Origin of the sequence: Oculatella sp. LEGE 06141 (assembly GCF_015207605.1) — a bacterium.
Lineage (GTDB): Bacteria > Cyanobacteriota > Cyanobacteriia > Elainellales > Elainellaceae > Oculatella.
Window position 1 is genome coordinate 1 of sequence record NZ_JADEWO010000021.1, and the last position, 57,671, is coordinate 57,671.

A 57,671-nucleotide genomic window follows, 5' to 3' on the forward strand; every position below is an offset into this window, starting at 1 on the left:
GGGTTTGGGGGCTAGCCCCCAAGCTCGGCCTATCTTACCCCTCCAATCCATCCCGCCATCTCACTATCCGCCATCCCGCTCTCTCACTATCCCGCTATCCTAACCATTCCCCAAACCACCATCCCGCATCCCTATGCCCCCCACCAAACTACCCCAACCGCATCATCTACTGTTACCTCCCATTCAACAAACCATCCGCCTCACATTCAACTATCCCGTCCACTTCACCACCGGACTATTTAACCCAGACAACCCCCTACTCGCCCAAATCCTAACCAGCCACACCGACCTCCACCCCAAACGAGCGATCGCCATCATTGACGACGGAGTATCAACCCATCACCCCCACTTACTAAGCCAACTCACCCACTACGCCCACCATCACGCCTTCACCCTCTGCACCGATCCGATCATCGTACCCGGTGGAGAAGCCGCCAAAAACGATCCAGCTTTACCCCAAAACCTACTACAAATCATTCACCAAACCGGACTGTGCCGCCATTCCTACCTGCTTGCCATCGGTGGCGGTGCCCTCCTCGACCTGGTCGGATACATTGCCGCGATCGCCCATCGTGGCATCCGCCTGATTCGCATCCCCACCACCGTCCTGGCACAAAATGACTCCGGCATTGGTGTCAAAAACAGCATCAACGCCTTTAACAAAAAGAACTTCCTGGGTACCTTTGCCCCACCCGCCGCTGTATTAAACGATTTCAACTTCCTCAACACCTTGAACCTACGAGACTGGCGATCGGGCATTGCCGAAGCCATCAAAGTTGCCTTAATTAAAGACGCAGCCTTTTTTGACTTCATCACCACCCACACCGATGCCCTGAACCAGCGAGATGCGATCGCCATGCAACGGCTAATTTACCGCTGCGCCCAACTCCACCTTAACCACATCGCCACCAGTGGTGATCCCTTTGAAGCTGGTTCCTCACGGCCACTAGACTTTGGGCATTGGGCCGCCCACCGACTCGAACATCTCACCCAGTATCGGCTGCGGCATGGAGAAGCCGTAGCGATCGGCATTGCCCTGGATAGCACCTACTCCTATCTCAGCCAACGCCTATCCTTGCCCGCATGGCAACGCATTTTGCAGACCTTAAAGGCGATCGGCTTCAGCCTATACGTTCCAGAACTGGCAAAACACCTCACTCCCGATCATCCCCAATCCCTGTTTCGCGGACTCAGCGAATTCCAAGAACATCTGGGCGGCGAACTCACCATCACACTGCTAAGCGATATCGGTCACAGCATTGAAGTCCACACCGTTGATTTACCTCTGTATCAACAAGCCGTCTCCATCCTGCAAACGATCGAGCAATCATGCACATAACGACCGCCTCTCCCCATCCGAGTCATTTAACCTACTGCACCAACATTCATCCCGGTGAATCATGGCCGCAGGTGTTCAACAATGTACAGCACTACATTCCCCCCCTCAAAGCCTCCCTATCACCCACTGCTCCCTTCGGCATTGGTCTCCGCCTGGCCAACATCGCCGCCCAAGCACTGCATGGAGACACGCTCGCCCACTTCCAAACCTGGCTCACCGAGCAAGATCTCTATGTTTTTACCTTGAATGGATTTCCCTTCGGTAGCTTTCATGGACAGGTGGTTAAAGATCGCGTTTATGCCCCCGACTGGTCGCAGCGATCGCGGCTAGATTACACCAAACGGCTGGCTCATATCCTCGCCGCTCTGTTGCCAAGTAACGTAGACGGCAGCATCTCCACCCTGCCGCTGTCCTACAAACCGTGGTGGATAGACCAATCTGCCAGGGCAACCATCCTCCGCGACAGCAGCCACCAACTGGCTCTGCTCGCAGCCGAACTGATTCGACTACGGCAAACTACCGGAAAGCAAATACATCTAGATTTGGAACCCGAACCCGATGGTTTAATTGAAACCACAATAGAAGCGATCGACTTCTTCAACCACTGGCTGTTACCAATCGGCAAAACCCACCTGAACGCACAATTAGGACTCACACCCGCAGCCGCAGAAGCCCACCTGCGAGAGCATATTCGGATTTGTTACGACACCTGCCATTTTGCCGTTGAGTACGAAAACCCACTGACTGCCTTTACTCAACTCCAGGCCGCAGGAATTCAGGTAGGCAAAGTGCAAATCAGTGCCGCTCTCAAAGTCGCCTTACCCCACTCATTAGCAGAGCGTCACCTGCTTCGAGAACGGTTGCAACCCTTTGCCGAATCCACCTATTTGCATCAGGTTATTGCACGTCATGCCGATGGCACATTGCACCATTATCCTGATTTGGCGATCGCATTGCCCCACCTCGAACACACCACTGCTGTCGAATGGCGCACCCATTTCCACGTCCCTATCTTTGTCCACGATTACGACGGACTGCACTCCACCCAAGACGATATTGCAACTGTGTTACGCCTGTTGGCTACGTCTCCAGCCAGTCAGCATTTCGAAATTGAAACCTACACCTGGGACGTTTTACCCCCGGCTTTAAAGACAGACATTTTGCCCTCAATTCAGCGCGAGTATGAATGGGTGCTTGAAACTATCACCAGCGGCTCATGCAAAAAACAGTTGTCCTCAATGTCGTAGGGCTAACCCCCAGCCTCATCAATGAACAAACTCCTCGGCTGTCTCAGTGGGCATCCCAGGGACAAATCGTTTCGGTGCAACCCGTGTTACCCGCCGTTACCTGTTCTGTCCAGGCCAGTTACCTGACGGGCACCCTGCCCAACCAGCACGGTATCGTGGCAAACGGCTGGTACTTCCGCGACGAGTGTGAAATCAAGTTTTGGCGACAATCCAACCACCTGATACAGGCTCCCAAACTGTGGGACAAAGCAAAGGCGATCGACCCCAGCTTCACCTGTGCCAACCTGTTCTGGTGGTACAACATGTACTCATCCGTTAACTACTCCATCACACCTCGGCCTCAATACCGGGCAGACGGCAGGAAAGTGCCCGATATCTACACTCACCCTGCTGACGTGCGATCGCGCATCCAGGCCGACCTCGGTTCATTTCCGCTGTTTCATTTCTGGGGACCCGCCAGTTCCATCCGCTCTAGCCAGTGGATTGCCCAATCGGCTCAGTGGATGGAGCAACACTATAGCCCCACCCTCACCCTGGTTTACTTGCCCCATCTTGACTACGGATTGCAGCGATTTGGCCCGGATCACCCGCGCATTGCGGCTGAATTAACCGCCATTGATACGGTGTGTGGAGAGCTGATCGACTATTACGAAAGCCGTGGTGCTACCGTCATTGTGTTATCAGAATATGGCATCACTGCTGTCTCTCGTCCCATTCACCTCAACCGCATTCTGCGAGAACACAGACTGCTGACGGTTCGGGAAGAGGAAGATGGCGAACTGCTCGATCCGGGAGCCAGCATTGCTTTTGCCGTTGCCGATCATCAAATTGCCCATGTCTACGTCAACGATCGCGCCTACCTTCCCCAAATACAAGCCCTGCTAAACGCCACCGATGGCATTGCCCTGGTATTAGATGAGGCCGGAAAACAAGCGCATCATCTCAACCATTCTCGTTCGGGTGAACTGGTGGCGATCGCCGCTCCAGATGCCTGGTTTACCTATTACTACTGGCTTAGCGATCGGCAAGCCCCTATCTTTGCTCGCACCGTTGATATCCACCGCAAGCCGGGATATGACCCCGTTGAACTCTTTCTCAATCCCCAGTTGAAACTGCCTGCCCTGAATATTGGACTGGCGCTACTGAAAAAGCAGCTTGGCGGGCGATCGCTGCTAGATGTCATTCCGCTGGAAGCCGATCTGGTACGCGGTTCCCACGGCAGTATTCCGGCCTCCAGCGCCGATTGTCCTGTTTTAATCACGCGCCAAACCCAGTTGCTCAATGCCACATCCCTACACGCGACCGAGGTATGTGACCTGCTTTTAAAGCACCTGGGAGCAAGCGAACAGCGTTGAGCTAACCCACCATTGGTGTTACCTACTGCACACGACACTAACCGTAGACGTGAGTACGGAAATGATCAACCGATATCCATTCCAACCCTGATCCCAAACTCACGCTAAGTTACTGAAGGAAGTGCCGCTATTTTCTGATTGAGGATAGGTTGGCTCCTGTAGCGGAGGGAGTATCTGTTGCAGGGTCGGCAACTGCACTACAAAAGTCGCGCCCTGATTTTCGCCCAGACTTGCTGCCCAAACGGTGCCACCGTGCATTTCCACAATTTGCCGCACGATCGCCAGCCCCAGCCCCAACCCGCCAAATCTACGCGTGGTTGAGCCGTCTTCCTGCCGAAAATACTCAAATACATGCGGTAAAAATTGCGGATCGATGCCTTTTCCGGTATCTGTTACTTGAATGTGAGCCAACTGCTCCAGTTGCCGTAGTTCAACGGTTACCTGTCCGCCGTTAGGGGTAAATTTGACGGCATTGGTGAGCAGGTTCCAGACCACTTGTTGCAACCGGGTGACATCGCCCGAAACGGGCGCGATCGCCGTTGTCAGGTCGAGCAGAATTTGAATGTTCTTGGCTTCTGCCGCCAACTGCACCGTTTCGACAGCCGCCGTAATCACAAATGGCAAATTAACAGGAGCAACCGTTAAGCTCAACTTGCCCTGCATGATGCGAGAGATGTCGAGGAGATCTTCAATCAGTTGCGTCTGAAGTCTGGCATTGCGCTCGATCGTTTTTAAGGCTTCAGCCTGACGAGCAGCATCCAGTTTGCCGTTTTGCAGCAAACGTGTCCAACCCAGGATTGGGTTGAGAGGCGATCGCAATTCATGGGACAGCACCGCCAGGAATTCATCTTTGATGCGATTGGCGCGATCGGCTTCGGCTCGTGCCGCTTGCTCACGCGCCAGGAGTTGTTCCCGTTCGGCTGCCGTCTGCCGTTGCTCGATCAGGTCAGCCGCTTGACGAGCCAGCAGATCTAGAAACCGCAATTCGCGATCGCTGGGTCGGTGGTGTTTGCGCCAATGGGTTGAAACCATGCCGATTACTTTACCCGAACGAGTCAACAGCGGCGTAGATTGAGCCGACAGATAGCCCGACTCCACGTGTATTCGCATTGAACCGTCGGGGTCTTCGCTCTCGGGTACATCAAAGTCAACCAGGGTGCGCTGCGCGCGCTGCGCACCTCCAGAGGAACCGCTATGTCTCAGTGCAATGCCACAGGGCGTATTAGAACTCACATTCACGCGGTAGAAGCGATCAGTCATTTTTTGCTCCAACCCTTGAGTAGCAAACAGTACCAACTCTTGAGTCGCATCATCAAGAAGTTGCACCGTTCCGGCATCTGCCTGGGTCAGCGCGATCGCAGTAGACAGAATCTCTTGATACAGCGTTTGAGCGTCGCCCTCCGTCACCAGTCGCGCCGCCAGTTCGCGCAGTCGTTGCGTATCTTGGAGATCTGCTGCAACAAGAGCTTCAGCACGGGCACGTTCCAGACGAGGGAAGATGCGGTTCGAGAGTTCTTCAATGAGTTGGAGTTCATCGTCACACCAGTCGCGCGGGCGCGAATCACAGATGGCAATGTAATGGGTCCACGTACCGTGGTGGTGAAAGGGCACGGTAACAAATGAATGCATGTTGAGTGCAGCATAGCCGGAAGCATCGGTGCGTGGATCGGTCTGGGTGTTTCGAACCACGACCATTTCTCCGGCGCGGCTGGCTCGCTGGAGATCCTCGCTTAAGTACTCTGTGATGCGAAAGGTGCCCACTGTGCTAAGGACATCTGGACTGTTCCAGCCGTAATGCACCGTTAGTTCGTCCCGTTCTTCATTCACATCTGTAAAGTTACAGGTGGTGATCTGAAGGTACGCGCCGATCTTCGCTCCAACGATTTGCATAATCTCGGTGGCTGACGATAGACGCGAGAAATCTTCGGCAATGTCGGCTAAAAAGGCAAGGTTTGCTTCACGACGTTTGCGTTCGTCTTCAATGCGCTTGCGCTCGGTAATATCTTTGAAGACGATCGCCACTTTTCGCGACTCCTCACCAATGCGGCAGGCATATACATCAAACCAGCGGTTGAGCGTTTCAGCACCATTTTCAAACCGAACCGATTCTCCCGTCAGGGCAACTTGACCATAAATTGCAATCCAATGTTCTTCCAGGTTGAGCTGACGCGCTGTTTTACCAACGGCGTTTTGCAGCCCGGTTTGTTGCTCAAAGACGGGGTTAACTTCCAGGACACGGTAGTCGATCGGCATGTCGTCAGCATCAAGCAGGACTTCAACCACACAAAAGCCTTCATCGATCGACTCAAACAGGGTTCGATAACGTTCCTCAGATTGGCGCAGGATAGCAGCAGATTCAATCTGTTCGGTAACATTTCTGAAATAGACAGCGATTCCCTTTGCGGCTGGATAACCGTGGACTTCGTACCAGCGATCGTGGTCAGGATAAAAGGAGGTCACCGATCCAGCTTCGCGATCGCGCATCACGCGCCAGTAAAGCTGTTCAAACTCGCTGCCATCCAGACCGGGATACATTTCCCAAACGTTTTGACCCATTAAATCGGCGGAAGTGCGATCGAGCAGGATTTCGGCGGCTCCATTCACGTAGGTAAACCGCCAGTGCTCATCCAGGGCAAAGAAGGCATCCGTAATGCTCTCTAGAATAGTCCGGCTTTGGGCTTCGCTTTCGCGGAGGGCTTGTTCTACCCGTTTGCGTTCGGTAATATCTGCGACCGCGCCAATAAATACCATCGGTGAGCCATCGGCACCATACTCGACCTGCCCCCGTGCCGCCACCCACTGCTTTTTACCCATAGCCGTGTCGATACGGTACTCAGCTATATAGGGGTCGCCCGTGGCGATCGCCTGCTCAATAGCGGCGACAACGCGAGGACGGTCTGATTCATGGATCGAATTGATAAAATGCTGAATCGGCAGCCCTGTTGTCGTTGCGCTTGCCAGGTCTACGTTGAATAATTGAGCAAACGCAGCACTAACGACCAGTCGATCGTCAGGAATCTTCCAGCAATAGGTATAGACGGCACCTGCTGCTAAAGCCGCTTCTAACTGCATGTACACGTCTCTCAGGTTAGATTCGGCTTCTTTGTATTTTTCTTCGGATTGGGTAATCTTCTGAGCTGCCAATCTTAGTTCCAGCTCATCAACCACCATTGCGGCTAAATCTACCAGGGTTGCTTTCTGCTCTGCGGTAAATGGGGCATGGGGTTGACTGTCGAGCAGACACAGCGTTCCCAGGTTAAAGCCATCGTGACTGATCAGGGGCGCACCTGCATAAAACCGCACTCCCGGTTCAGCTCGAACAAAGGAATTGCAGACAAAGCGATCGTCACATCGGGTATCGGGAACAATCAGCGGCTCGTTCATCAACACCGCAAAACTGCAAAGGGTATCGTCACGAGACACTTCACTGGCACCAAAACCAACACAGGACTTGAACCAGGCTCTTGACTCATCCACCAGCGAAATGAGGGCGATTGGCATGTTAAACAGACGTGCTGCCAGTTTCGTAATGCGATCGAACCCGGCATCGGGCGGCGTGTCGAGAATGTTGTAGCGATGTAGGGCTGCCAACCGTTCCCTTTCATTGGTCGGCATTGGTGCAATTAAAGGTTTTTGTGACAGTTGCTCGGTCATAGCAGTCAGAAAGAATAGTAGATTTGGGAGTGAAGATGGAATCAGAACTACAGGCTGAATCGGGTTCTAGCCCGTAAGCAAGGCATGAACAGCTCTGACTAACGCTTCTGGCTCCACAGGTTTGCTTATATGCTGCTCAAATCCGGCTTGCAGTGCCTGTTGTTGATTAAAATCTCCGGCATAGGCCGTAAGGGCGATCGCTTTCACCTGTCCTCCTTGCTCTGGTGGTAACGCCCGGATCTGCCGCATCAGCATGTAGCCATCGACCTCGGGCATCCCAATGTCGCTAACGAGGACATCGGGCGGAGCGTGCGTTAATGCTAAAAACCCTTCGCTGGCGATCGCCGCAGTCGTCACGTTTGCACCTGCTTGCTCCAGGACGAACGCCACAAAGTCCCGTGAATCGGTTTCATCATCAATCACCAGGATTTGTAAACCCGTGAGTGGCAGAGTGGATGAGCCTCTCTCCATCTCCCCGTCTCCCCGTCTCTCCATCTCTCCATCCCCCTGTCTCTTCAGCAGCGGTAGTTTAACTGTAAACGTGGCTCCTACCCCTTTGCCTGCACTGGCGGCGGTCACCGTGCCACCGTGTAGCTCGACCAGATGACGGACGATCGCCAACCCTAACCCCAAACCGCCAAATTGACGGGTGGTTGCGCCACTTTCTTGACGAAAACAGTCAAACACAAAGGGGAGGAAATTTGCTGGAATGCCGTTGCCGTTGTCGCTAACAGTGATTTGCGCCTGGTGGTCAACCTGTTCTAACCGCACCTCTACTCGACCGTCTATCGGCGTAAACTTCACCGCATTAGAGAGTAAATTCCACACCACTTGCTGTAGGCGGGTTGCATCGCCTGAAACGGTTCCTACTTCAGCATCTAAGCTGGCTGCTACTGTAATAGATTTGGCTTCGGCAGCGAGTTGCACGGTTTCAACTGCGCTTCGAATCACAGCGGTTAAATCAATTGAACTGACAGTGAGGCTAAGCTTCCCTTGCAAAATTCGAGAGACATCGAGTAAATCTTCAATTAGTTCCGATTGCAGTTTGGCGTTGCGCTCGATGGTTGCCAGGGCTTGAGCGGTTTTTGTAGCGTCCAGGTTGCCCTTCTGCAATAGTCTTGACCAACCCAAAATTGGATTGAGGGGCGATCGCAACTCGTGAGAGAGCACTGCCAAAAACTCGTCCTTGATGCGGTTGGCTTGTTCAGCCGCTTCTCGTGCCGCCTGTTCTTGTTGTAAGATTCGCTCCCGATCCCGTTCAATTTGAATGCGATCGGTAATGTCGTTAGAAATGCCGATTAACCCAATGACCTCTCCAGCCTCGTTGCGGTAGGGCGCTTTCATGCCTAAGAAGGTGCGAATACCATCGGGAGATTCTTCCACCACTTCCGTCTGTCCCGATGCCATAATGCGCTGATCGTTTTCCATCACCCTGGCGGCATCTTCAGCGTTTGGATAAAGGTCGCAGTCCCGGTGGCCAATCACTTCAGCCGCCGATTTGCCCAACACCTCCAGCGTCGCTGGATTGGCATAGATAATCCGTCCCTGGCGATCTTTGACAAAAATGGGGGTGGGGGCTGATTGGTTCACCACATCTAAAATGGCATTCTTCTGCCGCAGTTCTGCTTCGGCTAGTTTGCGATCGGTGATGTTTTCGGCAAAGATGACAATGCCGCCAATTTCACCTGCCGCATTGAACCAGGGGCGAGCTTCCCACTTGAGCCAATCCACTGAGCCATCGAGCCGGTTAAAGCAATCATCGTCTGATTTCTCGATGGCACCCGCCAGACAGTTTTGATGAATCTGCTTCCAGGCTTCAGAAATTTCTGGAAAGACTTCATAGTGGCTGCGTCCAATCATGGGTTCCGTTAAGTCATAGTCCTCGATCCAGCGTTGACTGTATGCCAGATAACGCAGTTCACGGTCAAACATTGCCATCGCGGCCGGAGCATGTTTGATAAACAGAGAAAGCTTTTCTTCTGACTCACGCAGGGCAACTTCTGTCTGCTGACGTTCGGCTTCAACGTGCTTGCGATCGCTAATGTCATAGGACATTACCAGCACTGCATAAACCTCTCCGCAATCGTTGTAGAGCGGTGTGCCGTGAGAAATGTAGTAGCGATCGTGGCTCTCATGCTCCACGCTAAACGGTTTGCCATTCAGCACCTGGCGAAAGCAAGGTTCATAGCTTGCTGCCAGCGTGGGATCAAGCGCGTCCCAGATGGTTTTACCAATCAAGTCCTCAGAGTTCAGACCCGCCGCTTGCAGTGCTTCGCCTGCTGCCAATAAATAGCGCAGATTACGATCCACGATGAAAACTGCCCCTCTCGGCAAATTGGCCGCCACCGCATGAAAGCGATCTTCGCTTTGTCGCAGTGCCTCTTCAGCCTGTCTACGTTCAGTCCGTTCAGCCTCTTCCCGTTTGATAGTTTCTTTGAGTGTGTGATAATCCGCTCTGGCACGCTCTAAGGCTATTCGTCGCGATCGATCGAGCCAACTGGTTAACCCTGCGGCGATCAAAAATAATCCTAACCGTATCCCAGTACCAATGGTGATGAATTGGAAGGAATAGCGCGGCTCAACAAAAAAGTAGCCAACTGCCAGCGTAGACAAAACGGTGGCCAGCAATCCAGCCTCCCATCCACCCAGCCCTACACTCACAATCACCGCCACAAAAAAGAAAGGGGTGACGGTCGGATACAGCCACGGCAAAAGTAGAAGCGTTACCCCCAGTGCTACAGCAACACTTATCACTGCCACGACAAAGTGGAGGCGATCGCTCCTGGTTCTCCCCCTAGCCTTCATACGGTTGCATTCCTCTCCAAAAATATTTGTTGCGGATAGCTTGACGTACCCGTAACGCCACATTAAGAGCCTGAGACATCTGGTGTAGTAAGGAGTCAATTTGCTTCAGTGTCAGGGGAGAAGGCTTAGCACGTCCGTTTTTCCATCGATTAATTGTGGCGGTCATGCCTGATGTGTCGGCGAATGTTTCCTGCGATAGCTGCATCATATCGCGCCGATCCCGAACCGATTGAGCGATCTGCTGTATCCGACGAAATTCAGGTTTGGGGAGCATCTCAAGGGACAAAGTATCTACATACCACTCTTGACACCAATCACCCTTCTACCAACTATCTAGAGTTGGAGAATTTTAATTCAGAGTTTGCAAAAAAACTATCAAACCTTTCATTCTGTAACTAAATTTTAATCAAGGGTGGAATCAGATCGGGTTGACGAGTGGCAAGCCAGAGCGGCCTTGAAAAGTTCCTCCCGTGAATCGGCGGGAAGTTCGCTATGACAAACACACCTGTTAGGACTGCGGTAGCACCAAGCCCGGACGCCAGATCACGTTATTCTTCACTCAAAGGATGGTACCCATAATGGGGACAAAGTAGCGCTGCGTGCGAAAAGTGCAACGCATGGAGGTAGAACTGTGGGGTAGCGAAATTGCTGAAGAGAAGGAAGCCCATGAGGGGAGGTTCTTGACTCTCATGACATAGCATCTCCTGTCATGGCTGAACGTCACCCTGCTTTGACCCAATTGGCACAGAGATCTCATTCATCTATTTCCGTTCCTCATTTCTCTAGAGTTAATCTCGATAGTTGAAATGAATTGGACGGTTTTTCTGGATGTCTTTCAGATTCCAGTATTGGGCTATAGTTCCCTTGCTACTGATCATTCCTTTTTCAATGAACGCATTGATGTGGTTTCTCACCCATGCCGCACGTATCAGTCCGCTTGAATCAGCCAGACTTACAGCCATTTTCATTTGCATTCACCACACCCCAAACCCTACACACACAACCATCCTGGCGAGACTGTGGCTGACTCGATTGAGAACTGCTGTACATTCATCCGGCAACTCCCGACGCTCATTCATCTAGCCATCATCGCTTTTGATTCTTGCGATAAATGACCACTATTCACCCGAAGTGACGTTCACTCAGTGCCATCCATTTCATGCATCAGCAGATTGCAGCGTGGCGATCGCGCCTCTGTTCGCGCGACTCTTGCTTCACTTTTCCTTCCATTGCCGCATGTTGTAGCTGCATAAACGCAAAGAAATCTTCATTGTCATATTTCGTTTGCATCAAGCGCCGCAACTCATCTTCAGCCGTAATCGTCAAACAGCCAGTGGTCAGCGCCTGTTGAGCAATATCACAGATTCGAGCCATAAGTCACCCTCCAACAACCATAAGCCGAGCGAAACAAAGAACACAGGGAAGCCGTTTGCCAGCTAGCTCCCAAAGGCCGAGAATTGCGGGGCAGCCATTCTAGCCTGATTCAGTTCTCAATCCACAACACAATGGATTTAGCAGAACCCTCGGTAGGTCGCACCACTCGCCATCCTGCTTGAATTGCAACGGGTTGAATTAGCGTATGAATAACCGCAACAGGAATGGCATCTTAATGACCCACCAACCTTGTAGCTAGTAGGTTATAGAAAACCTCTACAGTCGGCTCATTCTCCTTCAGGATAGATTCAATGTTGTTTAGATAAAGCTCAACAGAAGTCGCATGTGTTTGTAAAAGGTGCCCTTTCAAGATTTCAACGGATACTTGGACACCCCAAAGAGGGGCAGTGACTGTAGCTGCGATGAAGTGAATTATGTCGGTCTACTGCTGAAGAGAACGATCGCTCATCTAACCTACTACGTTGACAATAAGTTGTAGCCCTTGCGATCGGATTTTTAGAGTACAACCAATCGGGGAGAACTGAGGGACACAACACTACGGGCACAAACCTTAACGGATGTAAATTGAGTTAGCACTATAGGGCATTGTGTGGGAATGCTATAGCTGACATTCATTTAAACCGTACTTGAGCAACTAGAGGTCATTAAAGGTGAGATATGAAATTCGTTACAAACCTGCCTTTGCTACGCTCTTTTTAACGCTAAATCCCGGCGATCGCATCACCGCCGAAGCAGGGGCAATGGCCAGCATGTCTGCCCAACTCTCGATGACCACCGAGTTTTCAGGCGGTTTAATTCCAGGACTGTTAAAGAAGTTTCTAGGCGGAGAATCGCTCTTTGTTAACGTCTTCAAAAACAACACCCAACAACCGCAAGAAGTAGTGCTGACCCAGTCTACTATTGGCGATATCAGCATGATTGAGTTAACCGGAAACGAGATTTGCTTTCAGCCCGGTGCTTACATTGCTCATACCCCTGGCATTCGCATGGGAGTAGAATGGGCAGGTTTTTCAAGCTGGTTTGCGGGTGAAGGGTTATTTAAGCTCAAGCTCAGCGGCCAAGGATTAGTCTTCTTTGGAGCCTATGGTGGCATCACTGAACGCCGCCTGAGCAACGAATTAATTGTCGATACCGGGCATCTGGTTGCGTATGAACCCGGCATTCGCATGAATATCCACATGGCAGGCGGGTTGCTGGGTTCCGTCACGTCTGGGGAAGGACTGGTCAACCGTTTGAAAGGTCAGGGGCGCGTTTATCTGCAATCTCGTAGTGTAGACGGCCTGGTGCGGTTTCTTCGTCCCAAATTGAGATAAAGCGTTTGGTCATTGCTCGTTGGTTATGCCGTGATCCCGTTCGTTATCCGCATTACCAATGACAGATTTGCCAATGACAGGTTTGCCAACAACCGATTTGATTGCGATTGAGTACAACCATCTAAACCTATGAAACTAGAGATTTTGCATCAGCCCGATAGTGCGATCGCCAAAATCGATATGGCACCGCAAGAAGAATTAATTGCCGAAGCGGGATCAATGGTCGCCATGAGCGGTCATATGCAGGTCAGCACTACGCTACGACGGGGTAAAGGGGGCGGCATTTTTGGAGGATTGAAGCGAGCGCTAGCAGGCGAATCGCTCTTCCTCAGCGTGTTTCGGTCTGGAGCGAGTCCGGCTGAAGTCTATCTGGCTCCCACCCTCATGGGCGATATTTTGCCCTATCAACTGTCTGGAACAGATTTAGTTATCCAGTCTACGGGCTACATGGCCAGCACACCAGGCATAGATATCGATCTGGGATTTCAAGGATTAAAGTCGGTTTTCTCAGGTGAATCCATTTTTTGGTTAACGGCCAGCGGGTCTGGAATGGTACTGTTGAGTGCCTTTGGCGGCATCTATGAAGTCATGGTGGATGGCGAATATGTGGTTGATACTGGACACATCGTCGCGTTTGATAAAACCCTGAACTTCTCGATTACCAAGCCGGGTTCAAGCTGGATCGGAGCCTTCATGGGGGGAGAAGGACTGGTGTGTCGTTTCAAAGGCAAAGGCCGACTATTTTGTCAGACCCATAATCCCGGAGCCTTTGGTCAGATGGTTGGAAGCAAGCTGCCGCCCAAATAACCCGTGGCGATTCAAAGAACTGCCCCCTGCAACAACTTATTCTGACTATTCTTGAACGACTCAATCTAATGTCATCACTTTACATTTTCTCAGGAGAACGAGCCGATGGCTGCTGAAACTGCTTATCGAATTGACCATTCACCCGCCTATGCGTCGCTTTGGCTCAAACTCAACGCTGGACAAACCGTTCTGGTGGAATCTGGCGCAATGGCAGCAATGGACCCCTGGATCAGCATGAAATCCAAGGTAAAGGGCGGGTTAATGAAAGGCATTGGGCGGATGCTTGGCGGCGAATCACTCTTCATGAGTGAGTTCAAGGCAGAGGGCAAACCGGGCGAAATGATGATCTCTCCGGGCGTTCCAGGAGATATCCAGCATTATCATTTAGATGGACAGGGCTTGATGGTGCAGTCGTCTGGATTTGTAGCCGCCAGCCCAACCGTGACGATCGATACCAAGTTTCAAGGCTTCAAAGGTTTTTTTAGCGGCGAGTCGCTGTTCTTGATTAGAGCCACCGGAACGGGCGACCTGTGGTTTAGTTCCTTTGGCGCTATTTTGGAAATCCCGATTTCGGGTGAGTATGTGGTTGATACCGGATACATTGTTGCCTTTGAAGAAACGTTAAACTACGAAATTGAGATGATGGGCGGTCTGTCCTTCAAAGGCTTAAGAACTGGTATTTTAGGCGGTGAAGGTCTGGTCTGTCGCTTTAGCGGACAGGGGCGGCTCTGGGTGCAGTCGCGGCAGCTTTATCCTTTCATTAATTTCCTGAATCCGTTTCGTCCTACTAAGAGCAATGACTAACCATGCCGATTGAACTTCCACCCGGGACTGCCAGCTATAGCGATCGCAACCCGCCCCCGCAAAATCGCCAGATTCTGGTCATCCTGGGAGGAATCGCCGGACTGGTGGTGCTGATCATCTGGCTGCTGAATCTATTTGTCAGTGGCTTAATTGGGTTAATTCCACCGAGTGTAGAGCGGCAACTGGGAAGCTTTATCGTCCCGGCATTTGAACAGTTGTCGCAACCCTCGCCCACTCAGGATACGCTCAATCAACTACTCGATCGCCTGGAAGCCAAACTGCCCGACGAGCAACGGCAAGATCATCACTACCAGGTGCTATATATTCCAGAGCCAACCATTAATGCGATCGCCATTCCGGGCGATCGCATCATCATTTTCTCGGGGTTACTCGCCAACGTAAAATCTGAAAATGAGCTGATGATGGTACTGGGTCATGAATTGGGCCATTTTGCCCACCGCGACCACTTGCAGCGACTGGGTCGAGGCATTGTGCTGCGCTTTACCCTGGCTTCCCTGCTGGGTGATCCCAGTGCCATTCAATCGATCGCCGTGTCTGGCATTACTGCCGTTAGCACCGCTCGTTTTTCGCAGCAGCAAGAGTTCCAGGCCGACGATTTTGGCTTGCAGTTGCTACAGAGTACCTATGGTCACGTTACCGGAGCTACCGATTTCTTTGCGCGGCTCAGCCAGCAAGAACGAGGCCAGGTTGATTTTCTGGCGACTCATCCCAACTCTCGCAAGCGGGTTAAGCGGCTAGAAGCCGAAATTAAAGAGCAAGCTTACGCCTCGGGGACGCGATCGCCGCTTCCGCCAACCCTGGTCGAGCAAACGGCCACTCCATCAGCTTAATCACCGAATTGCAATTGGGCAGGAAAGCAAACGACAATCCGTTGCTGAACACAATCTGTTATCGAATAACTGTTATCGAACACAAGTATGAACGGGTAGTTTCAACGCCTCCGCAACGGGTATAGCAATTCTCCCACAACGTTCATACCTGGATTTAGCCGCGACGACCCTTACCAAAACTACAGGCTCATAGCCTGTAAGGATGCCCACCGCTAATGCACCCCAGTCCACCTGTTTGGATCTGGGGCTATTTTTTGCAGGGCTTCTCTTAAATCTGACGGATCTGAGACTTTTGATAGATAAATCTATTTTAAGTTTTGATAGTATTTTATATAGAAACTAAAAATGACGTTAAAGACAAAGGAAACCTAATATGGCATTCGAATTACCCTCTCTGCCCTATAGCTTTGATGCGCTAGAACCCTATATCGACGCGCAGACAATGCAAATTCACCACGACAAGCACCATGCTGCTTACGTTAATAAGCTCAATTCGGCACTTGAATCCCAGTCGGATTTGCAAAACAAGAGCATTGATGAGCTGATTCGTGACCTCAATTCCCTGCCGGAAAGCGTTCGCACTGCCGTTCGCAACAACGGAGGAGGCCACTTTAACCACACCATTTTCTGGACGCTAATGGCTCCCAATGCGGGGGGCGAACCAACGGGTGAGATTGCTAATGCAATTAAAGACACGTTTGGCGACTTTGAAACCTTTAAGACCAAATTTAATGATGCCGGTGCGGGACAGTTTGGTAGCGGCTTTGTCTGGCTAGTTCGCACGCGGGATGGAAAACTGGAAGTAGTGAGTACACCCAACCAGGACAACCCCCTGACCGACGGTCATTTCCCGATTATGGGCAACGATGTCTGGGAACACGCCTACTATCTCAAGTATCAAAACCAGCGGCCTGAATATTTGAAGCAGTGGTGGAACACCGTTAACTGGAACGAAGTAAACAATCGTTTTGCTCAAGCCAGCCGTTAATTAATTTAGTTCAGCTAAAATCGAGTTGAATTGAGATAAGGACTGGGACACGGTGTAACGACCGTGTCCTTCCTTGTATCGGCAATGACACCTCGCAAATTTCAGGAGGCGCGACTTTAACCCACTCACGACCATAAATTCAGTAAACTGGAGGCTCGAACTCTGGTCTATGCTGACGGTTGCTCGATCAGAATGTAAGCTATGAGTGATTCCGCGATAGATAAGATAAAAGTCAAAAATCAGATTTTACACCTGCTGAAAACGGGTGGGCCTCAAACAGCGACGGCTCTAGCAGAGCAGTTGCAGGTTTCACCAATGGCGATTCGACAGCATTTGCAGAGTCTGCAAGCTGACGAATGGGTGATATATCAGGAGGAACGCCGCCCGGTGGGTCGCCCGGTGAAGCTGTGGCAATTGGCGCAGGGAGCCGCCAAACTCTTTCCCGATAGCCACGCCGGGTTGACCGTGAGCTTGCTTCAAGGCATTGAACATATTTTTGGCACAACTGGCCTGGAAGCGCTGTTGGTCGATCGCGCCCAACAGCAGCTTCAGCTTTACTCTGCCCAAATGAACAACGGCTGGAACTGGCGCGAACGAGTTGCCGCTTTAGCCCAAATTCGATCGCGGGAAGGCTACATGGCCGAGGTTATTGAGCAAGCAGACAACAGCATTTTGCTCGTTGAAAACCATTGTTCTATCCATGCGGCTGCCCAACACTGCCAGCAATTTTGCCGTTCAGAGCTGGATGTGTTTACAGCCCTGTTAGGTGCCGACGTATCCGTTGAACGGGTAGAACATGTAATGAAGGGCGATCGCCGTTGTGCCTACCGAATTTTTCCAAAAGCCAGCTAAATGCAGGGTGATTTCCGGGTAAAAAGCCGATAGAATAGAACGCATGAACTAGTTCAGGTGCCTCGTTATGAGCATCTTTCGGCGGCTATATGACACGTTGACGCTGGGTTCAGCCCTGGATCAACCAGATTATGACGATATGGACGAATATCCCCCTGACACGTTAGGGTGGCAGGATGAGTCGTTTCAGGGTGACGAGCGATCGGCTCCACCCACTAATGTCATTGGCATGATGAGTCGGGCTGGGCAGCAAGACGAAATTTTATTGATAGAGCCGCGATCGTTTGATGAGATTCCGCAAGTGGTTTCGGCACTGCGAGAACGCCGCTCTGTAATCCTCAACCTGGGATTAATGGATGCTGATATGGCGCAGCGGTGCGTTGATTTTGTGGCGGGTGGCGTGTTTGCGATCGACGGGCATCAACACCGGATTGGGCAAACGGTATTTCTCTTCACCCCCAACCATACGCAAATTAGCCATCTCCATCCCAATCCACCGCAGGCGGTGCCGCCGATCGCCCCGCCTCCAGTCTGGCCGCAAATGAGCATTCAAACCATTCAGTAGAGTTCGACAGAGACTCGACGCAGCTTGTCTACTGGTTCGTGACACCACCCCCTAATTCATTGGGTCGAAGCGGTTTACAAACGCTGCAACCAGAATCATCGGTAAACCAGCAGCAAGACAAATTAACCACTGTTCCAGACTCAGCGGGGCGGTGGCAAATAAGCGATTCATCACACTCCACTGGCTAAAGATGACCTGGAGCAAAATAGTAGCAACGATACCAAACCCGATCGCAGGTGCCGCTGTCCATGTCTCTACCCGTCCCCGCAGTTTCTCCACCAGAGACACACCCAACTGACTGATGCTGAGTAGATAAAAGATGCGGCCAGCCACCAGGGCTTGAATTGCCATCGTGCGGGCTAAGTTGATGTTTTCGGCTGTATCAGACTCAACCCATTCGAACATGCCAAAGATCAAGATCCAGTTGAAGAGAGAAATGATGCCAATACGCTTCAGCAGATTACTGGAGAGGAGAGGCTGGTTAGGATGACGTGGCGTTTGCTCCATAACTCGTCGCGATTTAGGCTCAAAGGCCAGGGGAACAGTCATGGCAATGGAGTTGACCATATTTAACCACAGCACTTGCAGCGCCAGAATCGGCAAATCTCTGGCTAACAGCACGCTGATCAAAATCGTCATCGATTCGCCACCGTTGACCGGGAGGATAAAGGCGATCGCCTTCAGCAAGTTCCGAAATACGGTTCGGCCTTCTTCAACTGCCGCCTCAATGGAGGCAAAGTTATCGTCGGTTAGCACCATATCAGCGGCTTCTTTAGCCACTTCTGTACCAGCCTTGCCCATTGCAATCCCAATGTCGGCCTGCTTCAGAGCTGGAGCATCGTTCACTCCGTCACCCGTCATGGCGACAACTTCACCTTTTGCCTGAAGCGCTTCCACCAGGCGTAACTTTTGCTCAGGTGCAACTCGGGCGAAGACCGTTCCGTCTTCAACCGCATTGGCTAATTGCCGCTGATCCATTTCGCCGAGCTGCTTGCCCGTTAAAGCCACAACCTCATGGTCGTGACCAAGACCCATTTGGGAGGCGATCGCCGCTGCTGTCACCGCATGATCTCCGGTGATCATTTTCACCTGAATTCCAGCCGTCTTACAGGCATGAACCGCACGAATGGCCTCTTCACGGGGTGGGTCAATCATGCCCTGTAATCCGAGGAAGACTAAGTCTGTTAAATCCTCAGGGGCGATCGTGTTTTGTGCAGCAGCGGCATCCTTTTTGGCCAAGGCCAGCACCCGCAACCCGCGCTCTGCCATTGCTTCTGCCGAGCGATGAACCGATTCTGGAGTGAGGGGAACAGCTTGTCCCTGTTCATCTAACCGTTCTCGACAGTAATTCATCAATGCTTCTACTGATCCCTTCACATAGATGCTGCGTTGAGCTGTGCGGTCGGCAGCGCTCGTATCATGCAGCGTCGCCATGTATTGATATTCCGATTCAAACGGAATCAAATCAATTCGTGGCATTTTTTCTTCTAGCTGTGGCTGGTTAAAGCCTGCTTTTTCAGCAGCCACAATTAAAGCGCCTTCGGTTGGATCTCCCAAAATGCGCCATTCTCCCTCTGCCGATTCCACATGAGAGTCGTTGCACAACACGCCTGCCAGTAAACATTCGCGCAATGCCGGATGGTGTTCAACCTGAATCGTCTGATTCTCTAGCTGAAACTCACCGCTAGGCTCGTAACCCACGCCTGTGACGCTATAGCGTCGATCGCCCACATCAATTTCCTGGACGGTCATCTGGTTTTCGGTTAACGTTCCGGTTTTGTCGGAACAAATCACCGTTGCTCCACCCAGGGTTTCAACGGCAGGGAGCTTTCGCACGATGGCGTGCCGTCTGGCCATCCGCGAAACGCCGATCGCCAACGTTACCGTCACCACCGCCGGCAGCCCTTCCGGAATGGCACTCACTGCCAGGGCAACCGCTGCCTCAAACATGTCTACCCAGGATTGCCCCCGACCCAAACCCACCGCAAAGGTGAGAGCCGCAACGCCCAAAATGATGTAAAGCAGACTGCGGCTAAATTTGTCGAACTTCCGGGTTAGCGGGGTAGTCAGGTTGGTCTGCTCTTCCATGAGCTGGGAAATGCGCCCAGTTTCGGTGGCGGTTCCCGTGGCGATTACCACTCCCCTGGCCTGCCCCGATGTTACAAAGCTGCCAGCATAGGCCATGTTGATGCGCTCGGCCAGTGGGGCATCGGCCTCCAGGGTTTTCGTGCGCTTCTCGACTGCAACCGACTCTCCGGTTAAAGCAGACTCATTAATCTGGAGGTTATGAACCTCTACCAGTCGCAGATCGGCGGGTACCTTATCACCAGATACGAGCAGCACCACGTCGCCCGGTACCAGTTCTGAAGACGGCACCTGAATTTTGCGATTTTCGCGACGGATGGTGGTATCGGTTTGCACAGATGATGCTAATGCAGCGATCGCACTTTCCGCTTTAGATTCCTGCACAAAGCCAATAATGGCGTTAATCAAGGTAACGCCCCAAATGACCCAGGCGCTTACCCAATCATCCAGAAAGGCTTTCACCGCTCCTGCAATCAACAGAATGTATAGCAACGGTTGATTAAACTGCAAGAGAAACCGCACGACCGGGCTTCTCCCAACTTTTGCCTGAAGCTGATTAGGCCCATATTGTTTTTGCCGTTGTTCTACCTCAGCTTGTGTCAACCCGGCATCTAAGCTGGTGCCAAGGTGCTGGATAACATCCTGGATGGATAGGTTGTGCCATTGGTGGGACTGCATATTCTTGCTACATCATTGATGCAAATGGTGTCTTTAAACTAAGCCTATATCGGTCTAAAGATTTGATCTAAATTTGAACGGTGATATAAATAAGCACAAGAAAAGGGATGTTGCTGAATCATAAAACGGCAAGTCGGCAGAGAAAAGTTTGCATCTACCATGCCAGCGTTGGAAGCAGCTCCAGCGAGGAAACCTTCAACGCATGATCTTATTGATTCGCAAATCCCTAAAGTGGGTCGTTCGCTGTGCATTTTCAAAGGTAAGCAAGAAATGTGATTGAAAAGTGACGAACCAGACACAGCACTGCAAGGCTTCTCATCGCAAATTAGTTTTCTCGGCAACCCATGATCGGGTACGGTGTTGGGAAATTGATGCCTCTATGGAGGCATCTTGGGTTGGAGGCATCCCAGTTTCAATCGCAAATGTTGTCACTTTGTAATCACATTTGTCGCCAACACTAATCACAAAACATTACTTCAATCACATCTTGCCAACAATTAAACTCTACAACCGCCTGGGTTGGCGCTTAACGGTTGTGTCATAGTTTAGGGTGGTTCAGGGAGAACGGCATGACGCAGAATCAGTGGTCTAATCCATCACAAACAGCATCTCGGCAAGAATTGCGCGAGTTGGTGCGATCGCAGCTTCAGCAGTTGCTAGAACAAGAAAATTTGCAGGGTGCCAAAGCGTTACTGGTTCCAGTACAGCCTGCCGATATCGCTGAAGCGATCGAAGGCTTACCTGAGGCAATGCAGGCGATCGCATTTCGGTTGCTGTCTAAAGGGGAAGCGATCGATGTCTATGAGCATCTTGATTCCAGTGTGCAGCAAGTGCTGGTAGAAGACTTTAAGCGGCAGGATGTTTTAGACATTGTCGATCGGATGTCGCCAGACGATCGGGCGCGGTTGTTTGATGAACTTCCGGCAAAAGTGGTGCGGCGGTTGTTTTTGGAACTCAGTCCGGCGGAACGGGAAGCAACGGCACTGCTGTTGGGATATGGAGCAGACACCGCTGGCCGGGTAATGACCCCAGAGTACGTATCGCTGAAGGAAAATTGGACAGTTGATCAGGCGTTAGCACAAATTCGCCGACTGGCTAGAACCACCGAAACGATTTACTCTCTCTACGTTACCGATGCCCAGCGTCACCTTACAAGAATTCTGTCCCTGCGCGATTTGGTAGTGGCTCAGCCCGACCAAACAATTGGCGACATCATGACGCACGATGTGGTGTATGTTCATACCGATACCGATCAAGAAGAAGTGGCTCGGTCAATCCAGCATTATGACTTTTTAGCCGTTCCGGTTGTGGACACCGAACAGCGGTTGGTCGGCATTGTGACGGTGGATGATGTCATTGATATCTTAGAAGCAGAAACCACTGAAGATATCTATACTCTTGGTGGCGTGCAGTCGGGGGACGACAACTATTTCCAAACCAACCTGCTAACGGTTGCCCGCCGTCGGGTGGTCTGGCTATTTATCTTGCTGGTGACGAATACAGGAACCACTGCCGTTATCAGTAGCCAGGAAGATCTGTTGGAGGAAGTGGTGGCTCTGGCGTTCTTTATTCCCCTCTTAATTGATGCGGGCGGAAATGTAGGAGCGCAGTCTTCAACCGTGGTAATTCGAGGACTGAACACCAACGAAGTTGGCCTGGGTACAGCGCTGCGGATCGTGAAGCGAGAGGCGATCGCAGGTTTACTGTTAGGCATCATGCTGGGAGTCACCGTTACCGGATGGGCTTATGTGCTTCAACGTAACTTAGCAGTGGCAACCGCAGTTGGGCTGAGCCTAGTCGCAATTTCTTTGCTTGCATCGGTTGCGGGATCGGCCTTACCGTTTCTGTTCAAAGCGCTTAAGTTTGATCCAGCCTTGATGTCGGCTCCATTTATTACAACAGCAGTGGACGTACTCGGTGTCCTAATTTACCTATCCATTGCACGGCAGATTTTGCAGTTTTGAGAAGACGGAGCCGTGAGATCGGAACCACCTGAATCAGGTTAGGGAGTGACTGAGGATCATGTCTTTTACGTCTCAAACAGGCTCTTACAGCCATTTTCATTTGCATTCACCACACCCCAAGCCCTACACCTCACAGCCATCTTGGCGAGACTGTGGCTGACTCGATTGAGAACCGCTGTAATTTGGCAGGTGATTGAATTCACAATCCCAAGGCCACTCAATTGCGATCGACGAGGTCCGGAGGCGAGTGATCGGCTGACCTTGGCGGACGTTGCCACGGGTCTAAAATGTCTTTAAACACAAGTTCCGATATCCAGGTTTTAGCGACAACCGTGAGCGGCAATGCTACCAATAATCCTAAAACGCCAAACAGGTTCGCAAAAATGATCTGAGCCGTTAGTGTCACAGCCGGCAATAACGCCACCTGCTTCGCCATCACAGTGGGGGTAAGCCAGTAGCTTTCAATTTGTTGAATAACAATATATAGCACCAGAACAGCCAGCGCTTTCCACGGAGAGTCGAGCAGGGCGATCGAGATGGGTAGCACCGCACTGAGGGTTGGCCCGATGTTGGGAATGAAATTGAGCAAGCCAGCCAACAGGGCATGAGCTAATACGAGCGGAACCCGCAAAATCCACAGCCCCAACCCGCTGAGCGCTGCCACAAATACCATCTCAATCAACGCGCCGATCGACCAGTCTCCCAATGAGCTTTGGCACCGCAACAAAATGTGATCGACGCGATCGCGATAAAATGCTGGAAAGAGCCGCACAAATCCCTGGCGATAGGGATGAGGATTACTCAACAGCATTAAAACCAGCACCACTACTAGCAGAAATTGAAGAGTAGCGTTGAGCGAGGTTGAGAAAAAATCGAAGGTTTGCTGTAAGACCTGGCTACCCAGAGGCTGAAGGCGATCGATCCACTGGTTAACATTAACATCTGGAAGATCCGGTAAAAACCGCCCAAAGATACTCCTCTCTAACCAACTCAACCCCAATTCAATTTGGGTGACGGCAATGGGGAACAGTTCAACCGACTGACGAAACTGGTCAATAAAGGCAGGAACGATCAGCCAGACCACCAAAACCAGGATGCTAATCACAATTGTGATCGTGAGGAACACAGACCAGGGTCGCCGAACCCGCGATCGCTCGAATCGCTCTACCATCTGGTTTAGAGCCGTTGCCAGCACAACCGCCGTAAATAGCAATAGTAAAATTTGGCGAATCTGCCACAGTATGTAAAGGGCAACCGCCACTGCCAAAAAGCCAATCCACTGACCTAACTTCACCGTCTACCTCACTCCATCTGCTGGCAACTGCTTCTACTATGACGCTGTCAAGTAGTCCCACAGAATCAACAATGATTAGGACGATGGCATAGCGGGACGACCCTTACCCTCTCATCCTCCCATGATCTGCCTCAGTATCACTCCGTTCCCACCGATTTCTGAGTGACGGAGGGTACTCGTATAGACTCAACCATTTAAGCCTATCGAATACGCCTATCGAAGGACGCTAATTGCAGCATTCAAATTCTTTGAAGAACCTGAACTCTTGCCAACCGAAGCGCTGTTTTAGAGTTGTTATGGCTCTGGTGCAACGTTGTGAAACTTGATATGGAATAATCATCCCAACAAGCGCTACAGCACAGCCCCCTTCTGGCTCACTATAGCGCTTGTCGAGAATTACCCCACTCTGCCCTCAGTTTGAAAAATGAATGTGATCAAAAAGTGACGATACTGAATTGTCATTTTTTAATCACAATTTTTTCCGATGCTTAACCAAGGGCGTAACAACCAAAGTCATGCCTGTTAAATGACCAGTTGCAAACGAACCTAATGACATTACGGGGTTTCCCTCTCGCTGGTGCAACCACTGCTTTGGCCTTGCCTGCACACCGCTTGTTTACCTTGTAGGAGAAAATTCATGGATATTCAGGCGGCTCTGCATTGGCTATATGTTGTTGCAATGGCGATCGGCGCTTTTTATTTTGTTTTACTCAGCAAGAATCCGCGTGGTGTTCCTAAACAAGAATATGTAGTCGCTATCTTTATCCCAACCTGGTCTGGGTTAGCGTATATGGCAATGGCACTGGACCAGGGCAAAGTCGAAATTGCAGGACAACTCACCCATTATGCTCGCTATATCGACTGGCTGGTAACTACACCCCTGCTGCTGTTGGCTCTTGGCTGGACGGCAATGCAAACGGTGGATAAAGACAAACCGCTGCTAATGGCTGTGATGGGAACGGATGTCGTTATGATCACCAGTGGCTTAATTGCCGACCTCTCTCAAGGCTGGACGCGCTATCTCTGGTATGGAGTTGGCTGTATCGCGTTTGTTGTCATCATGAGCCTGATTTGGGGGCCATTTCGGGTGAAAACGAGAGGGCAGGGTTTGGAACTGTCCAGCTTGTACGATCGCCTGTTAATTTACTTCACAGTGCTATGGATTGGCTACCCCATTGCCTGGATCATTGGCCCTTCTGGTTTGGGGTTCATCGATCAAACCATCGACACGCTGCTGTTTTGCATCTTGCCGTTTTTCTCTAAGGTGGGTTTTAGCTTTCTCGATTTACACGGCCTGAGAAACTTACATCTCTCTAGAGCCAGAAACGGAATGACGACACGGGCGCTACGTTAAGACTGGCAATATTAACACCGCCACTCAAAAAGACTTCAAATACCAGATACCGATTCAAGACCCGCCTGAAGCGTTACCACAGGCAGGATAATGGCGAAGGTTGAGCCGATCGCCACCTGGCTAGATAACTCTATTCGCCCACCGTGGGCTTCGGCGATCGCGCTCACAATCGCTAACCCCAGCCCAGCCCCTTCCGAACGACGGTTTTTTGCGCCACGGGCAAATCGCTCGAAAATTCGTTCCTGCTCCGCTAGCGGAATGCCCTCCCCCGTGTCGCGCACCCAGAAGCGAGCGTCTGTTGCAGTCAACGATGAACCAATTTCGATCGTGTCTTCGCGGCGAGTGTGATGAGTAGCATTGTGCGCCAGATTCATCACAGCTTGGGTAAGGCGCTGGCGGTCTACCACTACGCATCCCGGATTTTCAATCACAATTCGCCAGTCTCGTTCCGCCAGGGCTTTCGCTTTAGCAAAAAACTCCAGCGTGATTAAATCAGTATCCACAGGCGCTACGTTTAAAAAATCAGGCTGTTCTGCCTTAGCCAGCAGCAGCAGATCGTTGACAAACCGATTCATGCGATCGAGTTCATCAAACACCAGATCCAGCGTTTCCCCTTGCTCTTGAGGGTCGCTACCCATTAGCTCTAAATGACCACGAACAATCGTAATCGGCGTTCGCAGTTCATGCCCTGCATCGTTGATGAAATTACGCTGGCTCACAAACGTGGCCTGTAGCCGATCGAGCATTTCATTAAAAGTCTTACTCAGTTCGGCAATTTCATCGCTTCCTTTTACTGGAATGCGGCGAGTCAGATCTGATCCGGTAATAGAGCGAGCCATTTCTGTCAGAAACCGCAGAGGCAACAACGCCCTACCCGCGGCGAGCCAGGACATGATTGAAGCAACAGCCAAAACGGTCAGCGTGACCTGAGCAATGGTCAGTATGGCCGCGTTGGTTTCATCTAACGAATAAACGATCGGATGCACCACCACAAAAACGCCCCGTGTTTCCCCTCTCACGTTGACGGGTTCCACTCGATAAAACACGTTTCCCATTGCTGTCTCCACCTGCCCCTGTTGCGATTGGGTCAGTTGTGCCCAGGTTTGGACTAACCGGGAATTGGGATCGAGCGATGCTGGCAAGTTTTCGTCGCTGGCTTTGTAAAATCGACCATCCAACAGGGTCAGCAAGATCTCATTCTCATCCGGGATATTCCGAGATAAAACAATGTCAAACAAAGCGGCAATGTCGTCGCCAAAGGGTTCTCCAGTCATTGGGTTCAATCCGTGTCGAAGCTGCTGAAACTCTCCCACTTCTTGAATCAGCGATCGCTCGACCCGTTCTTCTAGCCGCAGGAGAAAGATTTGACGAATCGCCAGAATCGAGATTGCGGTAGAACATCCCATCAGCACAACATACCAAACTAGAATTCTGGTACGAACCCCGTATAAAATCTTCTGCCAGCTAAAGGACGAACTGTTTTTCACGCCTCATACTCTTACTCAAGTCTGCGAACCTGTGCCACTAAAGAACAATAATCTGTTTTGCTATCGGCTCCCCAATACGATGATCTGATACGACTGAGTCCTGCGAAAGCGCTTTGCCGCTCAGGCTTCATCAGCGTATTTCTTTATACTTTAACCTTTCGTAATATTACTGTAAAACGGTCTGAAGGCAGCGCACCACGTTGATGGTCTGCTCACCAAAGATACAACTCTTCATACACACAACACTCTAAGAGGATGTTTGAGACGTATCGAATGTGCTGCATTCGCCTCCTGAATCTCCTGGTTCTGGGGACTTTATCCAGAATCGGTTCAGAAGTCTTAGCGCCTGTGGCAAGCCAGAAACGGGGGCAGTTCGATTGACCATCAGCACCGTTAAAACATCCCCATAGGGCAAACCAGAGCAAAAACAAAGCAAAAACAAAAAAGATAGGCTGCCTATTCAGTACAGCGCCTATCTTTTACAACAATGAATTTAGTGACAGAGGAATTATTTAGATAGTTCCATCAGGAATGTTTAGTTCAACGGTGAAGTGCGACTAAATCGAATTCTCAAGTCCCTGGCTAAGGTATTCCGTCTCGGAAGCAGCATCACCCGATTGAGCATTAAGCTTGGCGCGGAGCATGGAGGGGAGCGTTACAGGCCACAAAACGGTTGCCAACCCTAAAACCAGCCAGGACGTTGCGTGGGTTTTGGGCGTAGAGCTATCTTTCAAAAACGCATTCAAACCGACTGAGAAAACAAATAAAGCGCCAGCACCGTATAGAGGGATGAACATAAAAATTCCTGTTGCTGTAAATCGGTTATCTATATCACCTCATATTTGGATGGGATCTGTCATCAAAGGAACTACGCAGTCTGATTATACAGCTCACCCGTTTTGAACCGTGTTTGCACTGACACCGCAAAAGCACTCAACTGTACTGCCATGTTGAATTGCAGTTGAATGCAGCATGGGAGCCAGCTATGGCTTCATCCTGCTGAACGTATTCCCCGCAACCAATCTTAACGTCAGACCACGTATGATGATCCAGGAGAACAAAGCTTTGCACGGTTGAGTGCCGCTGCCAGGGAAACTACTAAATGTCGCCAGACGAACCGTAGATTTTTCTTGCCATTTAACAGCAGGCTGTGACATACTTACGTTCAACAAACATCTATAATCCGATTGACTTACCGTAGTTTCAGCCGAGCGATTCAGTCAGTTTGTTGCTTCAAACTAGACAGGCTGGCAATGCCTCTAGCAGTTGACGCTTTTAGGCCAATCGGTTGATGAGGAAACGGCTGGAAGCACCCGTTTCAATAGCGTTGGATACCGAAGAGTAGAGCGAAGCAATATGCTAAATGATAGACAGGAACTGGCTGTTACCACTGACTCACTAACGGCGATCGCGGCGATCAACGAGTTCATCATGCGATCGCTGCGCTATGGGCGCGATGCCGAACAGGTAATTCTACAAGCGATCGCGGCTGATCCTACCTGTGCGATCGCTCAAGCCTATGCAGCAGCTTACTATTTGTCTCAGGAAAGTGCGATCGCCCGTCGGCAAGCCGTACCCTTTTTGCAACAAGCTCAACGGTATCAACAGCAAGCAACTGAGCGAGAACAGCTCTACATTCGGGCGATCGTAGCCTGGTCAAAAGGAGCCATTAGCGAAGCCATTGAGTATCACCACAACATTGCCCAACGGTTCCCTCAAGATTTAGTTTCGGTGCAGCAAGGACAATATCACTATTTTTATCGGGGTGACAAAGCGGGACTGCTTCAGATTGCAGAAACAGTACTCTCGGCTAATCCTGACCATGCTGACCTGTTGGGCATGGTGGCCTTTGCCCTGGAGCAATGCCATCGGCTAGATGAGGCCGAAGCGATCGGACGCTATGCAACCCACCTCGATCGCCACAATCCCTGGGCACATCATGCCGTAGCTCATGTAATGGAAACCCAGGAGCGGGCTGAGGACGGAATTGCCTGGATGGAATCGCTAGCCGATACATGGGAGTCATGCAACTCGATGCTGTATACCCACAACTGGTGGCATGTGGCGTTGTTTTACCTGAAGCAAAACGAACCGCAAACGGTACTTTCTCTCTACGATCAGCGAGTGTGGGGACAGGCTCGTAAAGCTTCGCCCAAGGATCAGGTGGGGGCGATCGCCTTGCTGCTGCGGTTAGACCTGAAGGGCATTGATACAGGAAATCGCTGGCACCAATTGCTGCCCCATTTGCGTCCTCGTCTACACGAACATTCCCTGCCGTTTCAGGACTTGCACTACATTTACGCTATTGCGAGAGCCGAACAGAGCGATGCCGTAAATGAGATGCTCTCCAGCATTATTAGCCATGCTCAAACCCTAGAACCATCTGCCCATAAACGGTGGATGGACGTTGCCATTCCAGCCGCCAGGGGAATGGTGGCTCACGCCAAACAAGATTGGTTGGGGGCGATCGCTTACTTAAAGCCTACATTGCCTCAACTTTGGGCGATCGGCGGCAGTCACGCTCAGCGCCAGGTATTCCAGCAGATTTATTATCACGCCCAATTGCAGCACGAGCAGTCTGGCCGATCGGTGCAACACCATCAACCTGCGTTGCCTGCTAACGTTCCGGCCTTTGCTTAAGCGGACAAGCCACACCGTTACCATCCATTTTCCAATCCCCTGGAGCTTGCTAAACCGACATTCCACCCTGAGCTACTTTCACAGACGGCTAATTTGCGTTAAGTTCGGGGGATAAACCGTGTATGGCTTTAGAGCGATACCACTCTGCACGGTTAAGCAAGGAGTCGCCCTATGGATGTGAACCCAACGCCCGATATTCAACCGACGGCACCCGGTGGACAACAGAACGACAACACGCCCGATATGGGAGGCGGTTTATCGGTTATTCAATATTGGGCAGAGCATACCCTATCGCCCGAAGGCCCAAAGTTGTGGAAGACCTTGCTGCATAAAAGTGCGTGTTTGTCGTGTTCGTGGGGCACCGGAGGCCAAAAGGGCAGCTTTACCAATGAAGTGGGCGAATCATTGCAGCGCTGCATGAAGAGTGTGGAGGCTATTTCTGCTGAAATTCAGCCACCTGTCGCGGCACACTTCTTTGAACGACACAGCATCGAGCAACTGCAACGCCTCACCTCGTTGGAAGCAGATCGCTTAGGACGGCTGAGCTTTCCCGTTATTTTGCGAGCCGGATCGTCTCATTACGAACGGATTTCGTGGGACGAAGTTTATCAGATTGCCGTTGCAGCATTTCGTAAGCCAGCAGAACGAGTTGCATCTTACAGTTCGGGGCGTTCTTCCAACGAAGCCGCGTTTTTACTGCAACTGATGATGCGGGCGTTGGGGTCTAATAACCTGGCGGATTGCTCTGACCTGTGCCACGCGCCATCGACGGTTGGTCTTAAACAAGTGTTTGGCACCAGCACATCAATTGTCAGTTTAGAGAGCCTGAAGAAGGCAGACTGCGTTGTTCTGGTTGGTTCTAACGCATCTTACAACCATCCCCGCTTGATGAATGAGTTGATTAAACTGCGCGATCGCGGCGGTAAAGTGCTTGTGATCAACCCCGTTCGCGAGATTGGGTTAGTCAAGTTTGGCTCACCTGCTTTCCCAGTTAAATCCCTACTGAGCGGCTCTGAGATTTCATCTCTTTACCTCCAACCGATTCCTGGTAGCGATGTGGCTCTGTTTGTCGGAATTCAGAAATGCCTGGTTGAACGGGGACTGATCCAACAAGAGTTTTTGTCAGCCTACACCGAAAACTGGGAGGCGATCGTTGAACAGGCCAAGGTAACATCATGGGAAACCATTACTTCCACCTGTGGCGTTTCCCAGGAGGAGATTGAAACGGCGGCCATGCTGATCCACTCCTCTCAGCGGGTTGTCTTTGGCTGGGCAATGGGAATTACCCAGCAGCAGAACGGTGTAGACAACGTGTTCAGTATCATCAATACCGCTCTTCTCAGCGGCAATGTGGGCAAGGAAGGCGCAGGTGTAATGCCAGTACGAGGACATTCCAATGTTCAGGGGTTCGGTTCAATGGGCGTTACCGTTCATCTAAAGCAGGAAATCCAGAAAACAATGGAAAACCTGCTGGGACGATCCCTCAGCCGAGTTCAGGGATATGATACTCGCGCGTTAATTGAAGCGGCGGATACCAACCAGATTGATACCTTACTTTGCCTGGGCGGTAACCTGTATGGTGCCAACCCTGACTTAACCCAGGCCAAACGCGCCCTGAGCAACATTGAAACGGTCATCTATCTGGCGACCAAACCAAACCTGGGACACTTCAATGGTTTAGCCAGACACAACACCATTATCATTCCTGTCTTGAACCGATTTGAAAATCCTCACAAAACGACTGTGGAATCGGGCAATAACTTCGTTCGCCTGAACGATGAAGGACAAACCCATCTTAAGAATGCCGACCTGATTGCCGAGGTTACCTTCCTGACGGAACTGGCGCACCGCATACATGGTGACTACCCAGTTAACTGGCGCAAGCTACAGGATACGAAATACATTCGGCAATTGATTGCCCAAACCATTCCTGGGTTTGAGAAGATGGCAAGCATTGACGAAACCAAAGAAGAGTTTACTATCAGTGGTCGAATTGTGACCGAACCGAAATTTTCAACCCCATCGGGGAAAGCCTCTATGGTTGTTACACCTTTACCCACCCTGACGCTGCCCGAACCTGAAGCATTTGGTGCTTCTGAGTCTACGCCAGGGATCGTGGTTGCCCTGATGACAGGACGCAGCTATTCTCAGCACAATACAGTTGTCTACAAGATTGAAGACAAGTATCGGGGGATGCCGCACCGTAACTGCATTTTGATGAACCAAGCGGATGCCGAAAGTGTGGGTTTGCAAGAGCATCAGCGAGTTACTGTGCGGGGAAATGCAGGCCAACTAGAAAACGTTGAGGTGATCTATGGTGCTGTTCGTCGAGGGGCAGCCCTGATGTTTTATCCGGAAGTGAATGCCATTTTCAACGCGCGGATAGAGACGCGATCGGGCACCCCTGCTTTTAAGCGAGTCCCGGTACTGGTATATTCAGCCAGCACGGTTACCACTGAAGCTACGTCTGGCCTGTAGTTGCAGTGTAAGTATTGAATCAAGCTATTTGACAGCAAGACGGTTGTGGAGAGAATGCAACCGCTAGGCAATCAGGATTTCTTTAATGACGCGATCGTCTTTCACCACTCCGAGCTTTCGACCATCATGGCTTTCTTCATGGGCGATGCCGTAGAGGGCCAGCCCGGTTCGTAAGACTTCTGCCATGTTTTTCCCCGATTCGTTCGCTAACCGCTGAAGCAGTTCGTAGGCTTCGGGCGTTAAATCAAGATTCAACCGTTTTTTCTGCGATTTCACCATAAGATTCGTTCGTTTCCTCATGCAACACAATGAGCCACACCATGAAATTGGGGTTGGCAACCTACTGAGCGGGTCAGCAGTACAAAGCAGGATCAACTTCAGTCCGCCTGACTGAATGATGAACAGCGATGCGTGTAGACGATCGCCCCTCTAATTGACATGACATAATCATACAGAAAGTGAGGGAAAAATGGACAAAATTTGAGCATGGTTATTACAAATCGCCATTTCTGGATGGCAATATCTGCCTGAAGAAGTGGTTAGAAACGAATTAGACCTGCCGCGTTCGCCCTCCAAAACCTCCAAAAGTGAGGGACTTTCGAGCCGTTTTGCTAACGTCCCCGTTCGGCAGAGCGTTCAGGTCGAAGCCCAGATCGAGGAGACGTAAGAACAAACGTCGAACCATTCTCTGTTAACCGTTCCCGGTTGGTTCGCGCTCCAGCATTCAAACGATGGTGCCGCGAGGGGTTTAATCGCTGGGATCGCTGAGGAAAAATAGCTCAACGTTTGAACCGGATTTGAAGATGGTGCCTCCCATTTAAAGGTTGAACCTTGACAATTGACATTCTCTGTGTATGAGGTTTTAATCGTAGTCAAAGCCAGTTTAGTATCTCCCCGCCCAGAGAGCTACTAACGCCCACTCTTTACGGATAACTGAATCATGACACACGCCTCGAATCTCAATGATTTCGTGTCAGAGTCTGCTGCGCCTTATCGCGATCGCCTGCACCATTGGGCCATTGCCCGTCTCTTTCCGAATATGGAATGGCAAATTGTAGCTCGATTTCGTCGGCGCTCGGATGCCGATGGGCATCTACAGTTTTTGCGACAACATCATCCTCAGACCGAATTCGTGGTGATGTTTGATCACCAATAACGACTATCGCCGCTGGGGTAGTGCAGGGTGCATCTGCCATAACAGGCTGTACGCTATTCCATCTGGTGCGATGCGACGACCGTATTAAATTGCTTCAGTAGACCGATCGCTCATTTTGTGCCAAAGATCCAGCATGTTTTGCACCATTTTGGCTTCAGAGAAATCGTGCGATCGCACCTGTGCATTGTGAGCCATCTGCTGCATCTGTTCGGGATGCCGCAACGTCCACCGCAGCGTTTCTAGCAAGTCGCAACTGTCGCCAGTGCGAAATAACAAACCGTGAACGCCGTGATCAATTACTTCTGGGATGCCGCTAGCATTTGAGGTAACAATGGGTAATCCGTAGGCCATTGCTTCAGCGATCGCGCTTGACTGCCCACCTTCAAAATGCGTCGGAAAGACAAACAAATCTGCGATTTCCAGCAGTTTGGGTACATCAGAGCGATAGCCCAGAAACAGAACGTTTGCTTCAATGCCGTACTCTTTCACAAGGTTGGTCAATTTAGGCCGATCTTTGCCGTCGCCGACCCAAATAAACTGAACGGTTGGAAACTCTTTGACAATATGAGGAATGGCTGGGATCAGGTCAGTGTATCCTTTCTGTCCTTCTAGGCGTCCAACGGTTAACGCGAGAATGCTGTTGGGGGAAAGCCCCAGTTCTTGAAGCACGGTGTTGCGAGTCGCCTCAATTTCTTGAGGGGTGCGGTCTGGTACGACCACCGAGGCTCCATTGTAAATGCACACAATGTCTTGCTGTGGCATCTCAAACGACCTGGACACCAGCTCGCGGTTGTTTTGCGAAATAGTGACCCATTGCTGATGGCGCGATCGCGCCCACCGATAAAGTTTGAGCCGCAGCGAATCAAACGACCATTGTGAGGCAACCAGCCCAAAGCGCACAACGGTTGGAACCTGCAAAAAGGCGCAAGCTAAAATACTGCCCAAACAGTTTTCGGGATGCGGTAGCACAATCTGCACAACATCCGGCTGAAGGCGTTTGAGTAAGGCGATCGTTTTAATGAATTGGGGCAGATATCGCCTGAACCAGGCTAACTTTTTGCGGTAAATCGTTTCAGCAATAGTTAACGGATGATAATCAACGCCGTTTTGTTGAAAATCATTGATCAAGGCTTGAACATCTGGGGCATTAGGAAGAGCAACATGAACATCCCAACCCGCCTTAACTGCACCTGAAGTAACGCGTAGAACATATTCTTCCACTCCTCCACGCAAGGTCGATGGAATAATAACCAATGCTTTCATCACTGGCTCTGTGTTCCTCCTAAATTCTTCTTGTAGCCGTATTGCTGTTCATCATGTCGCAAATTGAACAGTAAACGTTCACTATGAGCAGGAAATGGGGATAAATGCTAAATATTTGTCAACAAAGTTGGCAATGGACGAGTAGTAAGTGTATTTAACTAGATTTTTGTTAATGATAGCGGCTTCATCTGCAAAAAATTCTCCCTGCTCTGTTTTTGTGCTTCAGCACCAGGAAAGCGGCTTTATCAGTTTGGCTATGTTTTACCAGGCATACTTTTTTGGGCATAGCGGCGACGCTCACTGTTTTGCAACAGATGTTTCATCGCCAAATTCTGATCGTTGTATCACTACTGCTACTCACTAAGGTATTGTCGGCAAGGCTGCTGACCGATAGCACCTGGCTCGAATGAGCCGGGATCGTTTGAATCGATCGAGGTGTTTTGCCAGGGGATCGGTCGGCCTGGGTATCCCATAGCTTAATGGTGTGGTCGAAACTGGCGCTGGCAATAGCTTGGGGACTTAAGAAAGTGACCGAAACAACGCGATCGCTGTGCCCTTCAAAGGTTTGCAGCAATTGTCCGGTTGAAGCATTCCACAGCTTCACAAATCCATCCCAGCCACCGCTGACAATCTGCTGCCCATCCGGACTGAACGCCACCGCAGCAACGGCATCTCGATGGCCGCCTGGTTCGCCGAGCGTCCGCAGCAAATCACCTGTCGTTGCATTCCAGATACGAACCGTTTTGTCTCCACTGCTGCTGGCGATCGTCTTACCATCTGGACTGAGAGCCACCGAATACACCACCGCTGTATGTGCCGACAGCGTGCGGCTCTCGCCCGTTTCCAAATTCCAGATTCGTACCGTTCGGTCTTCGCTACCGCTCACCAGTGTTTGGCTATCTCGACTCAGCGCTACCGACAGCACGGGTGCCGTATGTCCCTCTAACGTTTGAATCAGTTCGCCTGTCGTCAGATTCCATAGCTTAATGGTGCGATCGCCACTGCCACTGGCAAGCAGTTTCCCGTCTGCACTTAAACTGAGCGATTGCACCACATCGGTGTGTCCGGCCAGCGCCCGCTGTACCTGCCGCGTACCCACGTTCCACACGTTGATGGGATAGCGACCTGCGACCTGGGCGGTGTCTACACTAACCAGCGATCGCCCATCGGGACTCAACAGAGCCGACTGAACTGGAGCCGTTCCCGTTAGCGTTTCGACCAACGCCAGTTGATTGCCCCCGGCAAGCGATCGAGGAACGAGGTTTGGATACTTCAGGACATAGGGCACGGCATACAGGCCGATTGTCAAAGCTAATACAGCTCCCCCCATGCCGATCAAAAGTTTAGACAGGTAGTGAGGTAACGCTGTTTCGGGCTTAATATCGCTGCGGGATACCGGGGTTGCTGGGATTGCGAGTCGCTGTCGTACCTGCGTCACGGCTTCGGCGGGGGAGGATAAAGTTGGACGTGTTGTTGCAGTTTGTAGCGCTGCCTTTAACTGGCTCACTGAAGCAAACCGATCGGTCGGCGATTTTTGCAAACAGCGCATGACGACCGCTTCCAGGGCAGACGGTAGCTGTTCACATCCGGATTGCGATCGCAACGGTTGCGGCGGTTTTGTGGCATGAGCCGTTAGCCAGGCATGGTTGGTAATTGGGTGATTTCTAAAATCCAACCCAAACGGATCAATGCCCGACAGCATTTCGTAGAGAATCACGCCGAGGCTGTATATGTCCGATCGCTCATCCACCGTGTCTCCGTCAAACTGTTCAGGAGAGGCATAGTGGCAGGTTCCCAGAAAAAGGTTGGTGGCAGTGTGTTCTGCCTGTAATGATTGAATTTTGGCAATACCGAAATCTATGATTTTGACAAATTCTCCTAACGCGGTTGGAATCAAGAAAATGTTGTCCGGCTTGAGGTCGCGATGCACGACTTTAATTTGTTCACTTGTATTGGTTTCTCGATTCCATAACACGACTCCAGCATGAGCAGCCTCCAACCCCGCACAAACCTGGATCATGATGTTGCAGGTTTGCTCGACCGAGAGGCGTGGCTGTTCTGTAAGCAACTGTCCCAGCGTTTGCCCCTGAAGGTACTCCATGACATAAAACGGGTAGTTTTCGGACGTTAATCCGTAATCGCTCACCTGAACAATATGGGTACTTTTGAGAGCGGCGCAAATAGCACATTCACGCTCAAATCGCGTTTCTAACTCTCGATTATTCGTAATTGCAAGCGATTCTTTTAATACTTTCAGCGCGATCGCTTTGCCGAGCCGAGTATCCGTTGCCAGAAAAACATCGCCCATGCCGCCGCCGCCCAGCCGCTGATCGAGCCGATAGCGATCGCCAACTAAACGACCAATCCATGTATCCGGTTGAGGTGAAGAATGTTGACTCATGGAAATTATGTCTACTCTGAGTCGATTTGCTACAAACACGCCGTCTTGTGGGGTTAGTTTCGCTGCCAGAGTGCGATTGTGCCATCCCGTGCGCCGCTAACCAATGTTTTGCCATCGGGGCTAAAGGCAACCGATAAAACCCAGTCAAAATTGCCAAACACCGTTGCTATTAGCGTTTTCTGCTCTAAATCCCACAGTTTAATTGTGCTGTCGATGCCGCCGCTGGCAAGGGTTTTACCATCGGGACTAAAGGCGATCGCCACAATGTGATTAACGTGTCCCAAAAACGAGTGCAGTTCCGTTCCAGTTTCAACATCCCAGAGCTTGATGGCACCGTCCCATCCGGCACTGGCGATCGTTTGACCACTGGGGGTAAAGGCCAACGCTCTCACCGTGTCGGTGTGTCCTGTCAGGGTTTGTAGGAGTTGGCCGGTGCGCCAGTCCCATAGCCGAATGGTGGTATCTTTGCTGCCGCTCGCCAACCGTTGCCCATCGGGACTAAAGGCGACGGGGAAGAGGCGATCGCGGTGCCCCGACAAGGTTCGCAGTAGCTGCCCGGTTTGCAGGTTCCACAGGCGAATGGTGCTGTCGCCACCGCCGCTAGCGAGCGTTTGACTATCGGGGGTGAATGCCAATGACCAGATCACGCCAACATGCCCGTTTAGCGTTTGCAGCAGTTCGCCCGTTTGCAAGTTCCACAGCCGGATGGTGCGGTCAGCGCTCCCTGTTGCCAGAGTTTCACCATCGGGGCTAATGGCGATCGCATGAATCACATCGGTATGACCCTGCAGCGTATGCAGTACTTTTTGTGTCTGCATGTCTCGAACTTCAACCACGCTGCCGCTAACCGAGGCCAGCGTGGTGCCATCGGGAGATAGCGCCACCCACCAGGCTGCCCCAAATCGCCCAATGGAGGTTTGTACACTCAACTGCTTCCACTCGGTTGCGATCGCGCAGTTCTCCAGAGCAATGCGCGGTTCAACTAACTGCGTTGCATCTGGTACGCCAGCATCCAGCGCTTGAATGGCAATGTTGCAGGGCTGAGCCGCTTGAGCAGCAGAGGGGTTTAATCCTTGTGCCGTGGGCGATCGGCTCAAATTGCCTAAGATAAATCCGGTTCCTAACAGAGCCAGCGATGCGGCAGCATAACCAAACCAGGATAGTTGTCTGGTTGTAGCGATCGATGTTTCATCATCATTGTTCATGGCACGAACCTCTCGATAGAAAAGGGATAATAGGGTTTGGTGCAATTGGCAATTGTATCCAGTGCTGACGTTGCCCCCCGCTGTAACGTAGCTGCATTGTTGAGGCAAGGAATTTCATCGCCTCAACAATGCCAGGTAAGGTCTAGGCCAGACCGAATTCAGCCGCAGAGAAGTTGCCCTGGTTGGCCACATCTGTGAGGTTGATCAGGTTTGCCTGAACGCTGAAGCGTCCACCGTTCGCCAAATCTTCGGAGAACACAACGCGGCTGAAGCCGAGTGTTTGGTTGAAGTAGACGAATGCACCGCGACCAGAGGTGATATTGTTGTTGTCGCGGATGGCGGCGGCGGCAGCTCCCGCATTTGCAAATCCGCCTTCGAGGACCAGAAGGTTGTTGTTTCCTGAGAGCGCACCAACCGCTCCCTTTTGGAAGTTGAGTTGATTCAGGCCAAATTGTTGGCGATCGAACACCACTTGATCTTCACCAATGGCAAAATCGGTTACAACATCAGGACGATTCAGGTTTTGACCTGCAACGCCGCCAGCAAACGGATCGGTAGAGAACTGGAATTTGTCACGACCTGCACCACCCGTGAGCGTGTCACCCAGCGTGGCATTATTGGCTCCGACGATGGTGCCAGTGCCGCCGATCAGCGTGTCATCGCCATTGCCGCCAACCGCAACTACACGGGTACTGCTGTTTCTGGCATCGAGGATGTCGTTGCCCTCACCGCCGTTAAACTCCACAACTTCGACCCCTGTGTCTGTTAAATCATTGACGATAAAGGTGTCATTGCCACCGCCACCGTTAACATCAAACACCTCCGAGGTATCCACAGTAAGATCAAACTGACCAATGGCCAGTCCATCTAACCCAGTCCGCTCAAAGAACGCCTGGTTTTGAGCGTTTTTACCCAAAACGAAGTTGTCGCCTCTAGACGACGAGCCATTCACTTCGATCGTGTCGCGCCCGTCGCCACCGCTCATGATGTCGTTGCCGTCACCGTCATTCCAGACCAGGGTGTCGTCTCCGGCATCGCCGCTCATGATGTCATTGCCGCGATCGCCCGTGATGAAGTCGTTGCCGCTACCGCCAAGCAAAAGATCATTGCCCGACCCGCCGCTGATATTATCATCGCCAGCACCGCCAGCAATGCGATCGCGCCCCGATCCGCCTTCAATAGTGTCGTCGCCAGATCCGGCAGTAATGCGATCGTTCCCGGCATTACCAGCAATGGTGTCGTCGCCTGTGCCGCCAATCAGCACATCATTACCGGCACCACCAATGATGTCGTCGCCATCTGCACCCCCATTAATCAGATCATTGCCCGTGCCACCGTTGCAACGGTCTTCACCAGCCAGGCCAAACAGCCGATCGTTTCCACCTTCTCCAAAGTAAACATCATCGTTACGGCTGCCTCTAAATAGGTCGTTCGCGTTGGTGCCGCGTAGATTGATTCCCTTAGCCATCTTGATTTCTCCTGGTGTATCTGTTGAGTGTTTAATTGGATGCGCTGTGCGATCGCCGCCATTTTTGACGCACGAAGCGGTCAACCTGACAGGCTGTTTTTGATCTGAGAAACGTGAACCGTTGCTGTATTACTGAGGAGTTAGAACTATTTAGATCCGTCAGCTATTTAAGGTTTGAGCAACGCATTTTCAAATCCTGAATCTGGTCATTGCTAGAGCGATCGACAAGAACAATGTTTTTGTTAGTTGAGGAACCTGCAAGAAACAGGGACTTGCGTCTGAACACAAGAACTAGATTAATCAAGCTTTTCCGTTTTGCCAGCAAGAAAAAGTCAGAAGAAGTCAGGTGTGAAGGTCATATGACTCGAAAAGGGATGTCATGCTCTGAATGGCGATTCATGAAACAGCCCTACAGAAGCACTTTGGGGACGATCAAAACCGTATCGTGTGTTTTGTAGTTGCCCCTGAATTTTCTGATGTTGCAGCAGTTCTTAATCGAGTCAGCCACAATCTCGCCAGGATGGGTGTAGGGTGTAGGGTTTGAGGCGTGGTGAATGAAAATGAAAATGGCTGTAAGCAATAGCTGATCCAGTTTTTCCCCAGAACTAGAAGACGAGGGGGGCGGATGAAGACGCAATTGCTCCACTTCAAGGATTGAGACTCATCGTCTGACGTTACCTGACTTTTTCTTGCTGGCAAATGAAACGATTTTGCTTACGCTGGCTCTCAGTACTGCGTTTTGGGAGGCTGCGGCAATGTTTTCGAAACTGTCGGAAAGGGTTATGCATCGATTGCGCTGGGGACTAACGATCGGCTGGCTCATTCTGATTGTGTCGATGTTTTATGATCCGGTGTCAGCCGCATGGACGATGAGCGATCGCCTCTTTGCCGCCACCACGGTCAACGGTTGCTTTCAGTTTCAAGGAGAGTGCCGTCCTATTGACCCTTACCCAATGGGAGCGCGACTGTTCTGGGGGATGGTATTACCGCTGGTAATTCTAACACTGCTGATTTTTGGTCATGAGGCATGGCGACGCATCTGCCCATTGTCATTCTTATCACAGATTCCTCGTGCCCTGGGCTGGCAGCGGAAGCGCACCATTAGCGAAACATCGTGGCTCGGTCGTAATGCGTTGTCCCTGCAATGGAGTTTGCTATTTATCGGATTAAATCTGCGGCTGTTGCTGGTCAATTCCGATCGCCACTGGTTAGGGCTATTCTTGCTGCTCACAATTGGTGCTGCCCTGACGATTGGCTTCCTCTATGACGGCAAAACCTGGTGCAACTATTTCTGCCCAATGGCTCCAGTACAGAAAATTTACAGCGAGCCGAGTGGACTGTTTGGCAGTATTGCCCACACTGCACCACCCAAAACCATTACACAATCCATGTGCCGCACGGTAGACAAAAGTGGCAGCGAAAAAAGCGCCTGCGTTGCCTGCAAAACGGGATGCATGGATATTGATGCCGAGGGCGATTACTGGAACGACCTTCGCAAAATCGATCGCAAACTGCTCTACTACGGCTATGTGGGACTGGTGATCGGATTTTATTTGTACTTCTGGCTCTATTCTGGCAACTGGAATTTGCTGTCCGCAGGCGTTTGGAATGAAACCAACCAGCTAGCAACGTTACTGAATCCAGGCTTTTTCATTGCTGGTCGAGCGATCGCCATTCCCAAGCTGATCGCCGCGCCGTTCACGCTTACAATCACGACTGGTTTAACCTACGCGATCGGACTGTGGGCAGAACGTCAGGCGAAGCAACTCAATCAGCGCTGGGGAAATCCACTCAGTGTGGATCAGGTGCAAAGCCGTCTGTTTGCGATCGCCAGCTTTATGGCCTTCAACCTGCTGTTTTTCCTGGGTGTTCGCTCAACATTGGGCTACCTGCCAGCGATCGCTCAGCAAAGTCTGACCTGGGTTGCCGTTGCCGCCAGTAGCCTGTGGCTAGCAAAAACCTGGCAGCGCAGTGCCCAACGCTACAACCGTGAACGGGATGCAAACTTGCTGCGGCGGCAACTCACTAAACTCAACATTGACCTGACTCAAGCGCTGGAAGGGCGATCGCTCGATGAACTAAATCCTGATGAACTGTATGCCCTGGCAAAAGTACTGCCTGGTTTTTCGCAAGACTACCAGCTTCAGGTGTATCGAGGCGTGTTGCGAGACGCGTTTGAGCAGCATAGCATTACTGCCCGGATGAGTGTGACCGTCTTCCGTCCGCTGCGGCAAAAACTGGGACTATCAGATGAGCTGCACTGGTCGGCGTTAGACCAACTGCAAACGCAAGAGCCACAACTGTTTGTAGTGGAGCGATCGCGGCAAACGGAACCAACGCTGCGACGAGAGAGCGATCGCCATCAGGATGTCACAGTTTATCGTGGCAATGCCGCCTCACCATCGAGGAAAACAATTGATCACCGAAGCAATGCAGATACAACGGTTGTTCGTCCGCTGAAGGATGAAACAAGCCACGAGCGCGATCGCACTAACAATTCTTCCAATTCTTCCAATGACCTGTAGGGCATCACTCAATTGCTGTTGATAGGAGACTAAACATGCTCAAGATTAAGCAACTTAATACCCGGATTCATGACATTCAAGTTGCTGTGGTGACGCCAGAAACACTGCCTCAGCAGGAATGTCTAATTGGGCGGGCTGCTCATTGTCACCTGATCTTAGATAGCGTTGATGTGAGCCGAGTTCATGGCAAAATCCTGCTGCAAAACGGGCAATACTACTACAACGATTTAGGTAGTGCCAACGGTTCTTATTTCAATGACAAACCCATTGCGATCGATCAATTGTGTTGCCTGAAGCCAGGAGATCGGTTGAGCATTGGTGATTTTGTGCTGCTGATTGAAGCGATCGAACCTGTTTCGCAACCGTTGTCACCGCAGAGCAACCGCCCAATGTGGACAAACGGCAACCTGACCGTGCACTGTATCCGCATCGTTGCAGAAACCGCTGATGTGAAAACATTCACGTTTGTAGCTGAACCCGCCATTTTGTTTGACTACCTGCCCGGTCAATTTGTCACTTTAGAACTGGACATTAACGGCGAAGAGGTGCTGCGCTCCTACTCCATTTCGTCTTCGCCTACACGTCCGCACACGCTAGAAATTACGGTGAAACGAGTGCCGCCACCAGCCGATGCGCCACAAGCACCACCAGGACTCGTTTCCAATTGGTTACACGATCATCTTAAGGTGGGTCATTCCGTCAAATTGAACGGTATTCTGGGTAAGTTTACCTGTTTACCAGATCCACCAACCAGGCTCTTGATGATTTCTGCCGGAAGCGGCATTACGCCAATGATGTCGATGTCGCGCTGGTTTGCAGATACCGGAGCAGAAACAGAAATCGTTTTCTTTCATTGCGCTCGTACTCCTGGCGATATCATTTTTCGGCAGGAATTAGAGTTGATGGCGGCACGGTTGGCTAATTTTCGGCTGGCGATCGCCACCACGCGCCCGCAGCCGGGACACTCCTGGTTTAGCTTCACAGGCCGATTAGACCCGGCCATGCTGCAAACCATTGCACCCGATTTTGGCGATCGTACTGTTTATGTTTGTGGGCCGGAGGGCTTCATGCAAAGTACAAAAACGCTGTTTGAAGGTCTGGGGTTTCCCATGCAAAACTATCATGAGGAAAGCTTTGGTGCGCCCAAAAAATTGAAAGAAGCCAAACCCAAACCGCCTGTGGTTTCCTCGCCTGTATCTGCATCCAGCCAGCCAAGCGTGTATTTCTCGCAATCTCAAAAAGACATTGCCAGCGATGGGACAGAAACACTTCTAGAATTGGCGGAACAGGCAGGCATCAAAATTCGCAGCAATTGCAGACAGGGTGTATGCGGTGCCTGTAAAAAACGCAAGCTTGAAGGTTCCGTTCGCTATGATTCAGAGCCAGATGGACTCAACAGCAGCGATCGCGACGCAGGATATGTTTTGACCTGTGTTGCAGCACCGCTCGATCGCGTTGTGCTTGAGGCATGAGGCATCAATGGTGATTTAGCTCCAATCTGCCGAGGGTAATCCCTGCTTCTTTTTCTCAGAAGTGGGGATATTTGCATGTGTAGATTGAAGTCACGTTGCGATCGCTCAAGCGGTTCTACCATACATGACAAAATCTGACTTTCTTCGCTGGCTTCATACTGACTTTCTCGAACTGACAAATTCAATACACTTTTCTATCTTGAATAAGTGCAGGTAACGCACTGGCTGAATTGATAAAGGCGATCGAACTTAACCCATCATTGATTCGCATTTAGTTCAACTCAATTCACACTAATCTCTTCTACATTTCAGGAAAATACAATGGCTAACGTCAATCTTGGCTTCTTGGGCTTTGGTACTACGCAATCGCGCAATGGAACGCTGCAACGTCCCGGTGGAGGCTTGGGAATTCGGACAGATACCTACGCCTTTGAAACTGGCTCAATTACAGCAAATGTGGCGATTACCTCAAGATCGTTCTCAAGTGAAAAAATTGCGCTTGTCCTGTTTAATGACAACAATGCCGATGGCATCCTCAACACTGGTGACACGGTTCGTGTTAATGCGGGCAGCGGCGGCACTGTACAGACAATCAATTCAACCTTGAGTAAAGGCCACTACATTGCCAGACTCACCTCCGTTTTCGACACTGGCTACAATGTTCAGTTAGCGCGTGGTACATCAAATGGGGCAAATCCTCTGGCTGCTCCAGAGATTTCGCTGGGAACCATCTCGCAAGATTTGCAAAAGCGCGGTCGCATCAGCGATAACAACAACGCCGACAACTTTGCGTTCACCCTGGACGGAACCAGCAGTTTGAATGTGAACGTTCGGGAACTGGGTAACAAGAAAGGAAATGTCAATATCCGCGTCGTACAAGATCTGGATAGTGATGGCGTAGTAGACTCAAACGAAGTGGTTGTCCGTGGTGTCAGTTCTCGCAACGGTAATCTTGACACTATCACAGGGTTACAAGGGGCAGGAGACTACATTCTTCAGGTCTGCCAGTCGAAGGGCAATACCCGCTTCGCAGCCAGTTTCGATCACGTTGCCGTCTAAGGCGATCGCAGCCAGGATAGACACTCTCACGTTTGGGAGTACTGTCTTCAACCAAACCGCATTGAATAGGAATTAACATGATTCATCATATTTCGATTGCCGCCAACGATCCGCTGCATGTAGCTCAGGTTTTGGCCGAGATGTTTGCAGGGCAAGCTATCCCGTTTCCAGAGCATCCCGGCAGCTACATTGCTCTACCGCTCGACCTTCACGGCACCATGATTGAGGTACATCCGCGTGGTACAGAATTAATGCCCGGAAGCGGGATGGAAGCATGTCAGGCCAGACAAAATTCAAACCCATCTCCCTACACGGCAACTCATGCCGCCATCTCGGTATCCACCAGTGAAGACCATATTCGAGCGATCGCTGAGCGTGAAGGCTGGCACATTGCTCAATTTAGTCGTCAAGACTTTTTTGACGTAATTGAGGTGTGGGTTGAAAACCAACTGCTTCTAGAATTTCTGCCCCCCGCGCTTGCCGCAAAATACCTTGACTTCATGCAGTCAACCCAACTTAAGCAGATTCTAGCCGCTGTTTAATCTCTCAATACTGATGGCGGGCAGGGCTGTAGTGGATGCTCTAGCCCTGCCCTACAAGGAGTACACGTCATGATTGCAACTGCTCTACAAAGCAATCCCTCTCTGATTCAAGATCTACATCAACGCGCCTCCAATCAAGAATTGCTGCCGCTGCTAGTCAATTATCAGATGATGCCACAACTGCTATGCGAACGTGTGATCGATCGCGCCATCATCAACATTGACTGTACACCGGAAGAAATTGAAACAGCCTGCCAGCAACTTTATCAGCAGTGGAATTTAGTCACAGCTGAACAGCAGCAAACCTGGCGATCGCAGTGCGGTTTAAGTCAGGTGCAGTTTGAAGCGTGGGCAACGCGATCGCTGCGTATTGACACGTTTAAGCAAGTCACCTGGGGTCACAAACTCGAATCCTATTTTCTTGAGCGCAAGAATGACGTTGATCAGGTCATTTACTCGCTGCTACGAACCAAAGATAAGGATCTGGCTCAAGAGCTTTTCTTTCGCATTGCTGAAGACGAACAGTCATTTGCAGAACTGGCACAGCACTATTCGGAAGGGGCAGAAGCCCAGACGGGCGGACTCATTGGCCCCGTGCAACTGGGTACCCTCACCCCTGCCCTGGCAGAGCGTCTCCGCACGAGTCAAGTGGGGCAAGTTGAACCCTTCTCGTTCGGCGGATGGTGCATGATCGTGCGTCTAGAAAAAACCCTTCCGGCTCAGCTTGACGACGCGATGCGGCAGCAATTGCTTGAGGAAAAGTTTACCGCCTGGTTGCAAGAGCAATTACACCAGCTTCCCGATCGCGACAAGATCTGGCTTGGCCTTGTATCCCCTGATGCGGATACGGATGTCAAACTCTTAACCTGAACTACCCACTTGTAACTATCAAAACGCACACATTAATGAAACACGACAACTTAATTCGCCCAACGAATGATTCTAATCCTTTGCCCCTGCCCTTTCCAGCACTACCAGGCTATTGGAATGCGGTCGTCAAGAAACTGAAGCAAACCCAATTTTGGCACGGGCTGGTGCAGACCTGCACAATTCCTTCAGAGCTACAGGTTAGCTGGAAGAACAATCTTCGGGGTCAGAGCTATCTTGAAGTGTTTGATCCGCTGACCCAAAAACATCACCGCTTTGGCTCCGAGCAAGATGCATTGATTTGGATCGAGCGCCAGCGCTTCAATCAGTAGCCCGCAATTGAAACGCATCCGTTACAAAGCCTGATCTTCACCACAAACGGCTGCAACCAGATGGTCACCATCGGACGAGGCCAGTTAGTTACAGCGAGCCGTTACAGCGAGTCTTGAACGCCCATGCCTGGTTCGGGTATGCTGCTTGCGGCCACACAGCCACCTGCAAAGAACAGAGCCGCGATCGCAACACCGATGCCAACATTGGGTGTCAACCATAACGTAAACGGGCTGTTAAGCAAGCTTGTTGCGATCGCTGCGCCACCAAAAAACATGCCAACGCCCAGGCCAGCCTGACTCACCTGAAGCTGAGAGAAGACCCAGGGTAGCGTCCCGTTTGTGACCAGGGCAAAAGTGGCACCCAATCCCAGCGCGATCGCAACGGCAACCGCAGAACTCTGAAGCCATTGCAGCAGCAGCAAACAGAGACCCATGCCCCCTAAACCCAACAGCATAGTGCGACGATTGCCCCAATGCAGCGCCAGCTTGCCAGCGGGTAAGGCTGCCAGCGCGATCGCCACAAACACTAAGCCCACCAGCACAGGCGGATGCACAGAGGGCAACTGAGCCTTGAGCACCTTGGGAAAAATTTCGATCGCCACGCGAAACGCCAGCGTAATCATCATGCCTGCGGCGGCAAACAGACCGAGCTGAGCGATCGACAGGCGCGGCGCTGGGGTTGCGGCTGTTTCCGTCGGTACTTCCACCATCGCCGCATTCACCGACCGCAACGCGGTTCCGGCCAGCAGCAGCAGAATTGCCGCCAGAGAAGACACCACTTCCACATTCAGGCTGGTCATCAACGGTGCCGCAAATGGCTTAGTTGCCCCGGCCAAACCGATGGCTAACGTCAACAAACTAGCCGCTATTGGCAGGTACACAGGATGAGCATAACGACGCAGCAGTGCCATAGCGGGCGTGCGAACTAAACTCATGCCGATCGCCCAAATAATAAGAATAGTCAGCAGCAGAGCCTGACTACCAAAACGTGCCAATACAGGAATCAAAATAAACAGCGCTGCTGATAGCAACACGCCCACAGCGATGATCGGAAAGCGGTTGCCGCGCCGCTGTGTCAACCTATCGGAAAACTGACCGATCATAGGTTCCAATGCGATCGCCAAAAGTGCCTCCACCAGCAGTACCGTAGAAGCAGCGGTGGCAGGCAGGTTAACCTGCTGTAACAGCGCTGGCAAATGCACACCATAAACGACCCAACCAAAGGTAAAAGCGCCCTGCACCGCAGCGAGTGCAGCAACAGGTAGCCACAAAACAGAAGGGCGCAATGCAGAAGGCCGTAATCTAGACAGAGCCATACGAACACCCCTGATTTCTTGAAGCGTGACTGTTTTCCTATTCTCGGTTTGACGTTTGGAAATGATGACGAATCGATCGATTGATTTAACAAAATGATACGGTTCAACACCATTCACTGGCTCAGGGCAAGGCAATCTCCTGACGGCAGGCACTACCATTCATCCGTTTATCCCTCCATTCCGCACGTCGGCTTTGGTGTCAACGGCTTGCGGCCATTTTTGGCACAGTATCGGTCTGCTTCGCTAGGTTTAAATCATGATAGTGTTGTCGCTTGCACCAACGGCAAATAACGTGAAGATGACTCTCGACGAAGCACTTGTAGTATTGGATACTGCCCTCAAGCCCACTAGCTTGAGCGATGTGCAAACGCTTGTGTTTCGTCAATGCTGGGAAGGCAATACCTACAGTGAGATTGCGGATAGTTCCAGCTACGATCCGAACTATATCAAGGACGTAGGCTCCAAACTGTGGCAGTTGCTGTCAAAAGCACTGGGTGAAAAGGTCACTAAAAGCAATCTTCAGTCGGTTCTCGAACGCTACCAGAGAACCGCTGCGATCGCCCTCGCCCCTCCTCCTGCGGTTGCCCCTCTGCCTGCCCCTACCCCAACCGCCCGTCAAGATTGGGGAGAAGCGATCGATGTAACAACATTTTTTGGACGGCGCGACGAGTTATCCCTGTTGCAGCGATGGATTGTGGATGAACGCTGCCGCGTGGTGATGCTGCTAGGGATGGGGGGCATCGGCAAAACGTCGCTTTCGGTGAAGCTAGCCGAACAGATTCAGGCCGAGTTTGAGTATGTCGTCTGGCGATCGCTCCGCAACGCACCGCAGCTTCAGGAGTTGCTCAGTGACTTACTAAAGTTCTTTGCAGGGGGGCAATCGGAGGCGCTACCGACTGCGATCGGCAGCCAAATTGCACAACTCATCGAGTATTTACGAACTGCGCGCTGTCTCATCGTTTTAGACAACATGGAAACCATCTTGCAGAGCGGGGCAGGAGCGTTGCAGGCATCCTCTGGCACCTTCAGAGACGGATACGAAGACTACGATGAACTGCTCAAGCGGATTGGTGAAGCTCGGCTGCAAAGCTGTTTAATCATCACCAGTCGAGAAAAGCCAAAAGTATTGGTCTCGATGGAAGGTGAAAGCCTGCCCGTTCGAGCGCTCAAGTTGAGCGGTGTGGATAGTAATGTTGGGCAGCAAGTTTTAGAAACCAAAGGAGATATCTTTGGTACCGAGGCGCACTGGCAAGAATTAGTCGATCGCTATGCTGGCAATCCCCTGGCGCTCAAAATCGTCGCCACCACCATTCGCGAATTGTTTGATGGCGATGTGGCCGAGTTTCTGGCTCAGGGCACCACTGTCTTTGATGACATTTTGGTGCTGCTCAAACAGCAATACGATCGGCTTTCGGCGCTTGAGAGAACGGTGATGTGCTGGCTGGCGATCGAACGAGAACCAGTAACGCTCACTGCTCTAAACGGCAACATTGTGCCGCCCGTGTCCAAAGCGAACTTGCTAGAGGCGATCGCATCATTAGAGCGGCGATCGCTCATCGAAAAACAGGCGGCTTCCTACACGCAGCAGCCGGTTGTCATGGAGTTCTTAACGCAGCAGTTTGTTGACCAAATATTTACAGAGATCACGACTGAAGCGTTAGTTCAATTCAACAGCCACGCCTTAATTAAAGCCGAAGCAAAAGAGTACGTTCGCGAAAGTCAGATTCGGCTGATTTTGCAGCCAGTGAGCGATCGCCTGGGGGCGGCCTACACCTCTAAACAGGCCATTGAGCAACAGCTCCAGCAAATTCTAACCTTGCTGCGCGAACAGTTCGCGGCTCAAGCCGGATACGGCTGTGGCAATATTATTAACCTGCTGCGGCATTTGCAGATTGATTTATCAGATTACGATTTCTCCAATCTCAGCATTTGGCAAGCCTACCTGCAAGATATTAATTTGCATCGCGTCAATTTTGCCCATGCTAATTTGGCTAAATCGGTGTTCACACAGACGTTGGGCAGCATCTTGTCGGTTACGTTTAGCTCAGACGGCAACCGACTGGCCACCAGCGATGCAGACGGCGAGATTCGCATTTGGCAAGTGGAAGATGGCCGACAACTGCTTGCCTGTCGCGAAAATTCGCACTGGGTATGGTCGGTCGCCTTTAGTCCAGATAATGGGCTGCTGGCTAGCAGCCATGAAGACCACACGGTGCGGCTGTGGGATACCAGCACAGGTCGTTGTGTAACGGAACTGCAAGGGCATACAAACTGGGTGTGGTCAGCAAAGTTCACTTCCGATGGTCAATCTTTAGTTAGCGGCAGTGAAGACCAAACGGTGAAGCTGTGGGACATCCACACCGGGCAATGCCTCCAGACGTTAACCGGACACAGCGGTGGGGTTTGTGTTGTGGCATTGCACCCAAATGGAGAACACATTGCCAGCGGCAGCGCGGATCAGACGGTAAGACTGTGGGACATTAAGACCGGAAAATGCCTGCGGCAGCTCGACCATGTCAGTCGTGTCTGGTCGATCGCCTTTAGTTCTGATGGAGAATGGTTGGCTGTCAGCGGCAATGATGCCGTCAAACTCTGGCACATCCGCACCATGAACAGCAAAACGCTTCCGTACACCAGTCGCGTTTGGTCGGTGGCATTCAGCCCTGATACTCAACCCCATAGCAAAGCGGTTCCGTACCAACTCGCAACGGGCAGTGATGACCAAACCGTGCGGCTGTGGAATATAGAGACGGATGAATGCTTACTTGTGCTGCACGGACACACCAATCGGGTTTGGTCGGTGGCGTTTAGCCCCAATGGGCAGCAGTTAGCAACGGGCAGTGATGACCAGACGGTGCGGCTCTGGGAGGTGAGTACAGGACAGTGTCTCAAGTCGCTGCAAGGCTATAACAACTGGATTTGGTGTGTAGCCATTAGCGTTAGTGGTCAACTGGCAAGCGCCAACGAAGATCGCACCGTGCGGTTGTGGAATCTAGAGACAGGGCACTGCGACAGGATTCTTAGGGGTCATGCCGGACGGGTGTTGTCGATCGCCTTTCACCCGGACGGCGATCGAATTGCGAGCGGTAGCGATGACCAAACCGTGAAACTTTGGGACGTGAAGACGGGGCAGTGCCGCCGCACCTTACGAGGTCATACGCGCCAGGTGAGAGCGATCGCGTTTAGCCCCAACGGTGAACTGATCGCAAGCTGTAGCGACGATCTATCGATCAAACTATGGGATATCAGTACCGGGCAGTGCCTCAAAACATTGCATGGTCACACCAGTTCGATTGTGGCGGCGGCTTTTGCCCCCGACGGTCAGCCGATTCACCTGGCGAGTGCCAGTGATGACCACACAATTCGCCTATGGGATGCGGCTGGAAACTGCGTGGGTCTGTTGCAATCGGGCACACGACCTGTCTTTTGTGTGGCGTTCAGTCCTGGTGGTGATACGATCGCCAGCGGCAGCGACGATCAAACCGTGACGCTGTGGGATGCTCATCACCACGACTGTATTACTACGCTGACGGGGCATGAGGGTCGCATATTGGCGATCGCATTTAGCCCTAATGGAAAATGGATCGCCAGCAGCAGCAGCGATTGCACCGCAAAGCTCTGGGATGCCGAAACGGGACACTGTCTCCAGACCTTTGAGGCACACACAAAGGTGGTTAACTCTGTTGCTTTTACTCCAGATGGCCAATATTTGGCAACGGGCAGTGAAGACGAAACCATTCGCCTGTGGGATTTGCAAACGCAAACATGCAGTAAGATTCTGCGCGTCGATCGCCCGTATGAATCAATGGACATCACTCAGGTAACGGGGTTAACCGACGCACAGAAAGCAACCTTACTGACGCTGGGAGCAATACAGCAGGGTTAGCCGATCTCATGCTGGGTTGCCCTGAGATGGGTTGCCCTGAGATGAGTTCCCGATACAGGCAACCTCCCCTCCCCTCCCTGCTCTGAAATTTACTGAAGCTGGGTCAGAATTTCCGTTGCCCTGGCTCGTTGCCCAGCAAGGACATAGCGTTGAGCCACCTGCCGCAATGCGGTAGTGCGGTAAGCCGTATCCTCAAACCAGTTAGCCACCTGCATAGCGAGGTCGTAGTGTCCCGCTTGCAGCAGATCATCGAATATCTGTGCGATCGCGTCACGCTGTTGCACCGGGTGAGCGATCGCCTGTATAGAATCCAATGCAAATCTGAGACACTCGTTGGCGCGAGTCGGTTCCCCCAGTTCAGCATAGCGCTGACCCACAGATGCCCAGTTGTAGGCTTTGAGTGGGGGGGATGGTACATCATTCACAAGTTGGCCGACCAGGAGATATTGGGAGATTGAACCACCATTCACGGGAACAGAGAGCGTGCGAATTAGCTCGTTCAACAGGGTATCTCGCTGCGCTGCATCTGGAAGTGCCTTTACCGAGTCTTGCACCCAATTCATCACAGCCCACGCCTGGGGATATTGGCCGTTGACCATATATTTAGAGACAATATCCGCTAAAACCATTGCCCGCTCGCCTGGATCGGTGAGTGTGTAGGCAACTTGTATGGCTGAAGTGGTATCACTGGAAACTACTGCTACAGCCAGCCGACTGGTGAGCCAGGAGCGGGAGCCGTTGATTCCCAAAGCGTTAATCATCTGTATCGTTTGCGCCGTGGTGGCGGCTAGCGGTTGCTCTTGCCCCGTGGCGGCATAGGCTTCTGCGATCGCCACCATGCCCCATACTTTCTGCTGCTCGTCGGTTAGCGTATCCCGCACGGCCACCGCATCTGCAATCACCGCATTAGCGCGATCGACCTCACCTGCCGTGCCGTAGATGCTGGCCACGGTAGCCAAAAGCTGCATTTTTGAGGGAATGGTATAAGCTGCCGTAAACTCCGACGCTGGCAGTTGAGTCATTAGCCGCAGCGCTGCATCTGCGGCTTCCCTGGCTTGTGTGGGTCGTTCTAGTTGGATCGCAAGATTGGCAATCCGTTTTAATGTGTTGACCTGATGCGTTGTTGAATTGAGACTGACTTCGTTTAGCGCCTGAGTCGATTGGATAGCCTGAGCCAGAATGGTGCTGGCGCGATCGCGTTGAGCCATTCTACTGTAATCAAGGGCAATCTCCACTAATAGATCGGCGTTGGATATAGTGTAGTAAGTACCTCGCTCTGGAGAGACGGGGATTTGTTCAATCCGGTTAGCTATCTCCAGAGCTTGTGATAATACCTCAGCCGCTTCATCCGTCTGATTGCGGACAATATGTTGCCGTGCAATGATCTGCAAAGCTTTAACTCGTTTTTCGGGAGTGCCGTAGGATTGAGCCACTTGCATAGCAAAATCATGTTGTCCGGCTTTTGCCGCTTGCCCAATCACTTGATCGAGTACCTCCGATTTGGGATCGGGGTAGTCTGCGACAACCTGCAACTCACCATCCTGCACCAATTGTGCCATTGCATAAGCCTGGGTATATTGCCCGAACGTTAAGTAGGCGCGAGCAATGCGGATTCTGGCATCGGCTGTTTCAAATCCTGCCTCTGCACGACTGGCTATTTCCAGGGCGCGATCGAACGCTCCAATTTGAGCAAAGTTGTCGATCCAGAGCGCAGATGATGGGGGTTCCGGTTGGGAGGCCGCCTGCTGGTAAGCCTGGTTAAGGACGGCAACGGCTTCTGCCTGTTGCCCCACACTGGCATAGGCTTGAGCCAGTTGGTTCCAAAGCTGGATGCTGGCTTCGGCAGGTTCCGCTTCAGCCGCGACGCGACGCGCCACATCATATTGACCGCTGCGTAAAGCAACTTGCACCAGGGTAAGCTGAGCATCCGATCGCACAGCAGGGTCATTGATGGTTTGGGTCAACGTCCAGGCATCATCAAAGCGACTGACATTGGCATATCCCTTGACGATCGCCAGTTGTGCGATGTTTTGCTGATAACCATCAGCCACCTGGTCAGTCCAGGCGATCGCGTCCTCAAACCGTTCCCGCTCTGCCAGGTTTGCCACCACTGCAACGGCAACTTGATCGCGAGCGGCTGGTGTCTCTACCTGCTGACGCACAAACCGCTGTGCCTGTTCGTACTGTCCAGCATTGATATAGGCTTGGGCGATCGCCGTCTCGGCCTCCACTCGTACGGGAAGGCAGCAGGCATTGGATGGCAAAGTATCGTAGCGCATGGTGCGGGTGATGGCGATCGCCAGATCATCATTGCCGATCTGGACATGTTCCATCACAATTCTCAACAGGAGTTGATCCTGGTTTGTCTTGTCTGCAACCTGCATGGCTACCTGGTTGGCGTGTAGTAGCTGTTCAGTCGCCTGCTGGCGCTGGCCGCTGGCAACATACTGCCGCGCTGCTCGAATGAGTGTCCAGGTCTGCTCAACCCTATCAGTCGGTTCATCTGTGGTTTGAGCAATGAGGGAGACGGCAGCAGAGAGTTCCTCTCCATTGCTCAATTGAGTTGCACTGGCCACATTCATGAAGGGCGACATACTAACCAGGCCAATGACTAACGGCAAACCCCATCGTTTCACGCAAACTACTCCTTGTGTCAATCGATCGCTGAATTGAAGTGAACAGGATCTTTGCAGCGGCATACCCTGCTTCAACTCACTTTGTAGTTATGCCATAGCGCTGGAAGCGTTGCGTCATAGCACTTTGCCAGTTTGCGAATTGGCTCAAATTTGCCATCTGGCTTCCTCACTCCATGAGAGAGAAAGCCACGCTTGCTACTCCCAACTGTGCAGCTCATTGAGCCAATATTGCATCAAGGCTACCATCTGGCTACGACGAGCCTCAAAGGTGCCAGCGATCCAGATCAGGAGAAGACCTAGCGCAATGCCCATTGCCCAAAGCAGCAAGGACTGATCGGCAACAAAGAGCCAGAACTGGCGCAATACTTGAACGATAAAGGTTACTGTGCCGATATAGAGAAACGCCCGCACTCGCAGCACCAGACCAGCCAGAACAAAGCCAAGACTGAGTCCGATCGCCACCAGACCCAATCCGAAGTCGGTTCCAACCTGGTAGAGTGCCGTGAAACAGACCAAGACCGTTGCAACACTGCGGAGAAAATGACGTTTATCTTTGGCCGTGGCAGCACGCAATCCGGGATCAACCTGAGCGACATAGAGCAACGATCCACTCACGATGGCACTGATCCAAAGCGGTTGCCCCAAGCTGTAGGTATGCAACACTCGCAGCATGACCCAATCCACCAGCACCACGCTGAGATAGGTAAGCCGCATCTGTTGGTTAAAGATGGCAAAGAAGATGTAGAGTCCAGCGATTAGCAGCAAACTAAGACTGGATACCGTTGAAGCTGTGCCTAGCGCGATCGCCAGCGGCAGCACGATCGCCGCTCGTCGCCAGGGGTGCAAAGACCAGCCCCACTGCGGCCAGGGCAAAGTATAGAAGAAATAGGAAACCACGGCGGCGATCGCTCCGCCCCAGGGAATGAGCAACTGGAATACAGTATCTCCCAGGGCAGTATGAACGGCATAGGCCGTAACCGCAGTGCCTTCAACGATTCCAGCATAGACCCAGAGTTCACCTAAGCGAGGTGGGGTAGCATTGCGTCCTTGCTGGACAGCATAGCTGGTTAAAACGGCTCCGGCTCCCAAACCGACTAACCCACCGGATTGCACCCCATTGAAAACAGCCATTCCCAACAAGATGCTGCTCAATCCCCAATGTAAATGAGTGAAAACCGCGATCTCTGGTTTGGTCAGCTTGAGATAGGAGCCGAGCCAAGCTCCCAGAATTTGATAAGCGCATAGAATCGCCGTTCCAAGCACAATCATGGCAATCCAGCGATCGCCCATCATCGCGGCTGGTTGCTGCGAGAGTGCGTGTAGCAACACCTCGTAAGCAGAAACGGTAATGCCAACCAGTGCCAAATAGACCAGTGGCTTAAACTCAGCGCGTCTACGACCAATGCCGATCGCAATCAACGCAATGCCCAGCGTACTCCAGCCCGTCCAGTCCTGGAACGTATTCCAGCGCAGGGCAAAGGCCAGAGCGCCATAAAGCAACGGCACAACATGCCAACTGTTGGGTAAATGGGTCAGGTTCGCTTGGCGTTGCCACCAGTCACCCAGGAGTTGAACCAGTAATCCTAGCGCCACCGTGGCGATCGCCAGATACTGCACAGAGCCGTTTGTAAACCCTAGAATTTCGACCAGGAACAGTTCTAAGCTCAAGCTCAAGCTGTAAGCGCCCCAACCCGTCGGCACGCGCCAACCTCGATAGGCGATCGCCCCGGCCACAATAACGATAGCGATCACCACGGCTACAGAGGCTGAAAGAACCTGACTATAAACCGCCAGAGAGTGCAGGGTGAGTATGCTCAAGCAGAGGCCGCAGAGGGCGATCGCCCACCCGTCCATAGCCATGGCATAAAGAACCGAAAGGAGATAGCGCCGCAAAGCAGACCGCACCACCCACAATGTGGCTACCGTTGCGGCTAGCAAGTTGATCGCCAGATCCAGAGAAAGATTGCCGCCATACAGGTGCCAGATAGCGGTTCCAGTAAAAGCAAGGCCAAATCCGACGGTTGGAACAGCCATTGCCAACCGTGGACGTTGATGGGTATTCACTATCATCAAGCCCGTGCCAATGCCCAAACTGACTAGCCGGGGAAGGGCAATGGGTTGATCGAACAGCCAGAGCCAGGGTTGGCTTGCCAGTAACGCTACTACGCTCAACTCGGTTGCCAGGTGAGCCTCCGGAAACTGCCGCCGACTGCCGAGCCAGGTTAGAGCGATCGCGATCGGTAAACTCATGACGATCGCTGTCCCTAACTGGAGGGGAACCATGCCCCACAACAGCGCATAATGGATGGCCGCCAGCACCAACCCCAGATGCCATGCACTGCGCCGCCAGCGTCGCCAGGTTTCTCCTACACTGACGCTCCATTCGGCGATCGCGCCTATTAAAAATACCCCTGCCCACAGAGACAAATCGAGTGCCGGGAAGAACCGGGCAATGGCAGCAATGACGGCAGCTAACCCCGTTGCGTGGGTCAGGTAGATGAGAGACTGCTCGTCTCGTCTCTGGGTCATCACGGCCAGAATGACAGTAGACAGCGCCAGGTTGAGGACGCGCATCGTGGGATTGGGCACACTCAATAACGCCAACCCCACCCCAAGCGCCAGGGACAATTCCTCGGCATGGTTAGCCAAAGCAGGTTGCTGCTGTTGCCGTAACTGAGAAGCAAACCACAGCACCAAAACAACATATCCCAGAAAAACCACACCCATTGCTGCCCACGGCATGAATGTGGTTCCAGCAATTTGCACTACCTTGAATTGCAGCAAGGCCATGACATGAGGCACCAGAGCCGTTGCGATTCGCCACAGCAGCCAGCCGCTTTGCAGACCAATGAAAAACAGCAGATTCAAGTCCCGCTGCTGCCAGTGTTGATACAGGCGATCGCGCAGCAGCCACAATGCCAGGCCGCTGATCACCAACGCCTGCCAGGGACAAACGGTTGGGACCGCACCCAGCCACCCCAACAGCAATAATGTAACGCCGCCCTTTTGCCAGAGCGCTGGAGCCGTCACCGTGTGGGATAGCCAGATCGAGAGCCAACCGCAAATGCCGATCGCCAAACCTAACTGTTGCAGCGTGACATCAGCGCTCCACAGTGCCCGACCCATCAGCAAGAGCAAGGCAAAAGCAATGGTAATAATAACCAGAGAGAGGTCGGTTGGTGGCGAATCGGCTTCTGGTTTGTCAACCGTTGGGTTAATAAGGCGACGATGACCAGAATACTGATAAACCATCAGCGCTGCCGTACCAATTGTCCCAACATAGGTGGCCATGAGTGGCACCCCTGACCCGTTCCATCCCCAGTGCAGCCAACTTAGCCCAATACTGTTAAGCAGCAGCAAGCGAGCATGTTGAGAATGGGCGATCGCGGGTTTGAGCAGCACCACGGTGATGCCAGAGAGAATGCAGGTGGAGATCGCCATCACAATCCATCCCCAGTCTCGATTCCAGAGTTGAAACGCATCCATCATCCACAGGTTCACTGGAATGATGAGCAAGGTTGTTACCTGCAACATGCGAGCCGTCATCTGCAAGTTAGATTGCTGAGTTGCCCAACGGCTCGCACCTGC

Annotated in this window: 38 protein-coding genes (1 of these 38 running past the window's edge); 22 read left to right on the forward strand and 16 right to left on the reverse strand. The window is 51.7% G+C overall.

What is annotated here, in order from left to right:
- The first annotated feature begins 133 nt into the window (after nucleotides 1-133).
- From IQ268_RS15440 to IQ268_RS15450, 3 genes are read left to right on the forward strand one after another with little or no spacing between them, the layout of a single operon-like run.
- On the forward strand, nucleotides 134-1,339 hold the full coding sequence (locus IQ268_RS15440) for a 3-dehydroquinate synthase (protein WP_193880629.1): 1,206 nt from the start codon (nucleotides 134-136) through the stop codon (nucleotides 1,337-1,339).
- Nucleotides 1,330-2,586 (forward strand): metabolite traffic protein EboE, encoded by a 1,257-nt coding sequence (gene eboE, locus IQ268_RS15445; RefSeq protein WP_193880631.1) that lies wholly within the window; start codon nucleotides 1,330-1,332, stop codon nucleotides 2,584-2,586. Before IQ268_RS15440 ends, eboE begins: the two co-directional genes overlap by 10 nt.
- Nucleotides 2,556-3,941 carry an alkaline phosphatase family protein gene (locus IQ268_RS15450; RefSeq protein ID WP_193880634.1) on the forward strand — a complete coding sequence of 462 codons (1,386 nt, stop codon included), beginning with the start codon at nucleotides 2,556-2,558 and terminating at the stop codon, nucleotides 3,939-3,941. Before eboE ends, IQ268_RS15450 begins: the two co-directional genes overlap by 31 nt.
- Before the next feature lie 99 nt (nucleotides 3,942-4,040).
- Here IQ268_RS15450 and IQ268_RS32290 read toward each other — a convergent pair whose 3' ends face one another.
- The 4 genes from IQ268_RS32290 to IQ268_RS15480 all read right to left on the reverse strand — a co-directional run bounded on the left by IQ268_RS32290 (nucleotide 4,041) and on the right by IQ268_RS15480 (nucleotide 11,774).
- Entirely contained in the window at nucleotides 4,041-7,595 is a 3,555-nt protein-coding gene (locus IQ268_RS32290) for an ATP-binding protein (protein WP_228035406.1), read from the reverse strand.
- A 66-nt stretch (nucleotides 7,596-7,661) separates the two neighbouring features.
- A complete protein-coding gene (locus IQ268_RS15470) occupies nucleotides 7,662-10,400 on the reverse strand; it encodes a PAS domain-containing protein (protein WP_193880636.1) in 2,739 nt (912 codons plus the stop codon).
- Nucleotides 10,390-10,674: a helix-turn-helix domain-containing protein gene (locus IQ268_RS15475; RefSeq protein WP_193880638.1), complete on the reverse strand. Its 285-nt coding sequence runs from the start codon at nucleotides 10,672-10,674 to the stop codon at nucleotides 10,390-10,392. The genes IQ268_RS15470 and IQ268_RS15475 overlap by 11 nt, the downstream gene beginning before the upstream one ends.
- A gap of 890 nt (nucleotides 10,675-11,564) precedes the next feature.
- Nucleotides 11,565-11,774: a hypothetical protein gene (locus tag IQ268_RS15480; protein ID WP_193880640.1), complete on the reverse strand. Its 210-nt coding sequence runs from the start codon at nucleotides 11,772-11,774 to the stop codon at nucleotides 11,565-11,567.
- Nucleotides 11,775-12,445: 671 nt separating this feature from the next.
- Between IQ268_RS15480 and IQ268_RS15485 the strand changes: the two genes are divergently transcribed.
- The 7 genes from IQ268_RS15485 to IQ268_RS15515 all read left to right on the forward strand — a co-directional run bounded on the left by IQ268_RS15485 (nucleotide 12,446) and on the right by IQ268_RS15515 (nucleotide 17,975).
- On the forward strand, nucleotides 12,446-13,108 hold the full coding sequence (locus IQ268_RS15485) for a TIGR00266 family protein (RefSeq protein ID WP_193880643.1): 663 nt from the start codon (nucleotides 12,446-12,448) through the stop codon (nucleotides 13,106-13,108).
- 129 nt (nucleotides 13,109-13,237) lie between these two features.
- Complete coding sequence (locus tag IQ268_RS15490) at nucleotides 13,238-13,915, forward strand: TIGR00266 family protein (RefSeq protein WP_193880646.1); 678 nt, start codon at nucleotides 13,238-13,240, stop codon at nucleotides 13,913-13,915.
- 105 nt (nucleotides 13,916-14,020) lie between these two features.
- Nucleotides 14,021-14,719 carry a TIGR00266 family protein gene (locus IQ268_RS15495; RefSeq protein ID WP_193880649.1) on the forward strand — a complete coding sequence of 233 codons (699 nt, stop codon included), beginning with the start codon at nucleotides 14,021-14,023 and terminating at the stop codon, nucleotides 14,717-14,719.
- Between the two features lie 2 nt (nucleotides 14,720-14,721).
- Nucleotides 14,722-15,570, forward strand: a complete 849-nt coding sequence (locus tag IQ268_RS15500) for a M48 family metallopeptidase (RefSeq protein ID WP_193880652.1) — start codon at nucleotides 14,722-14,724, stop codon at nucleotides 15,568-15,570.
- 373 nt (nucleotides 15,571-15,943) lie between these two features.
- The gene (locus IQ268_RS15505) at nucleotides 15,944-16,558 is read left to right on the forward strand and encodes a superoxide dismutase (protein ID WP_193880655.1); all 615 of its coding nucleotides are present in this window, start codon (nucleotides 15,944-15,946) and stop codon (nucleotides 16,556-16,558) included.
- 201 nt (nucleotides 16,559-16,759) lie between these two features.
- Nucleotides 16,760-17,410: a metalloregulator ArsR/SmtB family transcription factor gene (locus IQ268_RS15510; protein WP_193880658.1), complete on the forward strand. Its 651-nt coding sequence runs from the start codon at nucleotides 16,760-16,762 to the stop codon at nucleotides 17,408-17,410.
- A gap of 67 nt (nucleotides 17,411-17,477) precedes the next feature.
- On the forward strand, nucleotides 17,478-17,975 hold the full coding sequence (locus tag IQ268_RS15515; RefSeq protein WP_193880661.1) for a cell division protein SepF: 498 nt from the start codon (nucleotides 17,478-17,480) through the stop codon (nucleotides 17,973-17,975).
- A 51-nt stretch (nucleotides 17,976-18,026) separates the two neighbouring features.
- On the opposite strand, the gene IQ268_RS15520 is transcribed toward IQ268_RS15515, so the two are convergent.
- Nucleotides 18,027-20,738 (reverse strand): HAD-IC family P-type ATPase, encoded by a 2,712-nt coding sequence (locus IQ268_RS15520; protein ID WP_193880664.1) that lies wholly within the window; start codon nucleotides 20,736-20,738, stop codon nucleotides 18,027-18,029.
- Nucleotides 20,739-21,307: 569 nt separating this feature from the next.
- Here IQ268_RS15520 and mgtE point away from each other — a divergent pair.
- Nucleotides 21,308-22,702 (forward strand): magnesium transporter, encoded by a 1,395-nt coding sequence (mgtE, locus tag IQ268_RS15525; protein WP_193880667.1) that lies wholly within the window; start codon nucleotides 21,308-21,310, stop codon nucleotides 22,700-22,702.
- A gap of 217 nt (nucleotides 22,703-22,919) precedes the next feature.
- Here mgtE and IQ268_RS15530 read toward each other — a convergent pair whose 3' ends face one another.
- Complete coding sequence (locus IQ268_RS15530) at nucleotides 22,920-23,996, reverse strand: AI-2E family transporter (RefSeq protein ID WP_193880670.1); 1,077 nt, start codon at nucleotides 23,994-23,996, stop codon at nucleotides 22,920-22,922.
- Between the two features lie 637 nt (nucleotides 23,997-24,633).
- Here IQ268_RS15530 and IQ268_RS15535 point away from each other — a divergent pair.
- Nucleotides 24,634-25,350 carry a bacteriorhodopsin gene (locus IQ268_RS15535; RefSeq protein ID WP_193880673.1) on the forward strand — a complete coding sequence of 239 codons (717 nt, stop codon included), beginning with the start codon at nucleotides 24,634-24,636 and terminating at the stop codon, nucleotides 25,348-25,350.
- Nucleotides 25,351-25,385: 35 nt separating this feature from the next.
- Here the strand turns inward: IQ268_RS15535 and IQ268_RS33410 are convergent, their stop codons facing one another.
- Nucleotides 25,386-26,837: an ATP-binding protein gene (locus IQ268_RS33410; protein WP_339383346.1), complete on the reverse strand. Its 1,452-nt coding sequence runs from the start codon at nucleotides 26,835-26,837 to the stop codon at nucleotides 25,386-25,388.
- A 557-nt stretch (nucleotides 26,838-27,394) separates the two neighbouring features.
- Nucleotides 27,395-27,634, reverse strand: a complete 240-nt coding sequence (locus IQ268_RS15545) for a hypothetical protein (protein WP_193880676.1) — start codon at nucleotides 27,632-27,634, stop codon at nucleotides 27,395-27,397.
- 559 nt (nucleotides 27,635-28,193) lie between these two features.
- Here IQ268_RS15545 and IQ268_RS15550 point away from each other — a divergent pair.
- Together IQ268_RS15550 and IQ268_RS15555 are read left to right on the forward strand one after the other, a co-directional pair.
- Nucleotides 28,194-29,477, forward strand: coding sequence for a tetratricopeptide repeat protein (locus tag IQ268_RS15550; protein ID WP_193880679.1), 1,284 nt, complete (start codon nucleotides 28,194-28,196; stop codon nucleotides 29,475-29,477).
- A gap of 171 nt (nucleotides 29,478-29,648) precedes the next feature.
- On the forward strand, nucleotides 29,649-31,955 hold the full coding sequence (locus tag IQ268_RS15555; protein WP_193880682.1) for an FdhF/YdeP family oxidoreductase: 2,307 nt from the start codon (nucleotides 29,649-29,651) through the stop codon (nucleotides 31,953-31,955).
- 63 nt (nucleotides 31,956-32,018) lie between these two features.
- Here the strand turns inward: IQ268_RS15555 and IQ268_RS15560 are convergent, their stop codons facing one another.
- The gene (locus IQ268_RS15560) at nucleotides 32,019-32,234 is read right to left on the reverse strand and encodes a DUF1778 domain-containing protein (RefSeq protein ID WP_228035407.1); all 216 of its coding nucleotides are present in this window, start codon (nucleotides 32,232-32,234) and stop codon (nucleotides 32,019-32,021) included.
- A gap of 661 nt (nucleotides 32,235-32,895) precedes the next feature.
- Between IQ268_RS15560 and IQ268_RS15565 the strand changes: the two genes are divergently transcribed.
- Entirely contained in the window at nucleotides 32,896-33,111 is a 216-nt protein-coding gene (locus IQ268_RS15565) for a hypothetical protein (RefSeq protein ID WP_193880689.1), read from the forward strand.
- Nucleotides 33,112-33,195: 84 nt separating this feature from the next.
- On the opposite strand, the gene IQ268_RS15570 is transcribed toward IQ268_RS15565, so the two are convergent.
- From IQ268_RS15570 to IQ268_RS15585, 4 genes are all read right to left on the reverse strand, one after another.
- Nucleotides 33,196-34,374, reverse strand: coding sequence for a glycosyltransferase family 4 protein (locus IQ268_RS15570; RefSeq protein ID WP_193880692.1), 1,179 nt, complete (start codon nucleotides 34,372-34,374; stop codon nucleotides 33,196-33,198).
- Nucleotides 34,375-34,693: 319 nt separating this feature from the next.
- Nucleotides 34,694-36,775, reverse strand: coding sequence for a serine/threonine-protein kinase (locus IQ268_RS15575; RefSeq protein ID WP_193880695.1), 2,082 nt, complete (start codon nucleotides 36,773-36,775; stop codon nucleotides 34,694-34,696).
- A gap of 53 nt (nucleotides 36,776-36,828) precedes the next feature.
- Nucleotides 36,829-37,980, reverse strand: coding sequence for a WD40 repeat domain-containing protein (locus tag IQ268_RS15580; protein WP_193880698.1), 1,152 nt, complete (start codon nucleotides 37,978-37,980; stop codon nucleotides 36,829-36,831).
- 142 nt (nucleotides 37,981-38,122) lie between these two features.
- The gene (locus IQ268_RS15585) at nucleotides 38,123-39,448 is read right to left on the reverse strand and encodes a calcium-binding protein (RefSeq protein WP_193880701.1); all 1,326 of its coding nucleotides are present in this window, start codon (nucleotides 39,446-39,448) and stop codon (nucleotides 38,123-38,125) included.
- Nucleotides 39,449-40,203: 755 nt separating this feature from the next.
- Here IQ268_RS15585 and IQ268_RS15590 point away from each other — a divergent pair.
- The 6 genes from IQ268_RS15590 to IQ268_RS15615 all read left to right on the forward strand — a co-directional run bounded on the left by IQ268_RS15590 (nucleotide 40,204) and on the right by IQ268_RS15615 (nucleotide 46,245).
- Nucleotides 40,204-41,973 (forward strand): hypothetical protein, encoded by a 1,770-nt coding sequence (locus IQ268_RS15590; RefSeq protein WP_193880704.1) that lies wholly within the window; start codon nucleotides 40,204-40,206, stop codon nucleotides 41,971-41,973.
- Nucleotides 41,974-42,008: 35 nt separating this feature from the next.
- Nucleotides 42,009-43,445: an FHA domain-containing protein gene (locus IQ268_RS15595; RefSeq protein ID WP_193880706.1), complete on the forward strand. Its 1,437-nt coding sequence runs from the start codon at nucleotides 42,009-42,011 to the stop codon at nucleotides 43,443-43,445.
- A 321-nt stretch (nucleotides 43,446-43,766) separates the two neighbouring features.
- Nucleotides 43,767-44,504, forward strand: coding sequence for a hypothetical protein (locus IQ268_RS15600; protein WP_193880709.1), 738 nt, complete (start codon nucleotides 43,767-43,769; stop codon nucleotides 44,502-44,504).
- Between the two features lie 77 nt (nucleotides 44,505-44,581).
- Complete coding sequence (locus IQ268_RS15605; RefSeq protein ID WP_193880712.1) at nucleotides 44,582-45,046, forward strand: hypothetical protein; 465 nt, start codon at nucleotides 44,582-44,584, stop codon at nucleotides 45,044-45,046.
- Nucleotides 45,047-45,115: 69 nt separating this feature from the next.
- Nucleotides 45,116-45,916, forward strand: coding sequence for a peptidylprolyl isomerase (locus tag IQ268_RS15610; protein WP_193880714.1), 801 nt, complete (start codon nucleotides 45,116-45,118; stop codon nucleotides 45,914-45,916).
- A 35-nt stretch (nucleotides 45,917-45,951) separates the two neighbouring features.
- A complete protein-coding gene (locus IQ268_RS15615; protein ID WP_193880717.1) occupies nucleotides 45,952-46,245 on the forward strand; it encodes a hypothetical protein in 294 nt (97 codons plus the stop codon).
- A gap of 101 nt (nucleotides 46,246-46,346) precedes the next feature.
- On the opposite strand, the gene IQ268_RS15620 is transcribed toward IQ268_RS15615, so the two are convergent.
- Nucleotides 46,347-47,561 (reverse strand): MFS transporter, encoded by a 1,215-nt coding sequence (locus IQ268_RS15620; RefSeq protein ID WP_193880720.1) that lies wholly within the window; start codon nucleotides 47,559-47,561, stop codon nucleotides 46,347-46,349.
- 298 nt (nucleotides 47,562-47,859) lie between these two features.
- Between IQ268_RS15620 and IQ268_RS15625 the strand changes: the two genes are divergently transcribed.
- Nucleotides 47,860-51,447, forward strand: coding sequence for an NB-ARC domain-containing protein (locus tag IQ268_RS15625; protein WP_193880794.1), 3,588 nt, complete (start codon nucleotides 47,860-47,862; stop codon nucleotides 51,445-51,447).
- Nucleotides 51,448-51,536: 89 nt separating this feature from the next.
- On the opposite strand, the gene IQ268_RS15630 is transcribed toward IQ268_RS15625, so the two are convergent.
- Together IQ268_RS15630 and IQ268_RS15635 are read right to left on the reverse strand one after the other, a co-directional pair.
- Nucleotides 51,537-54,083 carry a lipopolysaccharide assembly protein LapB gene (locus IQ268_RS15630; RefSeq protein ID WP_193880723.1) on the reverse strand — a complete coding sequence of 849 codons (2,547 nt, stop codon included), beginning with the start codon at nucleotides 54,081-54,083 and terminating at the stop codon, nucleotides 51,537-51,539.
- Nucleotides 54,084-54,278: 195 nt separating this feature from the next.
- Nucleotides 54,279-57,671: the 3' portion of a DUF2157 domain-containing protein gene (locus tag IQ268_RS15635; RefSeq protein WP_193880726.1), read on the reverse strand. Its footprint extends 477 nt past the window's final position; only the last 3,393 of its 3,870 coding nucleotides appear in the window; the start codon falls outside the window, past its right edge; it ends in the stop codon at nucleotides 54,279-54,281.

What these genes read in the sequence shown, in the direction of transcription:
- IQ268_RS15470 (WP_193880636.1), bottom strand. Translation starts at nt 10,400, where the DNA reads ATGAAGGCTAGGGGGAGAACCAGGAGCGATCGCCTCCACTTTGTCGTG.
- IQ268_RS15560 (WP_228035407.1), bottom strand. Translation starts at nt 32,234, where the DNA reads ATGGTGAAATCGCAGAAAAAACGGTTGAATCTTGATTTAACGCCCGAA.
- IQ268_RS15480 (WP_193880640.1), bottom strand. Translation starts at nt 11,774, where the DNA reads ATGGCTCGAATCTGTGATATTGCTCAACAGGCGCTGACCACTGGCTGT.
- eboE (WP_193880631.1), top strand. Translation starts at nt 1,330, where the DNA reads ATGCACATAACGACCGCCTCTCCCCATCCGAGTCATTTAACCTACTGC.
- IQ268_RS15585 (WP_193880701.1), bottom strand. Translation starts at nt 39,448, where the DNA reads ATGGCTAAGGGAATCAATCTACGCGGCACCAACGCGAACGACCTATTT.
- mgtE (WP_193880667.1), top strand. Translation starts at nt 21,308, where the DNA reads ATGACGCAGAATCAGTGGTCTAATCCATCACAAACAGCATCTCGGCAA.
- IQ268_RS15555 (WP_193880682.1), top strand. Translation starts at nt 29,649, where the DNA reads ATGGATGTGAACCCAACGCCCGATATTCAACCGACGGCACCCGGTGGA.
- IQ268_RS15450 (WP_193880634.1), top strand. Translation starts at nt 2,556, where the DNA reads ATGCAAAAAACAGTTGTCCTCAATGTCGTAGGGCTAACCCCCAGCCTC.
- IQ268_RS15590 (WP_193880704.1), top strand. Translation starts at nt 40,204, where the DNA reads ATGTTTTCGAAACTGTCGGAAAGGGTTATGCATCGATTGCGCTGGGGA.
- IQ268_RS15610 (WP_193880714.1), top strand. Translation starts at nt 45,116, where the DNA reads ATGATTGCAACTGCTCTACAAAGCAATCCCTCTCTGATTCAAGATCTA.
- IQ268_RS15515 (WP_193880661.1), top strand. Translation starts at nt 17,478, where the DNA reads ATGAGCATCTTTCGGCGGCTATATGACACGTTGACGCTGGGTTCAGCC.
- IQ268_RS15580 (WP_193880698.1), bottom strand. Translation starts at nt 37,980, where the DNA reads ATGAACAATGATGATGAAACATCGATCGCTACAACCAGACAACTATCC.
- IQ268_RS15495 (WP_193880649.1), top strand. Translation starts at nt 14,021, where the DNA reads ATGGCTGCTGAAACTGCTTATCGAATTGACCATTCACCCGCCTATGCG.
- IQ268_RS15535 (WP_193880673.1), top strand. Translation starts at nt 24,634, where the DNA reads ATGGATATTCAGGCGGCTCTGCATTGGCTATATGTTGTTGCAATGGCG.
- IQ268_RS15570 (WP_193880692.1), bottom strand. Translation starts at nt 34,374, where the DNA reads ATGAAAGCATTGGTTATTATTCCATCGACCTTGCGTGGAGGAGTGGAA.
- IQ268_RS15575 (WP_193880695.1), bottom strand. Translation starts at nt 36,775, where the DNA reads ATGAGTCAACATTCTTCACCTCAACCGGATACATGGATTGGTCGTTTA.
- IQ268_RS15600 (WP_193880709.1), top strand. Translation starts at nt 43,767, where the DNA reads ATGGCTAACGTCAATCTTGGCTTCTTGGGCTTTGGTACTACGCAATCG.
- IQ268_RS15545 (WP_193880676.1), bottom strand. Translation starts at nt 27,634, where the DNA reads ATGTTCATCCCTCTATACGGTGCTGGCGCTTTATTTGTTTTCTCAGTC.
- IQ268_RS15565 (WP_193880689.1), top strand. Translation starts at nt 32,896, where the DNA reads ATGACACACGCCTCGAATCTCAATGATTTCGTGTCAGAGTCTGCTGCG.
- IQ268_RS15620 (WP_193880720.1), bottom strand. Translation starts at nt 47,561, where the DNA reads ATGGCTCTGTCTAGATTACGGCCTTCTGCATTGCGCCCTTCTGTTTTG.
- IQ268_RS15625 (WP_193880794.1), top strand. Translation starts at nt 47,860, where the DNA reads ATGACTCTCGACGAAGCACTTGTAGTATTGGATACTGCCCTCAAGCCC.
- IQ268_RS15505 (WP_193880655.1), top strand. Translation starts at nt 15,944, where the DNA reads ATGGCATTCGAATTACCCTCTCTGCCCTATAGCTTTGATGCGCTAGAA.
- IQ268_RS15615 (WP_193880717.1), top strand. Translation starts at nt 45,952, where the DNA reads ATGAAACACGACAACTTAATTCGCCCAACGAATGATTCTAATCCTTTG.
- IQ268_RS15475 (WP_193880638.1), bottom strand. Translation starts at nt 10,674, where the DNA reads ATGCTCCCCAAACCTGAATTTCGTCGGATACAGCAGATCGCTCAATCG.
- IQ268_RS15510 (WP_193880658.1), top strand. Translation starts at nt 16,760, where the DNA reads ATGAGTGATTCCGCGATAGATAAGATAAAAGTCAAAAATCAGATTTTA.
- IQ268_RS15605 (WP_193880712.1), top strand. Translation starts at nt 44,582, where the DNA reads ATGATTCATCATATTTCGATTGCCGCCAACGATCCGCTGCATGTAGCT.
- IQ268_RS15520 (WP_193880664.1), bottom strand. Translation starts at nt 20,738, where the DNA reads ATGCAGTCCCACCAATGGCACAACCTATCCATCCAGGATGTTATCCAG.
- IQ268_RS15595 (WP_193880706.1), top strand. Translation starts at nt 42,009, where the DNA reads ATGCTCAAGATTAAGCAACTTAATACCCGGATTCATGACATTCAAGTT.
- IQ268_RS15490 (WP_193880646.1), top strand. Translation starts at nt 13,238, where the DNA reads ATGAAACTAGAGATTTTGCATCAGCCCGATAGTGCGATCGCCAAAATC.
- IQ268_RS32290 (WP_228035406.1), bottom strand. Translation starts at nt 7,595, where the DNA reads ATGACCGAGCAACTGTCACAAAAACCTTTAATTGCACCAATGCCGACC.
- IQ268_RS15500 (WP_193880652.1), top strand. Translation starts at nt 14,722, where the DNA reads ATGCCGATTGAACTTCCACCCGGGACTGCCAGCTATAGCGATCGCAAC.
- IQ268_RS15440 (WP_193880629.1), top strand. Translation starts at nt 134, where the DNA reads ATGCCCCCCACCAAACTACCCCAACCGCATCATCTACTGTTACCTCCC.
- IQ268_RS15550 (WP_193880679.1), top strand. Translation starts at nt 28,194, where the DNA reads ATGCTAAATGATAGACAGGAACTGGCTGTTACCACTGACTCACTAACG.